At 71.6% G+C, this 56,862-nt stretch carries 53 protein-coding genes (2 of these 53 cut by a window edge); 23 read left to right on the forward strand and 30 right to left on the reverse strand.

The features are described 5' to 3' along the window. A protein-coding gene (locus tag ACFHW1_RS10155) for an LLM class flavin-dependent oxidoreductase (protein WP_416551481.1) crosses the window boundary here: on the forward strand, positions 1-413 show its end. Its footprint begins 610 nt before the window's first position; 413 of the gene's 1,023 nt are visible here — the last part of the coding sequence; its start codon lies beyond the left edge, outside the window; it ends in the stop codon at positions 411-413. A 44-nt stretch (positions 414-457) separates the two neighbouring features. Here the strand turns inward: ACFHW1_RS10155 and ACFHW1_RS10160 are convergent, their stop codons facing one another. The 3 genes from ACFHW1_RS10160 to lpdA all read right to left on the reverse strand — a co-directional run bounded on the left by ACFHW1_RS10160 (position 458) and on the right by lpdA (position 4,730). Continuing rightward, positions 458-1,360, reverse strand: a complete 903-nt coding sequence (locus ACFHW1_RS10160) for a TIGR01777 family oxidoreductase (RefSeq protein WP_416567545.1) — start codon at positions 1,358-1,360, stop codon at positions 458-460. A gap of 135 nt (positions 1,361-1,495) precedes the next feature. Beyond that, the gene (gene sucB / locus ACFHW1_RS10165) at positions 1,496-3,322 is read right to left on the reverse strand and encodes a 2-oxoglutarate dehydrogenase, E2 component, dihydrolipoamide succinyltransferase (RefSeq protein WP_416567546.1); all 1,827 of its coding nucleotides are present in this window, start codon (positions 3,320-3,322) and stop codon (positions 1,496-1,498) included. 19 nt (positions 3,323-3,341) lie between these two features. Continuing rightward, complete coding sequence (gene lpdA, locus ACFHW1_RS10170) at positions 3,342-4,730, reverse strand: dihydrolipoyl dehydrogenase (RefSeq protein WP_416567547.1); 1,389 nt, start codon at positions 4,728-4,730, stop codon at positions 3,342-3,344. Between the two features lie 257 nt (positions 4,731-4,987). On the opposite strand from lpdA, the gene ACFHW1_RS10175 reads away from it, so the two are divergent. Then, positions 4,988-5,323: a hypothetical protein gene (locus tag ACFHW1_RS10175; RefSeq protein WP_278170383.1), complete on the forward strand. Its 336-nt coding sequence runs from the start codon at positions 4,988-4,990 to the stop codon at positions 5,321-5,323. 57 nt (positions 5,324-5,380) lie between these two features. On the opposite strand, the gene ACFHW1_RS10180 is transcribed toward ACFHW1_RS10175, so the two are convergent. Then, the gene (locus tag ACFHW1_RS10180) at positions 5,381-6,970 is read right to left on the reverse strand and encodes a leucyl aminopeptidase (RefSeq protein WP_416551490.1); all 1,590 of its coding nucleotides are present in this window, start codon (positions 6,968-6,970) and stop codon (positions 5,381-5,383) included. 136 nt (positions 6,971-7,106) lie between these two features. On the opposite strand from ACFHW1_RS10180, the gene gcvT reads away from it, so the two are divergent. Continuing rightward, positions 7,107-8,234: a glycine cleavage system aminomethyltransferase GcvT gene (gene gcvT / locus ACFHW1_RS10185; protein WP_416551492.1), complete on the forward strand. Its 1,128-nt coding sequence runs from the start codon at positions 7,107-7,109 to the stop codon at positions 8,232-8,234. 48 nt (positions 8,235-8,282) lie between these two features. On the opposite strand, the gene ACFHW1_RS10190 is transcribed toward gcvT, so the two are convergent. From ACFHW1_RS10190 to ACFHW1_RS10200, 3 genes are all read right to left on the reverse strand, one after another. Continuing rightward, positions 8,283-9,587 (reverse strand): DUF2314 domain-containing protein, encoded by a 1,305-nt coding sequence (locus ACFHW1_RS10190; RefSeq protein WP_416551494.1) that lies wholly within the window; start codon positions 9,585-9,587, stop codon positions 8,283-8,285. 135 nt (positions 9,588-9,722) lie between these two features. Further along, the gene (locus ACFHW1_RS10195; RefSeq protein WP_416551496.1) at positions 9,723-10,520 is read right to left on the reverse strand and encodes an adenosylcobinamide-GDP ribazoletransferase; all 798 of its coding nucleotides are present in this window, start codon (positions 10,518-10,520) and stop codon (positions 9,723-9,725) included. Next, positions 10,517-12,220: a bifunctional adenosylcobinamide kinase/adenosylcobinamide-phosphate guanylyltransferase gene (locus tag ACFHW1_RS10200; RefSeq protein WP_416551498.1), complete on the reverse strand. Its 1,704-nt coding sequence runs from the start codon at positions 12,218-12,220 to the stop codon at positions 10,517-10,519. The genes ACFHW1_RS10195 and ACFHW1_RS10200 overlap by 4 nt, the downstream gene beginning before the upstream one ends. 167 nt (positions 12,221-12,387) lie before the next feature. Between ACFHW1_RS10200 and ACFHW1_RS10205 the strand changes: the two genes are divergently transcribed. Together ACFHW1_RS10205 and ACFHW1_RS10210 are read left to right on the forward strand one after the other, a co-directional pair. Continuing rightward, positions 12,388-12,588, forward strand: a complete 201-nt coding sequence (locus tag ACFHW1_RS10205; RefSeq protein WP_416551500.1) for a hypothetical protein — start codon at positions 12,388-12,390, stop codon at positions 12,586-12,588. A gap of 10 nt (positions 12,589-12,598) precedes the next feature. After that, entirely contained in the window at positions 12,599-13,390 is a 792-nt protein-coding gene (locus tag ACFHW1_RS10210; RefSeq protein WP_416551502.1) for a site-2 protease family protein, read from the forward strand. 106 nt (positions 13,391-13,496) lie between these two features. Here the strand turns inward: ACFHW1_RS10210 and ACFHW1_RS10215 are convergent, their stop codons facing one another. The 5 genes from ACFHW1_RS10215 to nadA all read right to left on the reverse strand — a co-directional run bounded on the left by ACFHW1_RS10215 (position 13,497) and on the right by nadA (position 21,702). Beyond that, positions 13,497-14,495, reverse strand: coding sequence for an aldo/keto reductase family protein (locus tag ACFHW1_RS10215; RefSeq protein ID WP_416551504.1), 999 nt, complete (start codon positions 14,493-14,495; stop codon positions 13,497-13,499). Positions 14,496-14,620: 125 nt separating this feature from the next. After that, positions 14,621-17,743: a WG repeat-containing protein gene (locus tag ACFHW1_RS10220; protein ID WP_416615304.1), complete on the reverse strand. Its 3,123-nt coding sequence runs from the start codon at positions 17,741-17,743 to the stop codon at positions 14,621-14,623. A 298-nt stretch (positions 17,744-18,041) separates the two neighbouring features. Further along, positions 18,042-18,659 carry a DUF3043 domain-containing protein gene (locus ACFHW1_RS10225; RefSeq protein WP_416551508.1) on the reverse strand — a complete coding sequence of 206 codons (618 nt, stop codon included), beginning with the start codon at positions 18,657-18,659 and terminating at the stop codon, positions 18,042-18,044. Positions 18,660-18,843: 184 nt separating this feature from the next. Further along, entirely contained in the window at positions 18,844-20,268 is a 1,425-nt protein-coding gene (gene murA, locus ACFHW1_RS10230; RefSeq protein WP_416551803.1) for a UDP-N-acetylglucosamine 1-carboxyvinyltransferase, read from the reverse strand. A gap of 264 nt (positions 20,269-20,532) precedes the next feature. Then, positions 20,533-21,702 (reverse strand): quinolinate synthase NadA, encoded by a 1,170-nt coding sequence (nadA, locus tag ACFHW1_RS10235; protein ID WP_416551510.1) that lies wholly within the window; start codon positions 21,700-21,702, stop codon positions 20,533-20,535. 69 nt (positions 21,703-21,771) lie between these two features. Here nadA and ACFHW1_RS10240 point away from each other — a divergent pair, with 69 nt between their 5' ends. The 3 genes from ACFHW1_RS10240 (at position 21,772) to ACFHW1_RS10250 (ending at position 24,639) form a co-directional block, all read left to right on the forward strand. After that, positions 21,772-22,938, forward strand: a complete 1,167-nt coding sequence (locus ACFHW1_RS10240; RefSeq protein ID WP_416615306.1) for a glycerate kinase — start codon at positions 21,772-21,774, stop codon at positions 22,936-22,938. Between the two features lie 181 nt (positions 22,939-23,119). Then, entirely contained in the window at positions 23,120-23,488 is a 369-nt protein-coding gene (gene erpA, locus ACFHW1_RS10245; protein ID WP_278170370.1) for an iron-sulfur cluster insertion protein ErpA, read from the forward strand. A 173-nt stretch (positions 23,489-23,661) separates the two neighbouring features. Further along, positions 23,662-24,639, forward strand: coding sequence for a carbohydrate kinase family protein (locus ACFHW1_RS10250; RefSeq protein WP_416551514.1), 978 nt, complete (start codon positions 23,662-23,664; stop codon positions 24,637-24,639). A 53-nt stretch (positions 24,640-24,692) separates the two neighbouring features. Here ACFHW1_RS10250 and ACFHW1_RS10255 read toward each other — a convergent pair whose 3' ends face one another. Next, a complete protein-coding gene (locus ACFHW1_RS10255; protein ID WP_416551516.1) occupies positions 24,693-25,544 on the reverse strand; it encodes a helix-turn-helix domain-containing protein in 852 nt (283 codons plus the stop codon). A gap of 127 nt (positions 25,545-25,671) precedes the next feature. On the opposite strand from ACFHW1_RS10255, the gene ACFHW1_RS10260 reads away from it, so the two are divergent. Then, positions 25,672-25,941, forward strand: coding sequence for a hypothetical protein (locus ACFHW1_RS10260; protein WP_416551517.1), 270 nt, complete (start codon positions 25,672-25,674; stop codon positions 25,939-25,941). 10 nt (positions 25,942-25,951) lie between these two features. Here the strand turns inward: ACFHW1_RS10260 and ACFHW1_RS10265 are convergent, their stop codons facing one another. The 3 genes from ACFHW1_RS10265 to ACFHW1_RS10275 all read right to left on the reverse strand — a co-directional run bounded on the left by ACFHW1_RS10265 (position 25,952) and on the right by ACFHW1_RS10275 (position 28,178). After that, entirely contained in the window at positions 25,952-26,566 is a 615-nt protein-coding gene (locus ACFHW1_RS10265) for a class I SAM-dependent methyltransferase (RefSeq protein ID WP_416551519.1), read from the reverse strand. Between the two features lie 173 nt (positions 26,567-26,739). Next, complete coding sequence (locus ACFHW1_RS10270) at positions 26,740-26,964, reverse strand: sulfurtransferase TusA family protein (protein ID WP_416551804.1); 225 nt, start codon at positions 26,962-26,964, stop codon at positions 26,740-26,742. Between the two features lie 38 nt (positions 26,965-27,002). After that, complete coding sequence (locus ACFHW1_RS10275; RefSeq protein ID WP_416567569.1) at positions 27,003-28,178, reverse strand: cysteine desulfurase family protein; 1,176 nt, start codon at positions 28,176-28,178, stop codon at positions 27,003-27,005. A 293-nt stretch (positions 28,179-28,471) separates the two neighbouring features. On the opposite strand from ACFHW1_RS10275, the gene coxB reads away from it, so the two are divergent. Together coxB and ACFHW1_RS10285 are read left to right on the forward strand one after the other, a co-directional pair. Further along, positions 28,472-29,311 carry a cytochrome c oxidase subunit II gene (gene coxB / locus ACFHW1_RS10280; RefSeq protein WP_416551806.1) on the forward strand — a complete coding sequence of 280 codons (840 nt, stop codon included), beginning with the start codon at positions 28,472-28,474 and terminating at the stop codon, positions 29,309-29,311. A gap of 9 nt (positions 29,312-29,320) precedes the next feature. Further along, a complete protein-coding gene (locus tag ACFHW1_RS10285) occupies positions 29,321-29,746 on the forward strand; it encodes a cytochrome c oxidase subunit 4 (protein ID WP_416551521.1) in 426 nt (141 codons plus the stop codon). A 25-nt stretch (positions 29,747-29,771) separates the two neighbouring features. Here ACFHW1_RS10285 and ACFHW1_RS10290 read toward each other — a convergent pair whose 3' ends face one another. From ACFHW1_RS10290 to ACFHW1_RS10305, 4 genes are all read right to left on the reverse strand, one after another. After that, positions 29,772-29,936, reverse strand: coding sequence for a hypothetical protein (locus ACFHW1_RS10290; RefSeq protein ID WP_416567551.1), 165 nt, complete (start codon positions 29,934-29,936; stop codon positions 29,772-29,774). 229 nt (positions 29,937-30,165) lie between these two features. Beyond that, positions 30,166-31,260 carry an anthranilate phosphoribosyltransferase gene (trpD, locus tag ACFHW1_RS10295; protein ID WP_416551523.1) on the reverse strand — a complete coding sequence of 365 codons (1,095 nt, stop codon included), beginning with the start codon at positions 31,258-31,260 and terminating at the stop codon, positions 30,166-30,168. Between the two features lie 86 nt (positions 31,261-31,346). Continuing rightward, positions 31,347-31,754 (reverse strand): hypothetical protein, encoded by a 408-nt coding sequence (locus ACFHW1_RS10300; protein WP_416551525.1) that lies wholly within the window; start codon positions 31,752-31,754, stop codon positions 31,347-31,349. 73 nt (positions 31,755-31,827) lie between these two features. Continuing rightward, on the reverse strand, positions 31,828-32,733 hold the full coding sequence (locus ACFHW1_RS10305; RefSeq protein ID WP_416551527.1) for a cytochrome c oxidase assembly protein: 906 nt from the start codon (positions 32,731-32,733) through the stop codon (positions 31,828-31,830). Positions 32,734-32,840: 107 nt separating this feature from the next. Here ACFHW1_RS10305 and ACFHW1_RS10310 point away from each other — a divergent pair, with 107 nt between their 5' ends. From ACFHW1_RS10310 to ACFHW1_RS10330, 5 genes are all read left to right on the forward strand, one after another. After that, positions 32,841-33,440, forward strand: a complete 600-nt coding sequence (locus ACFHW1_RS10310; protein WP_282231574.1) for a cytochrome c oxidase subunit 3 — start codon at positions 32,841-32,843, stop codon at positions 33,438-33,440. 79 nt (positions 33,441-33,519) lie between these two features. Further along, the gene (locus ACFHW1_RS10315; protein ID WP_416551529.1) at positions 33,520-34,380 is read left to right on the forward strand and encodes a cytochrome c; all 861 of its coding nucleotides are present in this window, start codon (positions 33,520-33,522) and stop codon (positions 34,378-34,380) included. Beyond that, entirely contained in the window at positions 34,377-35,495 is a 1,119-nt protein-coding gene (locus ACFHW1_RS10320) for a ubiquinol-cytochrome c reductase iron-sulfur subunit (protein WP_416551531.1), read from the forward strand. The genes ACFHW1_RS10315 and ACFHW1_RS10320 overlap by 4 nt, the downstream gene beginning before the upstream one ends. Next, positions 35,492-37,156 carry a cytochrome b gene (locus tag ACFHW1_RS10325; protein WP_416551533.1) on the forward strand — a complete coding sequence of 555 codons (1,665 nt, stop codon included), beginning with the start codon at positions 35,492-35,494 and terminating at the stop codon, positions 37,154-37,156. Before ACFHW1_RS10320 ends, ACFHW1_RS10325 begins: the two co-directional genes overlap by 4 nt. Positions 37,157-37,379: 223 nt before the next feature. After that, complete coding sequence (locus ACFHW1_RS10330) at positions 37,380-37,772, forward strand: peptidase inhibitor family I36 protein (RefSeq protein ID WP_416551535.1); 393 nt, start codon at positions 37,380-37,382, stop codon at positions 37,770-37,772. A 147-nt stretch (positions 37,773-37,919) separates the two neighbouring features. Here ACFHW1_RS10330 and ACFHW1_RS10335 read toward each other — a convergent pair whose 3' ends face one another. The 5 genes from ACFHW1_RS10335 to ACFHW1_RS10355 all read right to left on the reverse strand — a co-directional run bounded on the left by ACFHW1_RS10335 (position 37,920) and on the right by ACFHW1_RS10355 (position 43,409). Beyond that, a complete protein-coding gene (locus ACFHW1_RS10335) occupies positions 37,920-38,207 on the reverse strand; it encodes an Lrp/AsnC family transcriptional regulator (protein WP_416551537.1) in 288 nt (95 codons plus the stop codon). Between the two features lie 56 nt (positions 38,208-38,263). Then, on the reverse strand, positions 38,264-39,124 hold the full coding sequence (locus ACFHW1_RS10340; protein ID WP_416551539.1) for a nucleotidyltransferase family protein: 861 nt from the start codon (positions 39,122-39,124) through the stop codon (positions 38,264-38,266). Then, a complete protein-coding gene (locus ACFHW1_RS10345; RefSeq protein WP_416551541.1) occupies positions 39,121-39,690 on the reverse strand; it encodes an NUDIX hydrolase in 570 nt (189 codons plus the stop codon). Before ACFHW1_RS10345 ends, ACFHW1_RS10340 begins: the two co-directional genes overlap by 4 nt. Before the next feature lie 43 nt (positions 39,691-39,733). Then, positions 39,734-41,515: a RelA/SpoT family protein gene (locus ACFHW1_RS10350; protein WP_416551543.1), complete on the reverse strand. Its 1,782-nt coding sequence runs from the start codon at positions 41,513-41,515 to the stop codon at positions 39,734-39,736. A gap of 124 nt (positions 41,516-41,639) precedes the next feature. Beyond that, positions 41,640-43,409, reverse strand: coding sequence for a DEDD exonuclease domain-containing protein (locus tag ACFHW1_RS10355; RefSeq protein ID WP_416551807.1), 1,770 nt, complete (start codon positions 43,407-43,409; stop codon positions 41,640-41,642). Positions 43,410-43,586: 177 nt separating this feature from the next. On the opposite strand from ACFHW1_RS10355, the gene ACFHW1_RS10360 reads away from it, so the two are divergent. The 4 genes from ACFHW1_RS10360 to ACFHW1_RS10375 all read left to right on the forward strand — a co-directional run bounded on the left by ACFHW1_RS10360 (position 43,587) and on the right by ACFHW1_RS10375 (position 47,847). After that, the gene (locus ACFHW1_RS10360; protein ID WP_416551545.1) at positions 43,587-44,981 is read left to right on the forward strand and encodes an NYN domain-containing protein; all 1,395 of its coding nucleotides are present in this window, start codon (positions 43,587-43,589) and stop codon (positions 44,979-44,981) included. Between the two features lie 143 nt (positions 44,982-45,124). Beyond that, entirely contained in the window at positions 45,125-45,358 is a 234-nt protein-coding gene (locus ACFHW1_RS10365) for a hypothetical protein (RefSeq protein WP_416551547.1), read from the forward strand. 108 nt (positions 45,359-45,466) lie between these two features. Next, positions 45,467-46,726, forward strand: coding sequence for a M48 family metallopeptidase (locus tag ACFHW1_RS10370; protein WP_416551549.1), 1,260 nt, complete (start codon positions 45,467-45,469; stop codon positions 46,724-46,726). Next, entirely contained in the window at positions 46,723-47,847 is a 1,125-nt protein-coding gene (locus ACFHW1_RS10375) for a glycosyltransferase family 4 protein (protein WP_416551551.1), read from the forward strand. The genes ACFHW1_RS10370 and ACFHW1_RS10375 overlap by 4 nt, the downstream gene beginning before the upstream one ends. A 99-nt stretch (positions 47,848-47,946) precedes the next feature. On the opposite strand, the gene ACFHW1_RS10380 is transcribed toward ACFHW1_RS10375, so the two are convergent. From ACFHW1_RS10380 to ACFHW1_RS10400, 5 genes are all read right to left on the reverse strand, one after another. After that, entirely contained in the window at positions 47,947-49,728 is a 1,782-nt protein-coding gene (locus tag ACFHW1_RS10380) for a putative bifunctional diguanylate cyclase/phosphodiesterase (protein WP_416551553.1), read from the reverse strand. Next, the gene (locus ACFHW1_RS10385; protein WP_416551555.1) at positions 49,721-50,530 is read right to left on the reverse strand and encodes an SAM-dependent methyltransferase; all 810 of its coding nucleotides are present in this window, start codon (positions 50,528-50,530) and stop codon (positions 49,721-49,723) included. Before ACFHW1_RS10385 ends, ACFHW1_RS10380 begins: the two co-directional genes overlap by 8 nt. Before the next feature lie 178 nt (positions 50,531-50,708). Further along, positions 50,709-51,377, reverse strand: a complete 669-nt coding sequence (locus tag ACFHW1_RS10390; protein ID WP_123602728.1) for a response regulator transcription factor — start codon at positions 51,375-51,377, stop codon at positions 50,709-50,711. A gap of 7 nt (positions 51,378-51,384) precedes the next feature. Beyond that, entirely contained in the window at positions 51,385-53,025 is a 1,641-nt protein-coding gene (locus ACFHW1_RS10395; protein ID WP_416551808.1) for a GAF domain-containing sensor histidine kinase, read from the reverse strand. Between the two features lie 71 nt (positions 53,026-53,096). Next, a complete protein-coding gene (locus ACFHW1_RS10400) occupies positions 53,097-54,893 on the reverse strand; it encodes an AMP-dependent synthetase/ligase (RefSeq protein ID WP_416551558.1) in 1,797 nt (598 codons plus the stop codon). A 172-nt stretch (positions 54,894-55,065) separates the two neighbouring features. On the opposite strand from ACFHW1_RS10400, the gene ACFHW1_RS10405 reads away from it, so the two are divergent. From ACFHW1_RS10405 to ACFHW1_RS10415, 3 genes are all read left to right on the forward strand, one after another. Next, entirely contained in the window at positions 55,066-55,527 is a 462-nt protein-coding gene (locus ACFHW1_RS10405; RefSeq protein ID WP_416615308.1) for an SRPBCC family protein, read from the forward strand. A gap of 13 nt (positions 55,528-55,540) precedes the next feature. Beyond that, complete coding sequence (locus ACFHW1_RS10410; protein ID WP_416551562.1) at positions 55,541-56,248, forward strand: hypothetical protein; 708 nt, start codon at positions 55,541-55,543, stop codon at positions 56,246-56,248. Between the two features lie 106 nt (positions 56,249-56,354). Further along, on the forward strand, positions 56,355-56,862 hold the 5' portion of the coding sequence (locus tag ACFHW1_RS10415) for an ROK family glucokinase (protein WP_416551564.1). Its footprint extends 440 nt past the window's final position; 508 of the gene's 948 nt are visible here — the first part of the coding sequence; the start codon lies at positions 56,355-56,357; its stop codon lies beyond the right edge, outside the window.

A 56,862-nucleotide genomic window follows, 5' to 3' on the forward strand; every position in this document is an offset into this window, starting at 1 on the left:
ACGACGCGGCGAAGGCCGCCACGCTGGCCCGGTACGCCGACGTCGCCGCCGCCAACGGGCACGACCCGGCCGTCGTGCCGCACGCCTCGGTGCATCTGATCGGGCTCGCCGACTCCCGGGCCGCCGCCGAGCGTCAGCTTCGCCGGACCCTGCCACCCTGGCTGGCCACCACCCGGGAGTACGTCCGGATCGACGGCTCGTCGCCGGCCCACCGGGACCTCGACGGCTACGCCGAGCGCCTGCTGCGAATCCACCCACTGGGCAGCGCGGCCGAGTGCGCCGCGCGGCTCGCCGCCAGCGCGGCGACCGTCGGCGCCCACCGGCTGGTGCTGATGGTCGAGGGCGCCGGCCCGGCCGGCACCGGCGACCTGATCACCGCCATCGGCACCGATCTGCTTCCGGCCCTGCTCTGACCGGTCCGGAGCTCTGACCGGTCCGGAAGCCACCCGGTGCGAGGTCACGCCTGCGTCAGGGCGGCGTGCAGCGCGTCCGGCAGGTCCGGGTACCGGTAGGTGAACCCGGCCTCGGTCAGCGCCCCAGGCAACACCCGGGAGGACCGCAGCGCCTCGGTGGCGAACTCGCCCAGCGCCACGTGCAACGCGAACGCCGGGATCGGCAGCACCGCCGGTCGGTGCACCGCCGCCCCGAGCGCCTTGCCGAACGCCGCGTTGGTCACCGGCGCCGGCCCGACCACGTTGACCGGGCCGGAGATGTCATCGTGATCCAGCAGGAAGGTCACCGCCCGCAGCCAGTCCTGCATGGCGATCCACGGCACCCACTGCCGCCCGCTGCCGAGCTTGCCGCCCAGGCCGAGCCGGAACGGCAGCAGCTGCGGCTTGAGCAGACCGCCGTCGCGGTGCAACGGCAGACCGGTGCGCAGCCGGACCACCCGTACGCCGGCGTTCTCGGCCGGCCCGGTGGCCGCCTCCCAGACCCGGGCCACGTCGGCCAGGAAACCCTCACCGGCCGGGGCGTTCTCCTCGACCGGCTGGTCGCCGGTGTCGCCGTACCAGCCGACCGCTGACGAGTTCAGCAGCACCGCCGGTCGGTCCGCTGCCGCAAGCCCGGCCATCGCGGTGGCCAGCGTGGTGGTGCTGTCCACCCGGCTGGACCGGATCAACGCCTTGTAACCGTCGGTCCAACGCTTGTCGCCGACCCCGGCACCGGCCAGGTTGATCACCGCGTCGATGCCGGTGAACACCGCCGGGTCGAGCTGCCCGGCCGACGGCGACCAGCTGAACTCCGCCGGCCCGCGCGCCGGCCGGCGGACCAGTTGTACGGTCTCGTGTCCGCAGCTGTGCAAGTGGTCGGTCAGTCTGGTGCCGAGGAAGCCGGACGCGCCGGCCAGCAGGATGCGCATGCGGACATCTTCGCTGATCGCGGTGGTGCCGGATGCGGACCACCGCCATCCGGTGCAAAACGGCGGTGGGTGCCGGCCGGGATCGGCCGGCACCCACCGCTACGGCAACCGGGGTCGCTCTGTCGTGGAACGCCGTCAGGACAGGCCGAGCTCGCCTTCGAACGCGCCGGCCTCCAGCCGCTCCTTGACCGCGCTGAGGAACCGGGCGGCGTCCGCGCCGTCGACCAGCCGGTGGTCGTAGGACAGCGCCAGGAAGACCATCGACCGGGGTGCGATGATCTCGCCGAGCTCCGGGTCGTCGACCACGGCGGCGCGTTTCACCACCGCTCCGGTGCCGAGGATGGCGGCCTGCGGCAACGGCACGATCGGGGTGTCGAACAGTGCCCCCCGGCTGCCGGTGTTGGTCAGCGTGAAGGTGGCACCGGACAACTCGTCGGGCCCGATCTTGTTGGTCCGGGTCCGCTCGGCCACGTCGGCGATCCGCCGCGCCAGCCCACCGAGGTTGAGGTCGCCGGCGTCACGGATCACCGGCACCAGCAGACCCCGCTCGGTGTCCACCGCCACGCCGAGGTGCTCCCCGTCGGGGTAGGTGATCGTGCCGGCCTGCATGTCGATGGAGGCGTTCACCACCGGGTAGGTGCGCAGTGCCTCCACCGCCGCCAGCGCGAAGAACGGCAGGAACGACAGCTTGACGCCGTGCTTGGCCTGGAAGTCACCCTTGACCCGGGCCCGCAACCGGGCGATCTTGGTCACGTCGACCTCGACGACCGTGGTCAGCTGCGCCGAGCTCTGCAGCGACTCGTGCATCCGCTTGGCGATGACCGTCCGGGTCCGGCTCATCTTCTCGGTCCGGCCCCGCAGCGGGCTGGGCTGTGCCTTCGCCGCCGTCGGTGCCGCGGCCGGTGCCGCCGGCTTGGCCTGTTCGGCCTTGGCCCGCTCGGCGGCGGCCCGCGCCTGTTCGGCCGCGGTCAGCACGTCCTGTTTGCGGATCCGCCCGCCGACCCCGGTGCCGCGCACCGAGGCCAGGTCGACCCCCTGCTCGGCGGCGAGCTTGCGGACCAGCGGGGTGACGTAACCGCCGTCACCGTTGGCGCTGGCCGGCGGGGCCGCCGGTGCGCTCTGCTGTGCCGGTGCTGCGGCCTGCGTGGCCTGCGCCGGAGCGGCGGACTCGGCGGCCGGGGCCGGGCTGGCGTACGACGCACCCGGCTGGGCCGGCGCGGGAGCGGCCGGCTCCGGCTGGGCCGCCGGCGTCGGTTGGGCGGGTTGGGCCTGCGGCGTGGCGGCCGGCTCCGATGCGGCGGCCGGCTCCGGCGCCGCCGGAGCCGAGGCCCCGCCCGGGCTGCCGACCAGTGCCAGTTCGGCACCGACGTCGGCGGTGTCGTCCTCCGGCACCTTGATCTCCAGCAGCGTCCCCGCGACCGGCGACGGGATCTCGGTGTCGACCTTGTCGGTGGAGACCTCCAGCAGCGGTTCGTCGACCTCCACGGAGTCACCGACCTGCTTGAGCCAGCGGGTGACGGTGCCCTCGGTGACGCTCTCGCCGAGAGCCGGCATCCGGACCGCGGTGGCGTCGCCACCGGCCGTCGGTGGGGCGCTGTCGGCCGCCGGCTGGGCCGGCTCCGGCTCGGCCGGCTGTTCCTGCGGCGCGCCAGCGGTGGGCTCGGCGGGGGCGGTCTGCCCACCGTCGTCCTGTCCACCGTCGTCCTGCTGGCCGCCGTCCTCCTGACCGCCGGAGATGACCGCGAGTTCGCTGCCCACCTCGGCGGTCTCGTCCTCGCTCACCACGATCCGGGTGAGCACCCCGGCCGCAGGCGACGGGATCTCGGTGTCGACCTTGTCGGTGGAGACCTCCAGCAGCGGTTCGTCGACCTCGACCCGGTCGCCTTCCTGCTTCAACCAGCGGGTGACGGTGCCCTCGGTGACGCTCTCGCCGAGCCGGGGCATGGTGACCGATACCGGCATATCTACAAGACTCCTCTAGTCAGGCGTGTGCGTGCAGCGGCTTGCCGGCCAGGGCCAGGTGGGCCTCGCCCAGCGCCTCGCCCTGGGTCGGGTGGGCGTGTACGAGTGGTGCGACGTCGGCCGGGTCGGCCTCCCAGTTGTAGATCAACTGCGCCTCGCCGATCAGCTCGCCGACCCGGGCACCGACCAGGTGCAGTCCCACGACCGGGCCGTCGACGACCCGGACCAGCTTGACGAAGCCGGTCGTCCTGAGGATCTGGCTCTTGCCGTTGCCGCCGAGGTTGTAGTTGTAGGTCTTGACCTTGTCGGCCCCGTACTGCTCCTTGGCCTTCGCCTCGGTCAGCCCGACCGACGCGAGCTCCGGGTCCGAGTAGGTGACCCGGGGGATGCCGCTCTCGTCGATCACCGCTGGGCTGCGGCCGGCGATCTCCTCGGCGACGAAGATGCCCTGCTGGAAGCCGCGGTGGGCCAGCTGCAGGCCGGGCACGATGTCGCCCACGGCGTAGACGTTCGGCAGGTTGGTCCGCAGCCGCTCGTCGGTCAACACGAAGCCACGGTCCATCTTCAGACCCTGCTCTTCGTACCCGAGGTCGGCGGTGACCGGCCCACGCCCGACGGCGACCAGCAGCAGCTCGGCCTCCAGGGTCTCGCCACCGGCGATCGTCATCCGGACGCCGGACTCGGTGCGCTCGACCTTCTCGAACGGCTTGCCGGTCTTGAACCCGATGCCGCGCTTGCGGAACGCCCGCTCCAGCGCCTTGGACGACTCCTCGTCCTCGGCGGCGACCAGCCGGGGCAGCGCCTCGACGATGGTCACGTCGACGCCGAAGGAGCGCCAGACGCTGGCGAACTCGACACCGATCACCCCGCCGCCGAGCACGATCGCCGACGACGGCACCCGGTCCAGCTCCAGCGCGTGCTCGCTGGTCAGGATCCGCTCGCCGTCGACCTCGATGCCGGGCAGGCTGCGCGAGTAGGACCCGGTGGCCAGGATCACGTTGCGGCCGGTGTACCGGGCCCCGTCGACCTCGACGGTGTCCGGGCCGACCAGCCGGCCGGTGCCCGCCACGTAGGTGATCTTCGAAGACTTGATCATGCCCTGCAGGCCCTTGTACAGCCGGCCGACCACGCCGTCCTTGTAACTGTTCACTCCGGCCATGTCGATGCCGACCAGGTCCGCCTTGACGCCGAACTGCTCGGACTCGCGCGCGTTGTCGGCCACTTCGGCGGCGTGCAGCAGCGCCTTGGTGGGGATGCAGCCACGGTGCAGGCAGGTGCCACCGACCTTGTCCTTCTCGATCAGGGCTACCGACAAATCGAGTTGTACGGCGCGCAGGGCAGCCGCGTAGCCTCCACTACCGCCGCCGAGGATGACCAGGTCGAAGGTCCCGCCGTTCGGCTCACTCACAGTTCACTCCCAGGTCACGTCGCTGCACAGGAGGGCCGTCCCCCGCGTCGTCCCATGGAACGGGCAGACTTTCCCCGGCCATCTTGTCACTTGTAGTGTCTGAACGCTCAACGAGGTGCCCAAGGACACGTGGTCGCAACGTAGGCTTGCCCTGTCCGTCTATGCGCGCGGGCGTGGGACAGCCGGGCCGGCCCGACCGCACCAGGCCGCCCGGCCGGCACCTGCGCGGTCTTGTCAGCTGGGGGAGGGGAACGCCGGTGGCGTGGTTTCGTCGGCGCAAGCAGTCGAGCGGGGCACCGGGAGGCCGGCCGGCGAACCGGGCCGATCTCGACCATCTCGAGGAGTTCGTCCGCAGCCGCCGCGGGGTCGAGGCGTTCATCGAGCCCCGGACCACGGTTACCGAGACGACGGTGATGCTCATCGCGTACGACGGTGAGTGGACCCGTCGTCGGGTCGACGGCCCGGACACCGCCCGTCGCTTCGCGCACAAGATGGCCATCCCGATCTACGACGTGGCGCTGGTCGGTTACCCGCAGCGGATGCGGGACTTCAACGAACGGCGCAAGCGGGCCGACCGGGCCGACCGGGGCTGACGTCCCCGCGTGGGTCGGGTGCCGGCCGGCACCCGACCCGCGTCGGGCTGTGACGGGTCAGCCGTTGGCCGCGATGTCCTGCACCAGGTGCACCAGCGTGCGCACCGGTACGCCGGTGCCGCCCTTGCTCCAGTAGCCGAACGGCTCGCCGGAGTGGTAGGCCGGGCCGGCGACGTCGAGGTGCGCCCAGGCGACCCCCTCGCTGACGAACTCGCGGAGGAACACCCCGCCCTGCAGCATGTGGCCGGCCCGGTCCATCGCCGAGTTCACCTGGCTGATGTCCGCCACCTCCGACTCCATGCCCTTGCGGACGTCGTCGGGCAGCGGCATCGGCCAGGCCGGCTCACCCACCGCGTCCCCGCCGGCCCGTACCCGGGCACACAGCTCGTCGCTGCCCATCACCCCGGCCATCCGCTTGCCCAGCGCGACCACCTGACCGCCGGTCAGCGTCGAGGTCTCGAGCAGGTAGTCGCAGCCGTCCGCGCAGGCCCGGGCCATCGCGTCGGCGAGCACCATCCGGCCCTCGGCGTCGGTGTTGAGCACCTCCACCCGCTTGCCGTCGAACATGGTCACCACATCGCCGGGCCGGTACGCCATACCCGACGGCATGTTCTCCGCCATCGGCAGGTACGCGGTGACCGGCACCGACGGCCGCAGCGCGGCGATCGCCAGCATCGCCGCCCCGACGGCGGCCGCGCCGGCCATGTCCGACTTCATCTCCCACATGCCCTGCGCCGGCTTGATCGACACTCCGCCGGTGTCGAAGGTGATGCCCTTGCCGACCAGCGCGACCCGTGGGGCGTCCGGGGCCGCCTCCGGCGGGGTATAGGAGAGGATCACCAGCCGGGGTGGTGCGGCCGAGCCGCCGCCCACGGCGAGGATCCCGCCGTAGCCCCCGTCGACCAGCGCCTGCTCGTCCAGCACCTGCACGGTCAGCCCGGCGGCGACCGCAGCGTCCCGTACCGAATCGGCGAACGCCGGTGGCCGCAGCTCGTTCGGCGGGGTGTTCACCCAGTCCCGGCAGGCGATCACCGCCGCGGCGACCGCCTCCGCCCGGGCCACCTCGGCCCGCACCGCGGGGTCGGCGGCGTCGGTGACGTGCAGGGCGATCGAGGCGACCGGTGCCCGTCGACCCGGCTGCGGCCGGGTCTTGTAGCCGGCGAACCGGTAGCTACCGAGCAGCGCGCCCTCGGCGACCGCGCGCAGTGCCGCCGGTCCGTCCGCGTCATCCGGGACCGGCAGCGCCACGGCGACCCGCGAGGTGCCGGCGAGCGCCCGTACCGCCGCGCCGGTGGCCCGGCGCAGCGTCTCCGGGGCGGGTGCCGCGCCGGTCGGCTCCGGACCCAGCCCGACTGCGACCAGCAGCGGCGGCCCGACCGTACCGAGCGTGGCCAGCTTGATCACTTCGCCGGCGGCTCCGGTGGCGCCGAGTAGACTAAGGGTCTCGGTCAGTCGACCCTCGAACGCGACCGCGATGCTCTCCGCCCCGGTCGCCAGCAGCAGGGCGGGCGTCGTGCCCGGCGCGCCGTCCGCCGCCTGGTCTGCGTCCGGCTGGTCCTGACTGTGTACGCCGATCACCAGCGCGTCCACGGCCAGCTCAGCGGGGTCGGTGTCGACCAGGTCCAGGGTTGTGGTGGTTGATGTCACTCGGCATCTCCGGGCAGCTGGGCCGGTCGCCTTGTGGGCGACCGGCGGGTTGGTCTCCGGCGCAACTTGCTCCGCCGGACGGGGTGGTGCCCCGCCGATGCTAGCCACCTGCGGGTCCGCCGGTAAGTTGCCTCCCATGACCGAGGTGACCATGACCGGGGACGGCGCGCCGCGCAAATCCCCACTGCACGACCGGCACGTCGCGCTCGGCGCGAAGTTCGCGGCCTTCGGCGGCTGGCAGATGCCGCTGGAGTACGCCGGCGGCGGCGTACTGCGTGAGCACGAGTCGGTGCGTGACACCGTCGGCGTGTTCGACGTGTCGCACCTCGGCAAGGCCCGGGTCACCGGACCCGGCGCGGCGGCGTTCGTCAACTCCTGTCTCAGCAACGACCTGGACCGCATCACCGCCGGCTCGGCCCAGTACACGCTCTGCTGCGACGACGCCACCGGCGGCGTCGTCGACGACATCATCGCCTACCGGTACGCCGACGACCACGTGTTCCTGGTGCCCAACGCGGCCAACACCGGCGAGGTGGTCGGCCGGCTGCGGGCGGCGGCGCCGGGCGGGGTCACGGTGACCGACGAGCACACCGGGCACGCCGTACTGGCGGTGCAGGGACCTGCCTCGGCCGGACTGCTCGCCGGGCTGGGGCTGCCCACCGGGCATCCGTACATGAGCTTCGCCGCCGGTCGGCTGGCCGGCACCGACCTGGTCGTCTGCCGGACCGGGTACACCGGCGAGCACGGCTACGAACTGGTGGTGCCGGCCGAGGCGGCGGGCCGGGTGTGGGACCTGCTGCTGGCCGCCGAGACACCGGTCGCCGCGCGGGCCTGCGGGCTGGGCGCGCGGGACACGCTGCGTACCGAGATGGGGTATGCGCTGCACGGTCAGGACCTTACGGTGGCGGTCACCCCGGTGCAGGCCCGGCTCGGTTGGGCGGTTGGCTGGCGCAAACCGGACTTCTGGGGTCGGACCGTACTGCTGGCGGAGAAGGCGGCCGGGCCGGCCCGGCTGCTGCGCGGTCTGCAGGCCGTACAGCGGGCCATCCCGCGACCCGGCATGGCGGTGCTGCTCGACGGAGCGCAGGTCGGTGCGGTGACCAGCGGTACGTTCTCGCCGACCCGCAAGACAGGCGTCGGCCTGGCTCTGCTGGACACCGCCGCAGTGCCGACCGAAGGTGTCGAGGTGCAGGTCGACGTGCGCGGCCGGCGCGCGCCGATGCGGGTGGTGACCCCGCCGTTCGTGCCGTCATCGGTGCGTTGACTGCCAGCTGCGCTGCCTGCGTCCCGGCTCAGCGCCCGGCCGGGCCGTTCACCGCCCGATCGGGCCCCGGTCGCCCTGATCGAGCACCGACTCGGTCCAACCACCCTCCACCATCCGGTCCCCGCTGATCAGCGCCCAGTCGACCACGTCCGCGGCGTGCACCTCGACCGGGCTGCCGACCCGTACGGTCGGGTCGCAGACCGCGTCGACCGTGCTGGCCGCGTGAATCCGGCCGGGATGCGGCCAGCCGGTGACGCTGGCCCACACGTACTCGTGGCCGTCCGGCGCGGTGAGACCGTACTTGACCAGCAGTTGACCGCCGAGCGTGCGGGCGAGGAACCGGGCCCGGACCTCGCCCAGCGACCGGCGGGCGGTGGTGATCGCCTGCGCCATCGCGTCGCTCTGTCGAGCGTAGTGGATCTCCGGCTGCCCGGCGCCGAAGAGCTCGCCGCAGACCTGGGTGAAATAGTCCCCGGCGTCGCTGTCGGCCACCTGCGGCGGCGGACGGAGGGTGAGGAAGGAGTCGGCCTCCGGATCGGTCGACGGGTCCAGCACGATCCGCAGGAGCGCAGAACCCGCCGAATCGTGCCGGTCCTGGTTGCCGTACGCGACGGCGATGTCGTGGCCGGACACCGGCAGGTTCACCGGCAGCTGGACGAAGGCCGGCGGCTCCGGTTCAGCCAACGCCTCGGTCCAGATCCGCAGCAGCCGTCGGGCGGTCCCGGTCATGATCGCCCCCCAGGCCCGGACGAATCTCGGCGGCACCTGCTGCGCCTGCAGCTCCAGCAGCCCGAACCGACGTAGCCCTTTCGTGGTGAACCAGAGCCCGTCGTCGTCGGGGGAGTAGGGCACCAGGACCCAGTCGACCAGGCGGATCCGTCCGTCGGCGTCGGGCAGCGACCGCAACGCGCCGGCCGGGTCGAGGAACTGCAGCCCGAACAGGTCGATCAGGTCGACGCCGAGCGCGTCGGCCAGCGCCGCGCCGACCGCCCGCGCGGCCCACTCGTGCGCCGGCGGCCAACCCGGCCGGTAGCTGGCCTGCACCACCACGCAACGCTGCGCGGTGCGCAGCCGGGCCAGCTGGCCGCCGGTGGCCCCGAACGCGGCCAACAGGTCCGGCGGCAGCTCCGGCAGCCGGTCGACCGGGCGGGTCTGCACGGTCATCAGCGGGCTGCCGAGCACCTGCCGGGTCAGGTCACGTACCGGCCGGGACAGCCGGTCACCGAGCCGGTCCACCGCGTCCAGCGCATCCGGTACGGCCACGTCCGGCGGTACCACCGGGACCAGGTAGGTGGCGACCAGCGACTCCGGCACCGGAACCGGCAGCAGCAGGTCGTCCGAACTCGCGGCCATCAGGTTGTCCCCCCGGGTCGTACGTGGCTGGCGAGGTGAACGCTACCGCGCACCGGACCCGTGGCGGCCGAGGTTGCCGATCGCCATGGCCCGCGGCCGGCGCACGGTCGGCGCCGCCGCTCACCGGCCACCGGGTTACCGCACGGTCACCAGGCCGAGGTAGACGGCGGTGCTGGTGAACTCGACGCCGGCACCCAGCACGTCGCCGGTGATCCCGCCGAACCGGCGTACCAGATGGCGCAGCCAGATCAGCCACAGCAGCACCGCGCCCAGCACGACCAGCGGCCCCTGCCAGGGGCGGTCGGGTACGGCGGCGACCGCCACGGCGGCGACCAGGACCGTGCCGGCCGCCACCGCCGGCCACCGCTGGGTGCCGGCCACCAGCGCGCCGAGCCCGTCCGGTCGGGCGGCCGGCACGGCCTGGCGGCAGGCCCAGGTGACCGCGAGCCGGCCTGCCGCGACTGCGGCGGCGACCGTCGCCAGGACCGCCGGCCACGACCGGCCGGCCGGTAGCGACCCGAGCGACGCCGTCTGCGCCAGCAGTACGACGACCAGGGCAACCACGCCGAACGGACCGACGTCCGGCCGGCGCATCACCGCCAGTGCGCCGTCAGCGGGCCGGTGTGAGCCGAGCGCGTCGACGGTGTCGGCCAGCCCATCCAGGTGCAGTCCCCGGGTCGACGCTGCGGCCAGGCCCGTCACGAGCGCTGCGGCGACCAGCGCGGGGGTGCCGGCGGCCGAGAGCGCGAGCAGGGCCATTGCGAGGAGCACGCCCAGCCCGAGGCCGACCACCGGGGCGACCGACATCGCCACGGCCGCCGCCGCCCGGTGCACCGCGCCGGGCCGCAGCGGAAACACGGTGAAGGTGGTGACGGCGAGCCGGACGCCGGCGGAGACGGTGTGCACCGCACCGGTGGGCCGCGCGCCGGTCACCGCACCGGGTCGGCAGCGGCCGGACCGGGGCCGGCCGGCCCCGGTCCGGCGAACGTCGGGTGCTCGTCGAGCGTGTCGGCCAGGGCGAGCGCCGAACGCAGCAGCGGCAACGCGGCCAGCGCGGTGGCGCCCTCACCCAGGTCGAGCCGCAGGTCCAGCAGCGGGGTCAGGCCGAGTACGTCCGCCGCGTGCCGCACAGTCGGCTGCCGACCATGGTCGGGCAGCAGGCACCAGTGCCGGGCCTGGCCGGCGAGATCCCGGCTGACCAGCGCGGCGGCCACCCCGACCGGACCGTCCAACAGCACCGGGATCCGGTTGGTGGTCGCACCGAGCAGCACCCCGGTGGCCACCGCGATCTCCCCGCCGGCGTACTCGGCCAGTACCTCCCGGGCACCACGGGTGCCGCGCCGAGTGCGTTGCAGCGCGTCACGTACCGCAGCGCACCGTGACATCCACGCGCCGTCGTCGACCTTTCCGCCCGCCGCCGGCACCCGGCCGAGCAGCGCCGCCGGCTCCGCGCCGGTGGTCGCCGCGACGACCGCGGCCGCTGCGGCGGCACCGCCCGCGCCGCAGGCGGCGATGACGATCGCCGCCACGCCGGCCCGGCCGGCCCGCTGCGCCATCTCCCACCCGGTCGCCAACGCGCTGTCCACCTCGTCGGGGGTCAGCGCCGATCGGTGTTCGATCGGGGCGGCGACGGGAGCGGCGACGACGTCGACGACCGCACCGGCGGTGGCGGCCAGCCGCGCCAGGGCCCCGTGGCCGGCGCGGGCCTGGTCGGCCCGGCGCGCCGAGTCCTGCGGGCTGTCGCCGGCGGCGACTCCACCTTCGTGGTCGCCGTGGATCAGCACCACCTGGACCGGGTCCCACGGTCGCGGGCTGGCCGCGTCCTGCGTACCGGCGGCGAACCCGATGACATTCTCGAGCGCACCGAACCCGGCGCCGGGCAGGTCCAGCCGGCCCAGCCGGGCGACGCCGGCGGCCCGGGTCCTCTCTGCCGGCATCGGCAGGGTCATCCCGGGGGTGATCTGCGCCGCCGTGCCGGAACCATCGGCCGCCGCCAGCTCCGGGCCGGCCTGCTCAGGCTGCTCCGGGCCGCTCGCCAGCCTGGCCTGCTCGGTCGGCTCCGGCCTGGCCTGCTCGGTTGCGGCCAGCCCGGTCGACTTCAGCTGCACCGGCTGTCCGGCCACGACCAGCACCACCGCGTCGGCCACCTCGGCCAACAGTTGGTTGGTCAGGCCGAGCGCATCCGCGAACGCCCGGCCGACCGGTGTGGACGGCACCAGCGCCAGCCCCACCTCCGGGCTGACCAGCACCAACCGGGCCGGACAGGACCGCACCGCGGCGGCGAGCTCAGCGATGGCGCCCCGGTCATCGGCCGGTTGCCGAGCCGGATCGAGCAGCGCGGCGACCCAGCCGCCCACGTCGTCGACGAGCAGCGTCTCCTCCGCACGGGCCGATGAGATCGCTTCGATCAGCCGGCCCGGATCCCCGGTGGCCTCGTCGGTGTGCCAGTCGGTCGGCCGGCGTGCCCGGTGCTCCTCGATCCGGGCGAGCCACTCGGCGTCGGACGGATCCGCCGCTCCCGTCGCCACGTAACGCACCACCGGATTCCCGGTGACCAGGGACTCGGCGTAGTCGGACTTGCCGGACCGGATCCCACCGAGCACGAGAATGGACTGCCACCCGCCAACGGACATGCCCGTACCTTACGGCGGGCGCGGCCGGCCGTGACCTGCCGGGGCGGTGCCGGCGGTGCTCCGGTGCGGTGGGATGTCACCGGTCGCGGCTAGGCTTGGGGGCATCCATCGCCGAGGGTTGAAGCGCACTGGGTTGAAGCGCACTGGAAGCTAACGGGAGCAGCGATATGCCATGGAGTTGGCGGTACGTGGACGCGGAAGGTCAGCCCGCGCAGGGGCCGACCGAGACGTTCGGCACCCAGGCCGACGCCGAGTCCTGGATCGGCCAGACCTGGCGGGAGTTGGCCGCAGCGGGCGTCGCCTCGGTCGAGCTGCTGGAAGACGGCCGCACCGAGTACCAGATGAGTCTGCTGCCGGCAGGCAAGTGAGATGCGGCCGGTGCCGTCCGACGGGCCGTCGGGTGGCCCGCTGGCCGGTCGGCCGGCGACGAGCTGGCGGCCCAGCCCGGTCTTCCTCGTCCTGGTCGCCCTGGTGGCCGGCAGCGGCGCACTCGCCTGGTCAAGTGAGCGGTACGCCCGGTTGGCCGTCTTCGTGCTGGTGGTCAGCGGCTGGCTGGTCTCGCTCTGCCTGCACGAGTACGCGCACGCGCTGGTCGCCTACCGGTTCGGTGACCGCAGCGTGGCGCACCGGGGCTACCTGACCCTGAACCCGTTCAGGTACACCCATCCGCTGCTGTCCGTCGCGCTGCCGGTGCTGGTGGTCCTGCTCGGCGGGATCGGCCTGCCCGGCGGCGCGGTCTGGGTGGACCGGCACCGCATTCCGGGCCGGGTCCGGCACACCCTGGTCAGCCTCGCCGGCCCGGCGGTCAACGTGTCCCTCGCGGTGGTGCTCGCGGTGCCGTTCCTCGTCGGCGTGGATCCGGGTGCCCGACAGGAGTTCTGGGCAGGGATCGCCCTGCTGGGCTTTCTGCAGTTGACCGCCAGTGTGCTCAACCTGCTGCCGGTCCCCGGACTGGACGGCGGCAACATGATCCAACCGTGGCTGCCGCCGGCCTGGCAGCGCGGTTACCAGGTGCTCGCGCCGTTCGGCTTCATCGGCCTGTTCGCGTTGCTGTGGGACGACCAGATCGGTGGCGCGTTCTTCCAGGCCGTGTTCCGGCTCGGCGACCTGCTCGGGCTGCCCGCCCCGCTCTACAGCTACGGTCTGGCGCTGATCCGGTTCTGGTCTTGAGGGCTGCCTGGTCCGGCGGCGGGGTACCCGTGCCGGGCCGAACGCGTCGGCCAGTGTGTCATGCCGCTGCGGTGTGCCGCAGCGGCATGACCTGGCACGGTGCCGGCTACGGCCGACTGGCCGGGCTGACGGTCCGACCCGGGTCCCGCTCGACGATCGGCTCCAGGATCTCGTCGATGGCCTTCATCACACCGCCGTCCAGCTGGACCCCGCTGGCCTTGACGTTGTCGCGCACCTGCTCGGGCCGGGTGGCACCGATGATGGCCGACGACACGTTGGGGTTCTGCAGCACCCAGGCGAGGGCCAGCTGGGCCATCGACAGGCCGGCCTGCTCGGCCAGCGGCTTGAGCTGCGCCACGGTGCTCAGCGTCTGGTCGGTCATGAACCGTGCGATGAACGTCGCACCCCCGGACTGGTCGGTGGCCCGCGAGCCGGCCGGCGGTGGCTGACCAGGCTGGTACTTGCCGGTGAGCACACCCTGACCCAGCGGCGAGAAGACGATCTGCCCGACGCCGAGTTCCTCGCTGGCCGGGATCACCTCGGCCTCGATGACCCGCCACAGCATCGAGTACTGCGGCTGGTTGGACACCAGCGGGATCTTCAGCTCACGGGCCAGAGCGTGGCCCTGACGGATCTGTGCGGCGTTCCACTCGGAGACCCCGATGTAGTGGGCCTTGCCGGAATGCACGATGTCGGCGAAAGCCTCCATCGTCTCCTCCAGCGGAGTGGCGTAGTCGAACCGGTGTGCCTGGTAGAGGTCGACGTAGTCGGTCTGCAGCCGGCGCAGCGAGCCGTTGATCGACTCCATAATGTGCTTGCGGGACAATCCCCGGTCGTTGCGTCCCTCGCCGGTCGGCCAGAAGACCTTGGTCAGGATCTCCAGCCCTTCCCGGCGTTCGCCACGCAGCGCTCGGCCGAGCACCTCCTCGGCTCGAGTGCCGGCGTACGTGTCGGCGGTGTCGAAGGTGGTGATGCCGACGTCCAGCGCGGCGCGTACGCAGGCGTTGGCTGCTTCTTCCTCCACCTGCGATCCGTGGGTGATCCAGTTTCCGTAGGAGATCTCGCTGACGAGCATGCCGGAGCGGCCTAGGTGTCGGAATTCCATGCCTCAACCCTAGTCGGCCGTCGGCCCGCCGGGGCGTTCGGCATAAGCTTGCGTACAGCGGTAAATCGATCTCGCGACGGTGCCAACGGACCGGTTGTCCGGTACGGGCACCGAGTACCGCGGCGTCACAGCAGCGGTTTGGTGTCGGCCAGCAGCCGGTCGATTTCGTCCATCACGTCCGCGCGACTGGGCAGCACCGGGTCGATCAGCGGTTCCCCGCGCCGGTCCAACGCCCCCCAGTGTCCGTCGGGGGCCGCGACCAGGAACGCCACCGGATGGATCGCCATCGCCGGATGCACCGGTGGTACGACCATCCGTCCGGACCGGTCGACCACGCCCTTGCGCCCACCCGAGTCGATGATCGCCAGACCCTCGTCGGTGAAGCCGTCGATGTAGCGGCCGTCGGTGAGCGCGGTCGGGAAGCCGCCGAACCGGGGCGGGAGCAGCATCCGGCCGGTCTTGTCGACCGCGCCCCAGCCGCCGCGCCGGACCACCGCGACGCCGCGCCGGAACGGGCGTACGTCCTCGAAGCCGGTCCCGATCACCACGGTGTTGTTCCGGTCGATGGCGATCCAGCTGCCGGTGCCGTCGGCGGTGACCCAGGCGAGGCCGTCGGAGAACGAGCCGACCCCGATGTAGCCGGCGGTTGGTGCGATCACCGTCGTCCCCGACTCGTCGATCAGCTCCCACCATTTGGCCTCCGGCCGGCGGACCCAGGCCACCCCCTCGTGGAACGGCTGGACGTCGGCGTAGCCGGGAGCGATCACCAGTTCACCGTCGACCCCCGCGTACCCCCATTGCTGGGCCTGGTCGCTGAAGGTCGGTCGCGGCGGACGGTGCAGCCGCAGAATCTCCTCCCGGTCCCGGGGGTACGGCCCCCAACCGTTCTCGGCGACCTTGGCGAACACCGCGTCCAGCGCCAGCTCGGTACGCGCGATCAGGTCCGGATCCTCGACCTTACGCAGCTCCAGCGCACGTTCGAAGTGGTTGCACGCCTCCATGTAGCGGCCCTGGTCGTAGCAGGACCGACCGGCGTGTTCATGCATCGTCGCCCGCAGCCGGTCCGGTAGTTCGGCCGAGTTGGCCTCCTCGAACAACCGGTCCGCCTCGGAGAAGTCACCCCGCCACTGCAGCACGTGCGCCAGCCGCGCCTGGGCGATCGCGACCCGGCGTAGTTCCCCGGTCGCCTCGGCGTGCGCTAGCGCCAGTTTGGCGTCGGCAAGTGCCTTGCCGAGGTCGCCGAGGATGCGGGAGACGACCGCCCGCAGGCTCAACAGCCGGGCCCGGGTGGCGTTGTCAGTCGCCGGCTCGATCTTCTCGGTGAGCCGGTCCCGGATGGCCCGGAACTCGTCGGGATTGTCCACCAGCTCACGTAGCGTCTCGTGGTGGAAACGCCAGTGGTACGCCGACAGCATCTGTTCGGGATCGCTGAGCTGAGGCTCGGTGTCGTCCGGTGCGGTCTCGGGATCCTGCGCCGGGTCGGGTTCGTCGGTTGGCAGGTCCGGCTGCACGAGCGGGGCCAGCATGGTGGGTGCGCCGAGCGCCGTGGCCGAGCCGGCGGCGGTCCCGGTGACCGGTAGGACAGTGTCCGGACTGGCCGGCGGCCCGGCTGGGCCGGAGTCGGACCCGCCATCGTTGTCGTCCGGGGCGGTACCGATCGGATCGTCGGTGAGTCCGGCAGCCGGGTCAATATTGAGTTGGTCGGGCAGCGGGGACGGTTCGCCGACGCCGACGCCGACGCCGACGCTGTCTGCGGCAGCGGCGGCAGCGGAGGTCTCCGCAGCGGGCGCTGGATCCGGCCGGACCGACGCGGCGGCTGGTGGCGCCGGGACGTCCGACTGGACCGGGGCCTCGGCCGGAACTGGGGCCTCGGCCGGAACTGGGGCCTCGGCCGGAACTGGGGCCTCGGCCGGGACCGGCGCCTCCGACGGGACCGGACCGGACGGTGCGGCGGTGGGGGAGACCGGCCTCGGCGGCTCAGCCACGGGTACCGCCGGGGAGACCTGCACTGGTCGCGGCGGTGCTGGCTGGTCCGGCTGCGGCCGCACGATGTACGGCGGCGGGGCGTGCCGCGGCTCGGCCTTGGCCCGCACCACGTACTCCGGTTCGGCGGCATCCCCCCCTCGGGGGACCCGCCGGATCTGCGGGTGCTCGCCGGTCGGCGTCTGTACCCGGAACTCCGGGGGCGGCCCGGCCGGGGCGGAGACCGGAATCGGCAGTTGCTCGCCGGTCTGACCCGGAACCGGTCGGTGGATCCGGCCGCCGGGGCCGGCCCCTGCCGTGGGTATCCGACCCGGCGGTGGCGGGACCGCGCCGGAGATCGGACGACCCCGGGGCGCTGTCGGACGGGACGGGGCTACCGGATCGGCTGGTCGGGGCGGTGCCGTCTGTGCCGTCGGTGGTGGCGGTGCGGGTGCCGTCGGTGGTGGCGCATGCCAGCGCTGCGGTGCGCGACGCGGGTCGGTGCCCGGGGGCTGCTGTCCGTCCCGGCGAGGGCCGTCCGGTGGGCCTGCCAGGTGGTGCGGATCCCGCCGGGACGTCGGACCGTCCGGCCGCGCCGGCGGCCGTTGATCCCGAGGCTGCGGCCGGTCCCGGTCGAACGGCTCAGCCGGCTGCCATTGCGGCCGGTCCCGATCGGCGGGCGGACCACCACGGCGCCGCTCCGGTGGGTAGGGGCGTTCGTGGCCGACATCGTCCGGATGCCGGCGGCGTTGGTGGAACACGTCGTCGGGATGCTGCCGACGGCCGGTCCCGTCGGTGTGGGACGGCTGTTGCTGGTCGCCCTCGGCGAACCAGCCGGCGGCCCCGGCGGCTTCCGGCGTAGGTTCGTTCGGGCGTGGTGTCTCGCGGCGACCGTCCCGCCGGGCCCGGTCGGCGTCAATCTGCGGCCTGCGGGCCGGGGGCTGGTTTGTCCGGTCGCCGACAGGTGCCCGCCCGGATCCGGAACCGGCCTGGTATACGTTGGCTCGCCCACGGCTGACACCGCGGCTGGTCGGCTCCCGTCGGGCCGACCGACCCGCACCGTTGTCGCCGGGGTAGCGCTGACCCGGCAGTGGCACCCATTCGTTGGTCGGATCGGTGGCCCAGGCCGGTTCCTGCGGCCGGTGGTCCCGCGCCCGGCGCATCGCTTCCCACCGGTCGTCGTCGTCCCAGCCGACGTCGCGATGTCCGTCGGCCGAACGGTCCGGTGCGCCGTCGTCCTCCCACTGCCAGGATTGCCAACGGCGGTCGAAGTACCCCTCAGTCACGCCGGCACCTCGCCGGGGGTGTCGTTACGGGCGGCCCGCCGGGCAGGCGAGAACCGTGTCAGCGGTCCGTGTGGCTCGCTCACGGCGTGTCACCTCGTCGAATACTCGCTGAGCGACCGTGGCAACCCGATCGGGTCCCCCCGGCCCAGTGGCGGCGTGGTTGCGGATGGAGGGTAGCCGCGCGGGCTCGGTCGACGCCACCGAACCGCCCGTACTGAATCGAAACAGTGTCTTTTCCGCCCCGCCGAGGTGCTCCGGCTCTCGGGTGCCGTAGCCCGCCAAGCCCCTGCCGGGCAGGTCAGATTTTGTCGCCGAGCTCCACCCGGGGGATCGGGGTGCGCATCCGGCGGAACGTCATCGCGCGCATGATGGCGTAGAAGTACAGGCCGCCCATCCGCTGGTCCGACTTGGGGAACCGCTCCCGCACCAGTTTGCGGATCCGGCGGGAGATCAACAAAGAGTCGACGACCACCAGCACCGCCAAGGTCACCCAGAGCAGGTTCGACGCCAACTGCACCGCTGGTGGCATCGTCGGGCCGGACCCGATCAGCACGAGCAGCGCGCCACCGAAGAACCAGGTGCCGACCGTACGCCGGGAATCCACCACGTCGCGGGCGAGCCCGCGCTCCGGGGCACGGTCGCGTGGCCCGCCCTCGCGGCGAAACTCCTCCGAAATCGCCGCCCGGCGGGCCCGCCGCTGCTCGCGGGCCTCCTGCTTGGTCAGCGGCTTGGCGTTCGCCGCCGGTCGGCGGCCGGCGGCCGGCCGCTTCGGGGTGACCACACCGAGTTCCTTCTTGCTCGGCGTGTACCGGCGGGCACGGACGGACCCGGCCTCGTCCTGCGACGGGGGAACATCGTCCTCCGGCAGGTCGGCTTCCACGACATCGGCGGACTTGCGGCGAAACAGCGACGGCACGCGTGAAGGGTAGCCAACCAGGTGCGTCACCCGCACCTCGCACCCGGTCGTCGTTCGCCGGACGGCGAACGAGGGCACCGGACGCCCCGGCCCGGCCCGGCCCGGCCCGCGAGAGCACGAACCGGGCACGGGTACGTCAAATCCGGGCGCGGACGCGTCGGGTCAGCGACTGGACGCGTCCGGATCAGGGGCGTTCCACGTGGGCGCCGAGGTCGGCCAGCTTGGCCTCGAAGTCCTCGTACCCGCGGTTGATCAGATCGACGCCGTACACCCGGGAAGTGCCCTCGGCGGCGAGCGCCGCGATCAGGTGGCTGAACCCGGCCCGCAGGTCCGGGATGACCAGGTCGGCGGCGTGCAGCTTGCTGGGCCCGGCGATCACCGCCGAGTGCTTGAAGTTGCGCCGGCCGAACCGGCACGGCGTACCGCCCAGGCACTCCCGGTAGACCTGAATCGTCGCGCCCATCGTGTTGAGCGCCTCGGTGTAGCCCAGCCGCTGCTCGTACACCGTCTCGTGGACGATCGACAGCCCACGGGCCTGGGTCAATGCGACGACCAGCGGCTGCTGCCAGTCGGTCATGAAGCCCGGGTGCACGTCGGTCTCCAGGGCCACCGCGCGCAGTTCGTTGCCCGGGTGCCAGAAGCGGATGCCGCCCTCCTGGCCGGCGCTGCCGACACGCGGTGGGCGGGCGTCGGTGACCTGGTACGCGCCGCCGACCGACCGGAACACGTTCAGGAAGGTCATCATGTCGGCCTGCTGCGCGCCGAGCACGTTGACGTCGCCGCCGGTGGCGAGCGCCGCCGCCGCCCAGCTGGCCGCCTCGATCCGGTCCGGGATCGGCCGGTGCGAGTAGCCGCCGAGCTGGGGAACGCCGTGGATCTCGATCACCCGGTCGGTGTGCACCTTGATGATCGCGCCCATCTTCTGCATGACGCAGATCAGGTCGACGATCTCCGGCTCGACCGCGGCGTTGCGCAGCTCGGTCACCCCGTCGGCGAGTACGGCGGTCAGCAGCACCTGCTCGGTGGCGCCTACGCTCGGGTACGGCAGCTCGAACTTGGTGCCGTGCAGACCGTTGGGCGCGGTCAGGTGCAGCCCTTGCGGGGTCTTCTCGACGACCGCGCCGAACTCGCGCAGCGCCTGCATGTGGAAGTCGATCGGCCGGGGACCGATGTGGCAACCGCCGAGGTCCGGGATGAACGCGTGGCCGAGCCGGTGCAGCAGCGGGCCGCAGAACAGGATCGGGATCCGGCTGGACCCCGCGTGCACGTTGATCTGGTCGAACGAGGCGCTTTCCACATTGGACGGATCGAGTACCAGTTCGCCGTCCTCGACGCCGTCGCTGACCTTGACCCCGTGCAGTTCGAGCAGGCCTCGGACGATCTCGACGTCGCGGATCCGCGGTACGTCGTACAACCTGCTCGGCTCGTCACCGAGCAGGGCGGCCACCATCGCCTTGGAGACGAGATTTTTGGCACCTCGGACCCGGATCTGCCCGTGCAGGGGAGTGCCGCCGTGCACGATCAGGACGTCGTCGGTCAAGGAAACCTCCAGCGCGTCGATGCTGCCGTCTTGTGGGGTGGAGCTGGCCCGGCGAGATGGGATGAACATGTCCCGGCCGGCGGTGGGTGAAACCGGACGACCCACGTACGGAGCCGGCGGTCGGTGGACCTCGGGTGACATCCGGTTACCGGCTGTCACCGGGGAGCATCGAAGATCCGCGCTGCCCGTTCGTCGCCTGAGGCAGCATAGCGCTCCGTGATGAAAGTGGGATCCCGCAGCGGCTGCGATTGGCACGAATTCGGGAACGACGGCACGTATACGTAGGACTTAGACTACGTTGAGTGATCTGGCGGTGTGGCGTCAGCTATCCGATCAGGGCAGTGCCAGCATCTGGTCCAACGCGACCCGGGCGAAATGCGCCGTACGCGCCTCGACCGTGATCTGGTTCGGAACCCGGCCGGCGGTCAGTTCCTCCAACGCCCACACCAGGTGCGGCAGGTCGATCCGGTTCATCGTCGAGCAGTAGCAGACCGTCCGGTCCAGGAACATGACCTGCTTGTCCGGGTGGGCCAGCGCCAACCGGCGGACCAGGTTCAGCTCCGTGCCGACCGCCCACGCCGATCCGGCCGGGGCGGCCTCGATGGTCCGGATGATGTACTCCGTCGAGCCGATCTGGTCGGCGGCGGTGACCACCTCGTAGCGGCACTCCGGGTGGACCAGCACGTTGACCCCGGGCACCCGCATCCGTACCTCGTCGACGCTGCTGCGGGTGAACCGACCGTGCACTGAACAGTGTCCCCGCCAGAGCACCATCTTCGCCTCGCGCAGCTGCTGCGCGGTCAGCCCACCACCGGATTTGTGCGGGTCGTAGAGCACACAGTCGTCGGCGTCCAGCCCCATCTCCAGCACCGCCGTGTTGCGACCCAGATGCTGGTCCGGCAGGAACAGCACCCGCTGGCCGCGCTCGAACGCCCAGGTCAACGCCCGCTTGGCGTTCGACGACGTGCAGACCACCCCGCCGTTACGGCCGACGAAGCCCTTGATGTCCGCCGACGAGTTCATGTACGTCACCGGCACCGTCGAGTCGGCCGCGCCCGCGTCGGCCAGCGCCTCCCAGGCGGTCTCCACCTGGCCGAGGGCCGCCATGTCCGCCATCGAACAGCCGGCGGCCAGATCCGGCAGCACCACCCGCTGCGCGTCGCCGGTCAGGATGTCGGCGCTCTCCGCCATGAAGTGCACACCGCAGAAGACGATGAACTCGGCCGACGGCCGTGCGGCGGCCTCCCGGGCCAGCTTGAACGAGTCGCCGGTGACGTCGGCGAACTGGATGACCTCGTCGCGCTGGTAGTGGTGACCGAGCACGAAGACCCGGTCGCCGAGCGCCGCCTTGGCGGCGGTGGCCCGGGCGACCAGGTCCGGATCGCTGGGTGCCGGGAGCTCACCCGGGCAGTCGACGCCGCGCTCGCTGGCCGGGTCGCTGCCCCGGCCGAGCAGCAACAGAGCGGTCGCGGTGCTGGAAGGCTCAACCCACGTCGAAGTCACGAGATCCATGCTCGCACAGGTCCGCCCGCCTGCGACCAGCCCAAGTGTGGCCTGCCACACTGCCAGATCATGCGGGTCCTGATCTGTCCGGACAAGTTCGCCGGCACCCTGACCGCCGCCGAGGTGGCCGCCGCCGTCGCCACCGGGTGGCGGGACCGGGCACCCACCGACGAGCTGGTGCTGCGCCCGTTGTCCGACGGCGGTCCGGGGTTCGTCGAGGTGCTGGCCGAGTCGACCGCCGGCCGGCGGGTCCCGGTACCGACGGTCGACCCACTCGGCCGACCGGTACCGGGGGAGATCCTGCTGGTCGACGGTTCGGGGGCCGGGGGGACCGCGACCGCCGGACCGACCGCGTACGTGGAGAGCGCCCGGGCGTGCGGCCTGCACCTGCTCACCGAGGCCGAACGTGACCCGAAACACACCACCTCGTACGGCCTGGGACTGCTGCTGGTCGCGGCGGTCGAACACGGTGCCCGCCGGGTGGTCGTCGGGCTCGGCGGGTCGGCCACCAACGACGCCGGAGCCGGCATGCTCACCGCGCTGGGGGTCACCCCGCTCGACGCCGCCGGCTACGCCCTGCCGTACGGCGGCGCGGCCCTCGCCGGGGTCGACCGCCTCGACGGCGCACCCCGGCTGCGCGGGGTCGAGCTGGTCGCCGCGACCGACGTCGACAACCCGCTGACCGGGCTGCACGGGGCCAGCAACGTGTACGGGCCGCAGAAGGGCGCCGACCGGGCCGACGTACTGCTGCTCGACGCCGCGCTGCAGCGGTTCGCCGGCGTCCTGGTCGCGGACCTGCCCGGCTGCCCGCCGGAGCTGGCCGCGCTGCCCGGGGCCGGCGCCGCCGGTGGCATCGGCGCCGCGCTGCTCGCCCTCGGCGGGCGGTGCGAGTCGGGCATCGACCTGGTCACCGCGCTGATCGGGCTGCCCGCCGCGCTGGACGCCGCCGACCTGGTGATCACCGGCGAAGGGTCGTTCGACCACCAGTCGCTGCGCGGCAAGGTGGTCGCCGGGGTGGCCGGCGCGGCCCGGGACCGGGGACTGCCCTGCGTGGTGGTCGCCGGCCAGGTGTCCACCGGCCGGCGGGAGTCGGCTGCGGCCGGCGTCACCGAGGCGTACGCCCTGGTCGACCACTTCGGCGGCGAGACCGGCGGTGGGCTGGCGCAGGCGCTGGCCCGGCCGGCGGACGGGCTGCGTGGGATCGCCGCCCGGCTGGCCGGCCAATGGAGCCGCTGACGGCGTGCCGGTGGCCGGGGGACGGCGAGTTTCCGGTGATCTTCCGCTGATGATCTTCCGGATGCTGGGATGCGCGGCGGATCACGTACGGATTGTGGCCACCCGGATTGGGAATCGTCGCCCGGCCGGTTAGCGTTACCTGATACGGACGAATTCGCACCGTCGCAGGGGAGACCTTCACGTGAGCACATCAGCGCAGTCCGAAACGGCCGAGACCGCCGCCTCGACCACCGTCGTCCTCACCGACGTGGCGGCCGAAAAGGTCAAGGCACTGCTCGACCAGGAAGGCCGCGACGACCTGCGGCTGCGGGTCGCCGTCCAGCCCGGCGGCTGCTCCGGCCTGCGGTACCAGCTGTTCTTCGACGAGCGGTCGCTCGACGGGGACATCGTCGACGACTTCGGCGGCGTCGAGGTCGTGGTGGACCGGATGAGCGCCCCGTACCTGACCGGCGCGAAGATCGACTTTGCGGACCGGATCGACGCTCAGGGTTTCACCATCGACAACCCGAACGCGCAGAACTCCTGCGCCTGCGGCGACTCCTTCCACTGATCCGACCGGTCCGTTTCGGTGCCGTCCGGGGCAGACGTCAGTCCGGCCCTGGGCGGCAGTCGGTCAGTTGTGCGCTGAACGTGCATAGCTGAGACAGGTGCGGGGTACGGTGGCCCCCGTCCCGGTAAGCTGGCCCGCGCACGATTTCCGTACCCCGACACCCGAGGGCCGACATGAAGATCGCCGTCACCGGCTCGATCGCCACCGACCATCTGATGCACTTTCCCGGCCGGTTCGCGGGTCAGCTCATCGCGGACCAGCTGGACAAGGTGTCCCTGTCGTTCCTCGTCGACGACCTGGTCGTCCGCCGGGGCGGGGTGGCGGCGAACATCGCCTTCGGGATGGCCCAGCTCGGTCTGCGTCCGGTGCTGCTCGGCGCGGTCGGCGCCGACTTCGCCGACTACCGTTCCTGGCTGGAACGCCACGGCGTCGACTGCGACTCGGTGCATGTCAGCGAGTTGGCGCACACGGCTCGCTTCGTCTGCACCACCGACGACGACCTGTGCCAGATCGCGTCGTTCTACGCCGGTGCGATGAGCGAGGCCCGCAACATCGAGTTGGCGCCGGTCGCCGCCCGGGTGGGTGGCCTCGAACTGGTGCTGGTCAGCGCCAACGACCCCGAGGCGATGCTGCGTCACTCGGCCGAGTGCCGCGACCGGGGCTACCGGTTCGCCGCCGACCCGTCCCAGCAGCTGGCCCGGATGAGCGGCGAGGACGTCCGCCAGCTCATCGACGGTGCGGAGTACCTGCTGACCAACGAGTACGAGCGGTCGCTGCTGGAGAGCAAGGTCGGCCTCACCGGCGACCAGGTGCTCAACCTGGTGACGGTACGGGTCACCACGCTCGGTGCCGACGGGGTGGAGATCACCGGCCGGGGCATCGAGCGGATCCACGTACCGGTGGCCCGTGACGTGGTCGCGGACGACCCGACCGGTGTCGGCGACGGCTTCCGTGCCGGCTTCTTCGCCGCCCTCGGCTGGGGCCTCGGCCTGGAACGCGCCGCGCAGGTCGGCTGCCTGCTCGCCGCGCTGGTGCTGGAGACCACCGGGCCGCAGGAGTACGCCGTCAAGCCGGACATCTTCCTCAAGCGGCTCGCCGACTCGTACGGCGACGCCGCCGCCGACGACGTCCGCGCCCACCTGCCGGCCTGACTCGGCCGGCCCGCTGATCTTCGGTCCTGGGCAAGCTCACGTTGATCGGGGGCCTACCGGGTCAGCTCCGCTTGTAGGTGGTTGAGGGTCTCAGCCGGCGGGAGCGCGAGCTCGCGAAGGTTGTCGGCGACCCACTGGTACGTGCGGACCCGATCGAGGTCATGTACGAATATGGCGTCGTCGAGAAGCTCCGTGTATGCCACCGGCCGGATGCCGTGACCGAACTCGAGTAGTGCGAACTGCCCAATGGCGCTGGCCTGATGCGGGCCGTCCTCGGGCCGCAGCAACTGCACGGTGACTTGTCCGCCGCGAGCCACGTTTATCAGATGCTCCAGCTGCGCCTGGCGGATCGACGGTTCGCCCACGGGTGTGCGGATGGCAGCTTCGCCGATCACGGTCTGGAAGGTCAGATCATGCCGGGCAGCCAGCCTGCTTGCCCGCACTTGCCGGAACTCGGCGAACGACTGTGCCTGATCGGGCCGGTAGAAGCGGTTTGCCGAGGTCAGTGCTTGAGCGTAGTCGCGGGACTGGAGCAGCCCGGGCACCACCATCGGCTCGAACGTGAAGAGCCGCTCGGCCATGTCGAGCAACCCTACGTACGTCCGGAGGAAGCCCGGAATCAGGTCCGCCCAGCGACTCAGCCAGGACTTGGCGTCCGCGCGTGCAGCGGCCAGTGTCACCAGTTGCTGGACGGTCGCCGCCGGGACTCCGCAGGCCTGCAGGACAACTTGAACGTCGTCTGGCGCTTGGTGGTAGCGACCGGATTCCATGTGCCCGAGCTTCGGCTTGCCGATCCCGGTCGTCGTGGCGAGCTCGCTCAGGCTGAGCTGCGCCGCTCGCCGGTGCCGACTCAGTTCCACGCCGAGCAGCCAACGTAGCGCAAGTGGATCCACCTGAGTGCCCATCACCGTCTCCCGATTCTTGTACCCAGAGAAGTCTAGCCGAGCATATCCGTAGCCGCTAACCTATACGTATCCATAAACGTTCGAGGGGGCTGCTATGGAGCTCGACGAGGTAGGACGTCAGTCGGAGATGCCTGAGCGTGTCCGGCAGATGATGACAGAGCAGGCGTCCGAGCAGGTGCCGGCGCGCTTCGCCATCTGTGCGGAGACCGAGGCCGGCGAGGACGGTGGAGTGCTCGGCTGGGGGCTGGCGTTCGACGACGAAGCCGTGGTCGTACCGACCAACGGCGGTCTGCCCAACCCGTTCAGCGGCATCAAGGCAGCGCTGCGGATGTACGGGATGGTCCACCCCGTACAGCTGGTGTGGGTCGACCCGCCCGACGGTCGCCAGCTGACCTGAACCGCGTGAGTCAGGCCGGCCGCAGCACCGCGACCAGGAAACCGGAGTCGTCGCGGTACGGGCGCAGGTCCCAGGTCGCCAGCAGCAGATCCTCGACCAGATCGGCGGCCTGCAGGTCGGCCAGGAAGTCGGTGACCGGATAGCCCCGGTCGGTGCCGAACCCGACTACGATCCTGCCACCGTCGCGCAGGTGCAGCCGCATCCGGCGCAGCACCTCCTGACGGGTGTCCGGAGCCAGGAACGTCATGACGTTGCCGGCGCTGACGATCGCGTCGAAGCCGTCGGTGATGCCCTGCGCGGGCAGGTCCAACTCGGCCAGATCGCCGACCAGCCACCGCGGGCCCGGGTGGTCCTGCCGGGCGGCGTCGATCAGCACTGGGTCCAGGTCGACGCCGACGACGTCGTGACCGGCGGCGGCCAGCGCCGCGCCGACCCGGCCTGGACCGCAGCCGGCGTCCAGCACTCGCGCCGTACGGGGCAGCATCGCGTCGACCAGCCGGGCCTCACCGTCGAGGTCGGCCCCGTCGCGGGCCAGCGACCGGAACCGGTCGACGTACCACTGTGAGTGCCCAGGGTTGGACTCCAGTAGCTTGCTCCACCCGTTCTGCGCGCTCACACCCGCCATCCTCGCACGCACCTCTTCGACCCGAGCATGACGTCCGTTACCTGTAGCGTGCGCGGGCGGCCGACCCTCTGGACACGCCGATGTGAGGCTGAGATACCTAACCTGCGCGTCGTAAGGTATCTCAGCCTCACATCGGTGGTGCTGCTGATCCACTAGCAGTTCGGCGAGAGGCTTCAGTGGGTGCGGCGGACGTCGAAGGCGGGAGAGCCGGCGACAGTCGACGCGGCGACGAACTCCTGGCCCCGGATCCGGCACCAGGCCGGGATGTCCAGGGCGGCCGCCGGATCGTCGGCCAGCACCCGGACCACCGACCCGACCGGCAGCTGTGGCAGCCGCCGGGCCAGCGCGATCACCGGCAGCGGGCAACGCCGACCGAGGCAGTCGAGAGTCTCCGCCACCTCGTCGTCAGGGGGCTGCGCCACCGCGTCGTCGTCGGTCACAGGCCGACCACTCCGGCCTCGGCCCGCAGGTCGGCCACCACCTGCGGCAGCTCGGCCAGGAACCGGTTCACCTCCGCGTCGGTGGTGTCCCGGTGCAGCGACACCCGGACGTTGCCGTGCGACAGCACCCCCATCGCCTCCAGCACGTGTGACGGGCGCAGCGTGGACGACGTACATGACGAGCCGGAGGAGACGGCGAAGCCGCGCCGGTCCAGCGCGTGCAGCAGCGCCTCGCCGTCGACGTACAGGCAGGAGAAGGTGACCAGGTGCGGCAGCCGGTCGGTCGGGTCGCCGACCACCTCCACGTCCGGCACGGTCGCCGCCACCGTCGCGCGGATCCGGTCCACCAGTGCCGACAGCCGGGCGGCCTGCGTGTCCGCCTCGGCGGCCGCCGCGCGCAGCGCCGCCGCCGACGCGACCACCGCCGGCAGGTTCACCGCTCCGGGCGTGCGGCCGAATTCCCGATCGTCGGTTGGGTAGGGCGACTCCCACCGGGTGCCCTTGCGGACCGCCAGCACCCCGACGCCCGGCAGCCCGCCCCACTTGTGGGCGCTGGCCGTCAGCACCGACCAGCCGTCCGGCACCGGCACCCGGCCGACCGACTGGGCGGCGTCGACGTACAGCGGCACCTCGTGCGCGGCGCACACCCGGGCCGCCTCGGCGACCGGTTGGACGGTACCCACCTCGTGGCTGGCACTGATCAGTGCGGCGAACGCCACACCCGGCCGGGCCACCGCCGCCGACCAGGCGGCCATATCGAGCCGGCCGAGCCGGTTCACCGGCACCGACACCGACTCGCCGCCGTCGGCGGTGTGCCGCTGCCCGGCGTGCAGCACCGCCGAATGCTCGATCGCCGAGTGCACCAGGGTGCGCCCGACCCGACGCCGCCCGGCGAGACCGCCGAGGACGGCGGCGTGCGCGGCGACCGTACCGCTGGGTGTGAAGGAGATCTCGTCGGTGCGAACCCGCAGCAGGTCGGCGGTGACCTCCCGGGCCGCGTCGAGGAGCTGACCGGCCCGGCGGGCCCGGGTGTACAGCTTGGCCGGGTCGGCCCAGCCGTCGGTCAACGCCGCCGACAGCGCCTCCCGGGCAACCGGGTGCAGCGGTGCGGCGGTCGCGGCGTCGAGATAGTCCACAGCCGTCGACGGTACCGGCCGTGGGCTGGCCCGCAGGTGGTCGTGGCGGGTGACAAACCAGACCCCACGCCGATGGTGACCCGTCGGGTCGAGTAATCTGCGACCGTCGGTGACGCCTTTGATCGCCGATGTCGTCACGCGTGGCCAGGTCGATCCGGCTGCCACAGGTGGCATCGGTGGCACCGCGAGGGAGGCAGGACCAGGTGGTCGCAAGCGATTCAGCAGGGCAGCCGTCGGCCGACGGCCGGCAGCCGACGCACGCATGGCGCGCGCCCGGCCGGCGACAGCTCCGGTTCCGGGCCGCTGGGCTCGGTCTCGGCGGCGCGGCACTGCTCACCCTGCTCACTGGCTGCGACGTCGGGGAGGCGTTCGGCGGCTTCGGCTGGCCGCAGGGCATCACCCCGCAGGCCCACCGGATGTACGACCTGTGGATCGCCTCGGTGATCGCGGCGCTCGCGGTCGGCGTCTTTGTCTGGGGCCTGATCTTCTGGTGCATCATTCGGTACCGCAAGCGCGGCGACCAGCTGCCGGTGCAGACCCGGTTCAACATGCCGATGGAGTTCCTCTACACCATCGCGCCGATTCTGGTCGTGTCGGTCCTGTTCTACTACACGGCCGTCGTGCAGACCGACGTCGACCGGCTCAGTGAGGACCCGGACGTCACCGTCGAGGTCGTCGCGTTCAAGTGGAACTGGCAGTTCAACTACCGCGACGGGGTCGGTGAAGACGCCAACACGGTGGCGTCGACGGTCGGTTCCTCCGACCTCATCCCGGTGCTGGTGGTCCCGTCGGAGCGGACCATCCGGTTCGAGGAGACCAGTACCGACGTCATCCACTCGTTCTGGGTGCCGGAGCTGCTGTTCAAGCGGGACGTCTTCCCGGGCAGCATCCGTAACCAGTTCGAGGTGACCGTCGAACAGAACGGTGCCTACGTCGGCCGGTGCGCCGAGCTGTGTGGCACGTACCACTCGATGATGAACTTCGAGATGCGGGTGGTCGACCCGGAGCAGTACGACCAGTTCATCGCGGCCAAGCAGGCCGGTAGCTCGACGCCGGACGCGTTGGCCGCGATCGGGGAGGAGCCGTACGCGGTGACCACCTTCCCGTTCGACACCAAGCGTGACGCGCAGAACTTCGGGAACGCGAGCGCCCAGGGCGCGGGAAGCTGAGGGCCGGTCATGAAGACCGAGTGGCGACTGTTCGGCATCGTCGCGGCGTTCCTGCTCGTCGTGTCCGGTGTCTACCCGGCGTGGACCTACGGGCAGCTCGGGCACGTCGAGTGGATCGGCACCACGGCGCTGATCCTGTCCTTCCTGCTCTGCGCGATGTGTGGCGGCTTCTTCTGGTTCGTGTCGCGTCGGATCGATCTGCGTCCCGAGGACCGGCCGGACGCTGAGATCTCCGACGGAGCGGGCGAGGTCGGCTTTTTCAGCCCGGGCAGCTACTGGCCGTTCGGGGTGGCGCTGGCCGCCACCATCGCCGGTCTCGGCCTGGTCTTCTGGCAGTGGTGGCTGCTGATCTTCGGCCTGCTCTCGGTGATCGCCACCGCAGCCGGCCTGCTGTTCGAGTACTACACCGGCACCCGGCGTACCGCCGAGCACTGAGCCGGGCCGAGCACTGAGTCGACTATCACCCGCTTCGGCTGAGCCGGCCGTCACCGATTGTTGCGGCGGCGCAGCTTCGCACCCAGCCGGCGACGGCTACCGAGGTGCCGATCCGCTCCGGCGAGGACCAGACGCAGCGGTCGACGGTGGGTCGGCGGATGACCTTGACCGCCGCGTGGGCGAAGATCACCGGTAGATCACCTCGGCGACCATGAGCAGCAGTTGCGGGTGCCGCAGCCGCCAGGCCGCAGTGCCACCCAGACACCCTGACCGACGGTCAATAGCAGCAGTCCGGGCAGCAACTCCTGGTCCGGCGGTAGCCAGCATCCATACGGTGAGCGAGGCGCTCGCCACGTACAGCACCCAGCGCAGGATCAGCGGCAGGTACGCGTAGCCTTGCGGTCGGCGACTACGCTACGTCATCGAATCTGCGGCCCGGTGGTGGTACCCGCAGCCGACTGGGCCACTTGCACCCACCGGTCCAGCAGTGCGGCGGCGGCGCCGCTGTCCACTGCCTCGGCGGCCCGGCCCAACTGTGCCCGCATCGTCTCCAGCGGCTCGTCAACCGGCGCGGCGCCGGTCTGTACCGCCTGAGCGGTCAGCGCCGCTGCGGCGTTGACCAGCACCGCGTCCCGGACCGGACCGGTCTGGCCGGCGAGCAGCCGGCGGGTGACGTCGGCGTTGAAGGCGGCATCTCCGCCCCGGAGATCACCGGGGGCGCTGCGGGCGACCCCCAGGTCCTCGGCGGCGTCCACGACCATCGCGCGCACCACGCCGTCGGCGGCGAACCAGACCCTGGTCGGGGCGGCGGTGCTGAGCTCATCCAGCCCGTCCTCACCCCGCATCACCAGTGCAGTGTCGCCCCGGGTGGCGAACACCTCGGCCATCACCGGCGCCATCCGGGTGTCGAAACAGCCGATCGCCCCGGCCCGGGGCCGGGCCGGGTTGGTCAGCGGGCCGAGGAAGTTGAATACGGTCGGTACGCCGATCTCCCGCCGGGTCGTCCCGGTGTGCCGCATCCCCGGGTGGTACCGGGCGGCGAAGCAGAACCCGATGCCGACCTCGGCGACGCACCGGGCCACCCCCTCGGGGCCCAGGTCGAGCGGGATGCCGAAGTGCTCCAGCAGGTCGGCGGCCCCGCACGACGACGAGGCAGCCCGGTTGCCGTGCTTGACCACCCGGGCACCGGCCGCAGCCACCACGATCGCAGCCATGGTGGAGATGTTGACCGTGTGCGCCCGGTCGCCGCCGGTGCCGACGACGTCCACCGCGTCGGCGCGCAGCGCGTCCGGCAGACCGACCGGCACCGCGTTGGCGATCATCGCCTCCACCAGCCCGACCAGTTCGGCCGACGTCTCGCCCTTGGCTCGCAGCGCGACGGCGAAGCCGGCGATCTGCGCGGGTGTGGCGGAGCCTGTCATGATCTCGTCCATCGCCCAGGTGGTGTCGGCGGTGGAGAGCTGTTCGCCAGCGAGCAGCGCGTTGAGCAGATTCGGCCAGGACCGTTCACCCATGGGGCCTCTCCCAGGTGCGATGGGGGCGTGCGCGGTGCGGGGCGGTGCGGCGGAGCGTGGACGGTGCGGCTCGGTGCAGGGGTGGGTCAGGCGGCGGGCAGCTTGCCGGACCGGCCGCGCAGCATGCCGGCGATGGTCTGGCCGGTGGTCACCGGGTCGAGCGGGTGCATCAGGGTGGCGTCGACCTCGGCGAACGAGGCCAGCCAGCGGTCGGCGGCGCGGGCGATCACCACGCAGGTCGGCGGCGCGTCGGCGCGGTCGTCCTTGATCTGCCGGGCGATACCAAGCCCGCCGCCGGGGGTGGCCTCACCGTCGAGCAGCATCAGGTCGATCTCGTACTCGTCGACCAGCCGGACGCAGCCGGCGTAGTCGGACGCCTCGACGAACTCGACGGTCAGGTCGGTGGCGGGGCGGGTGCCGACGGCCAGCCGCATCCGGTCCCGTACCTGCGGGTCATCGCTGTAGAGCAGGACGGTGTGCACGCGCTCGGTCATCTTCTCGCTCGACTCCCACCTCGTAGCTGCGCGCTGATCGTACCGTCCGTCCGGGTCGCGTCCGGCGAGCGGGTCAGTCGGCGGCGGCCGCCACGCGGGCCTGTCGCGCCTCCTGGCGGTCGAGTTCCCGGTCGATGCGTCGGGCTTCCCGCTCGGACTGGCGCATCCACTGCACCACCAGCACGGCGAGCATGGTGACGCTGACGAACTCCCCGCCGGCCCACAGGACGCCGCCGGCCACCTCCTGGTCGGCCCACGGGTCGGCCCAGGTCAGTCCGAGCGACGGATACCAGTCGCCGCCGAACAGGGTGCTGCTCTGCATGACGGTGAGCCCGAGCACGGTGTGGAACGGCACGGAGAGCACCATCAGCAGCGCCCGGGCCGGGTACGGCCAGCGGCCGGGCAGCGGGTCGAGCCCGACCAGCGGCCAGAAGAACAGGCAGCCGGTCATGATGAAGTGGGCGTGGACGAACTCGTGGGCGAGGCTGCTCTCCAGGGTCAACCGGTAAAGATCAGTGAAATACAGCACAAATGGGTTGATCACGAACAGGCCGAAGGCGACCAGCGGGAAGGCGACCACCCGGGCGTACCTGCTGTGCAGGACGGCGAGCAGGCGGCGCCGCGGGTTGCCGGGCAGGGTGCGCAGCGCCAGGGTGATCGGTGCGCCCAGGGCGAGAAAGATCGGCGCGATCATCGACAGCACCATGTGCTGGACCATGTGCACTGACAGCAGAGTGGTGTCGTAGGCGCCCAGTCCGCTCACCGTGACGGCGGCGATGCCACCCAGTCCGGGGCCGAGGAACAGTACGGTGCGTGACACCGGCCACCGGTCGCCGCGCAGTCGTAGCCGGTGCACCCCGTACAGGTAGAGGCCGGCGGCCACGACGAGTGTCAGCGCCAGCCAGTTGGTCAGCTGGATCTCGGTGAACAGGGCCGAGACCGTGAACGGCGGGACGGCCATCGCAGCGACATCTGCCACATGACGAGGCTAGGCCAGCGGCCTCGGTCGACGTTATCCGGCCCACCGACGGGTCGGGTTTGCCACCCCGCCGTCCGTGGGCACTGACCGGCAGCAATAATGACCGCGTGACTGCGGCCCCAGCGATTGACAAGAGCCGGATCCACTCGCTGACCCGACCGAACATGGTCAGCGTCGGGACGATCGTGTGGCTCTCCAGCGAACTGATGTTCTTCGCGGCGCTGTTCGCGATGTACTTCTCCATCCGTGCGGCGGACTACAGCATGTGGGAGGAGCACACCCCACAGCTGAACATCCCGTACGCGACGGTCTTCACCGCGATCCTGGTGGCCTCCTCGGTCACCTGCCAGATCGGGGTGTTCGCCGCGGAGCGGGGGGACGTGCACGCGCTGCGGCGGTGGTTCACGATCACCTTCGTGATGGGCCTGATCTTCCTGCTCGGCCAGGTCAACGAGTACCGGGAGCTGGTCCACCACGGCATCAAGATCAACGGTGACGGCTACGGCTCGGTGTTCTACCTCACCACCGGCTTCCACGGGCTGCACGTGGCGGGTGGCCTGGTCGCCTTCCTGATCTACATGGTCCGGACCACGATGGGGCGGTTCACTCCAGCCCAGGCCACCTCGGCCATCGTCGTGTCGTACTACTGGCACTTCGTTGACGTGGTCTGGATCGGCCTCTACTTCATGATCTACTGGCTGCAATGATCATCAAGCGGTCACTCACCGTGATGGTGCGGCGTCGTGCCGACCAGGCAGGTCGCAAAACCGACAAGGATTCAGGTCAATGACATCTGACACCCCCGCCGACCGGCGAGCCGACCGCGGACGTGGTCTCCTCGCCCGGCTGCGCAGCGGGCGGGCCACGCCGCGAGGCCGGGGCCGCCGTCGGCTGGGCACCGCGGTCCGGTTGCTCGCCGCGCTGTTCCTGGCCGGCGGTGCGTACACCGTCTTCGCCCCTGGCCTGCAGGCGCAGGACACCCCGCAGCTGTCCCAGGCGGCCGAGGACGGCAAGGCGCTGTTCGACCAGAGCTGCATCTCCTGCCACGGGCGTAACGCCCAGGGCGTCGAGGGACGCGGCCCCAGTCTGATCGGTGTCGGATCGGCGTCGGTGGAGTTCCAGGTCGGCTCGGGCCGGATGCCGATGGCCCGACAGGAGGCCCAGGCCGAGCGCAAGCCGGTGGTCTTCACCGAGGAGGAGATCCGCCAGCTCGGCCAGTACATCCAGGAGCTGGGCGGCGGCCCGCAGCTGCCGGCCGGCGACATGCTGCGTACCGGCGGTGACATCGCCGTCGGCGGCCATCTCTACCGGATCAACTGTTCGTCCTGCCACGCCTTCAGCGGCGGCGGCGGCGCGCTGTCCTCCGGCAAGTACGCACCGAGCCTGGACCCGGCCACCGACCGGCAGCTGTACGCCGCCATGCTGACCGGTCCGCAGAACATGCCGGTCTTCGGGGACAACCAGCTCACCCCCGAGCAGAAGCGCGACATCATCGCCTTCGTGCAGGAAGGGCTGAAGACCGACGGTGACCCCGGCGGGCTGGCCAACCTCGGCCGGTACGGTCCGGTGACCGAGGGCATCGCCATCTTCCTGGTCGGCATCACCGCGCTGGTCTTCGCCAGCCTGTGGATTGCGGGGAAGTCATGAGCACCGACATCGACACCACCACCACCACCACTCAGCAGCACCGCCAGCCGGCGCAGGTGAGCCTGGACGACCCTCGGCTGACGTCGTTCGACGTGCTGCGCGAGGGCGCCCGGCGCGACGACATCGAGATCGTCCACTACGAGCCGCCATTTCCGGTACCCGGCACCAGGACGGAACGGCGGATCAGCCGGTTCGTCGCCGGGCTGTTCCTGCTCGCCGGGCTCACCGCGACCGCGTTCCTGGTGGTGTACATCTGGTGGCCCTGGGAGTACGAGCTCGGCACCGGGATCAGCAAGTTCTACACTCCGCTGCTGGGCGTCAGCCTCGGGCTGACCTTGCTGGCCATCGGCGTCGGCATCCTTACCTGGGGCAAGAAGCTGCTGCCCCACGAGGTGGCAATCCAGGACCGGCACGACGGCCCGTCCAGCCCGGACGACCGCAAGATCACCGGCGGCACGCTCACCTACATGGTGGACGAGCTCGGGGTGAAGCGCCGTCCGCTGCTCGGGGTGTCGCTGCTGGCCGGGTTGGCTCCGGTCGCCGCGGTCGCGGCCGCACCGCTGGTCGGCGGCCTGATCCGGGATCCGCACACCGACAACCAGATGGCCACCACCGGCTGGGAGCCGGTCGAGACGGTCGGTGGCGGCACCGAGCTGGTCCGGCTGACCAGGGAGGACGGCTCGCCGATCCGGCCCGCGGACGTCAGCGTCGGTGGTCAGATGACGGTCTTCCCCGGAATTCCCGGCGGGCACACCAACCGGTACGCCGACTCGCCGACCCTGCTGATCCATCTGCGGCTGGACGACGCCCGGACCGCCCGGGAGAACAACGAGGCGGTGGGCAAGCCCGACTACATGTGGGGCAACTACATCGCGTACTCGAAGATCTGCACCCACGCGGGCTGCCCGGCGAGCCTGTACGAGCAGCAGACCAACCGGCTGCTCTGCCCCTGCCACCAGTCGCAGTTCCTGATCACCGACAACGCCAAGCCGGTCTTCGGCCCGGCCAGCCGTCGGCTGCCGCAGCTGCCCATCTCCGTCGACGACGAGGGCTTCTTCGTCGCCACCTCCGACTACACCGAGATCGTCGGACCCGACTTCTGGGAGCGGCCATGAAACGCCGTAAGTTCGACGCCCGTGCGCTGCCCGGCCAGGCCGCCGGGCAGCTCGACGACCGGTTCCAGGCAGCTACGCCGCTGCGCAAGCTGCTGAACAAAGTCTTCCCGGACCACTGGTCGTTCCTGCTCGGTGAGATCGCGCTCTTCTCGTTCGTCGTCGTCCTGCTCACCGGCGTCTACCTGACCTTCTTCTTCGACCCGTCGATGGAGGAGGTCACCTACGACGGCAGTTACGCCCCGCTGCGCGGCATCCCCATGTCGGCGGCGTACGCGTCGACGCTGGACATCTCGTTCGACGTCCGGGGCGGCCTGATCATGCGGCAGATGCACCACTGGGGGGCGCTGCTGTTCATGGCGTCGATCGTGGTGCACATGCTGCGGGTGTTCTTCACCGGCGCGTTCCGCAAGCCGCGTGAGGCCAACTGGATCATCGGCTCGCTGCTGTTCTGGGTCGGCTTCCTCGCCGGCTTCACCGGCTACTCGCTGCCCGACGACGGCCTGTCCGGCACCGGGCTGCGGATCGCGTCGGCGATCATGCTGTCCATCCCGGTGATCGGGTCCTGGGTCACCTCGTCGATCTTCGGCGGCGAGTTCCCGGGCACGATCATCATCAGCCGGTTCTACATCGCCCATGTGCTGCTGATCCCCGGGCTGCTGGTGGCGCTGATCAGCGCCCACCTCGGCCTGGTCTTCAAGCAGAAGCACACCCAGTGGCCTGGCCCGGGACGGACCAACGACAACGTGGTCGGCGAGCGGATGTTCCCCCGCTACGCAATCAAGCAAGGCGGCTTCTTCATGATCGTCTTCGGGGTGGTCGCCCTGATGGCGGGAGTCTTCCAGATCAACCCGGTGTGGCTGTTCGGCCCGTACGAGGCCGCCGTGGTCTCGGCGGCGAGCCAACCCGACTGGTACGTCATGTTCCTGGACGGCTCCACCCGGTTGATGCCAGCGTGGGAGCTGACCATCCCGATCGGTGACGGGTACGTGATCCCGCCGCTGTTCTGGCCGACCGTGGTACTGCCCGGCATCCTGGTCATGCTCTCCCTGGTGTACCCGTTCCTCGAAGCGCGGTACACGAAGGACAAAGCCAGCCACAACCTGCTGCAGCGGCCCCGGGACGTGCCGGCCCGGACCGCCGTCGGCGCGATGGCGGTCACCTTCTTCATCGTGCTGACCATCTCCGGCGGCAACGACGTGTTCGCCGACAAGTTCTTCATCAGCCTGAACGCGATGACCTGGGCCGGCCGGATCGGATTGATCCTGCTCCCGCCGTTGGCCTACTACGTCACCTACCGGATCTGTCTCGGTCTGCAGCAGCACGACCGGGAAGTGCTGGCGCACGGTGTCGAGACCGGCATCATCCGACGGCTGCCTGACGGCCGCTTCGTCGAAGTGCACCAGCCGCTGGGACCGACCGACGAGCACGGCCACGGCAAGCTGGAGTACGTCGGCTGGGTGGTGCCGAAAAAGATGAACCGGCTAGGCGCGCTCGGCCCGGCGGTCAAGGGCTTCTTCTTCCCGATCGAGAAGCCGGCACAGGTTCCGCCGCCAGCGCATGTGGCGATCGACCCGGCCGAGGAACAGCCGGCCGAACTGCGGTCGGCTGGCAAGGAGAAGCAGCCGGCCGACCGCGAGGAGATCAGCAGCGGCAGCCGCTGACCACCGCGCACCCGGAGTCGACAGAGGCGTCCGCCGAGCAGATCGGCGGGCGCCTCTGTGATCTCATACCTGCACCGGCCGCCCCCACAAGCCCTGTCGCCATGGTAGTAGCGGTATCCCTAAGAGACTGCGGTGATCCATTGGTGACGGTTTCCTCTCGACGTAGCGTCATAGTCGACAGCGATCGATCAACCGCAAGGTAGTCGCTCGGAGGAGGAGCTACGTGAAGCTGGCAAGGAAGTTGCTGACGTGGGCCATTGGCGCCACCATGGCCCTGGTAGTCGTGACGCCGTCGCCTGCGCAAGCCGCCTACTGGGACTGTCCGGCCAACGCCATGTGCATGTGGGAGCACAGCGGAGGTAACGGCCTGATGGTCTGGGCGTCGGTCAACACCGGCAACCAGCCGGACCTACGGGCATGGAGCTTCGACGACAAGATCAGCTCGGTCCGGAACACTTCCGCCCGGGGCGTCTGCCTGTATCCCGACCTCAACTACGATGGCAACTGGCACATCTTCGTCCCGCCCTACAGCGGCGGTGGCAACGTTGATCCGCTTGCGAACGATCAGATCACCTCGTTCCGCTGGGCACCGTCGACCTCACCGCCCGTCTGCTGACGGGCAGCCGACGTCAGACACCGTACGGTGACGCGGCTGGTCGCCAGGGGTCTGGGGCCCCGCCGACCAGCCGCGTCGTCATGTTTGCTGGGCGGCTCTGCCTGCGGCAGCTGTCAGTTCCCGCGGTTGGCTCAGCGCTGTCGTCGGTCAGTCCGTGTCGGCCAGCCCGATGGCGAAGGCCGCTTCCAGATCGTGCTGCGAGTAGGCGCGAAAGGCGATGTGCGACTCGGTGCTGAGTACGCCCGGAACCTTCGAGATCCGTCCGGCGATCACATCGGCGATCTGGTCGAACTCCCGCACCCGGACGATCGCGATCAGGTCCACGTGCCCGGCCACCGAGTAGACCTCGCTCACCCCGTCGAGACCGGCGAGCGCCTCGGCCACCTCCGGGATCGAGTCCGTGGCGCAGTCGATCAACACGATGGCAGTGATCACGCAGGCCCTCCGTCTCTCACCGGCGTCCGCCGCCGATGTTACTCAATAGTGAACGGTCAACCGGCGGACACTGTCAGATCGCTGCCCACCCGGATCGCGTCGGTCAGCCGTTCCCCCGCATGCACCTGCGCGCCGGGCCACACCACTGAGCGGACCAGCGTCCCCCGTACCACCGCGCCGGCACCGACGACGGAGCGGTCGACCGGGCCGGTCACCGTGGCCGACGGGTCGAGGAGGCTCCGGCCACCTGCCGCATGCAGATTGGCCGCGAGGTAGTCCGGTGGTGTCCCGGTGTCCAGGTAGGTACCCGGATAGTTGATCACCTGCAGCGCGCCGGCCGCCTCCGCGGGCCGCCAGACGGTACGGACCAGCTCGCCGGGGGCGGCCGGTAGTCCGCTGACGTAGCGCCACGGCAGCAGCGAGAAGCCGGCGAACCGGTGCCCGTCGAAGCCGCCCCGGGCGGCCGGGTCGGTGAACCGCTTGCCCAGCAGCCGGACGGTTTCGCCGTCCCAGCCGTCGAGCAGTGTCGCGATGTCCGGCCCAGGATCGAGATCTGGATGGGCTAGATAGCCGTCGACGTTGCCGACCAGCACGCCGCGACCGCCGATCCAGTCGCGTAGCCGGCCGACGCCGCCGGCGGTGCCCAACGGGTCTCCTGGCTCCACGGACAGCTGTGCCCGGTCTCCGACATGGGTCACCACCTGCCGGCCGAGGTAGCAGGCGTTGACCGCGACCGCCGCCGGCCCGGTGAAGCCGAGGGCTCCGACCCGGTCGAGTGCCCGGTCCAGCAGCGGTACGTTCCCGACCGGGCAGAGCGCCTTCGGGACGAGACCGGTCAACGGCCGCAGCCGGCGGCCTTCACCGGCGGCGAGGACCACTGCGCAGATCCGGTCCGGTCCGACCGCCGGTGCGCTCACCCCGGCTCCTGGCCCGCTGGCGGGCCGGTCTTCGCTGGTACGTCGGTCTCCGCTGGCACGACGAGCGGTCCGATGCCGTAGTGCGCCAGCAGCCGGGCGGTCGCCGGGGTCAGCCGGGGCAGGTCGTCGAGCCGGTGCCAGGCGGCTTCGTACACCTCGGCCCCGTCCACCACCAGTTGGGTTCGCGACGCTGCCACGGCGGCTTCGAAGACGACGTCCACCCAGCCCTTGGCGTGCACCACGGCGTTCGGCACCGCCGGGCGTAGCTGGTCCGGGGCCAGCCGGATGCCGGTCTCCTCGGCGAGCTCCCGGGCCGCGCCGACCACCGGCGCTTCGCGGTGTCGCAGCAGACCGGCGGGCAGCGTCCAGCCCCGGCCGGGTGGCTGGCGCAGCAGCAGCAGTCGGGCGGGTGCCGACGGATCGACTTCGGCATCGGTCACCAGCGTCACGGCGCCGACGATGTACTTCTGCACAGCGAGCCGGACCAACCGCCGACGGACCGGGTGCGGCAACCGGTAGAACACGCCGTACAACAGGGCGCGTGCGGGGGATCGGCGGATGATCATACTGTTCAGGCTAGAGGTAGCCGGTCACCGGCGCCGGGCCAGGTCAGCCCGGCTGGTCGACCAGGGCGATGAGCTGGTCGACGACGGCCTCGGGCTCGATGGTCCGGTCCACCACCGCGACCAGCAGGGTCTCCATGTCCGGGTACTTGAGGCTCTCCGCGAGCTGGCGCAGTGGTTTGTCGTTGGACAACGCCCGGTCGTGTTTGCGCAGGATCAGGCTGACGGTGGCGCGGCCGAGGCGTACCTTGTCGCTGATGCTGATGCCCGGTTCGGAGTGTTCGGCGAACCAGCGGTTGATCTGCATCTGGGCCTGCGGCGACTTGACGAAACCCAGCCACTCCTTCCGCGGCCCGGCTGACGCCGGTGCCGTCCCGGTCGGCTGGTCGTCGCTCTCGGTGAAGATCTCGACCACGTCGCCGTCGGTCAACTCGGAGGCCAGCGGTGCCAGTCGGCCGTTGATCCGTACGGCGAGACAGTGCGCGCCTTTCCGTGAATCCAGCTCGTATGCGAGGTCGACCGGCGTCGACCCGGCCGGCAGCACGATCGGCCGGCCGTCGGTGAAGACCTGGATCTGCGCGTCCACCAGGTCGCAGCGCAGCGAGTGAACGAACTGGTCGGCGTCGATGTTCTCCTGTGACCAGTCGATCGCCCTGCGTAGCCAGGCCAGCTCGTCGGCGCGGGCGGCGGCACGACTGCGGCCGGGCTTGGGGAAGTGGTACGGCGCGGCGATGCCGAACTCGGCAGAGCGGTGCATCGCGTCGGTCCGGATCAGCACCTCGAGTGGACGTTCGTCCGGGCCGATGACCGTGGTGTGCAGCGAGCGGTAGAGGTTGTTCTTCGGCGCCGCGATGAAGTCCTTGAACCTGCCCGGTACCGGTCGCCAGCGGCAGTGGATCGCGCCGAGCGCCGCGTAGCAGTCGGTGTCCGGCCCGGTGACCACGACCTCGATGCGGGGCAGGTCGAACGGTGCCGGGTGGCCACCGGCGACGGTGTCCTTCCAGATCGAGTAGCGGTGCCGGGGCCGGGCCGCGACCCGGGCAGTGACCTTCTCCCGGCGTAGCGTCACCCGCGCCTGTCCGCAGACGGTGTCCAGGTACGTCGCCCAGCCCGGTCGGTTGGCCAGGTGTTCCTCGATCTGCTGGTAGGCCTCCGGCTCCAAATGGAACAGGACGATGTCGTCGAGCTCCCGTTTGAGCTTCTGGATGCCGAGCCGATCGCAGAGCGGGACCAGCACGTCCAGGGTCGCCTTGGCGATCCGGGCCCGGGAGGCAGGGGAGCGCACACCGAGGGTCCGCATGTTGTGTAGCCGGTCGGCGAGCTTGATGACCAGCACCCGGACGTCCTTCGCCGCAGCGATGATCATCTTTCGGATGGTCTCGGCCTCGGCGGCCTTGCCGTAGAACGCCTTGTCGAACTTGGTCACCCCGTCAACCAGGTGGGCGACCTCGTCGCCGAAGTCTGCGGCCAGTGTCGGCAGGTCGTACGTGGTGTCCTCGACGGTGTCGTGCAGCAGCGCGGCCACCAGGGTGGTGGTGTCCATGCCGAGCCCGGCGCAGATCTCCGCGACGGCCAACGGGTGGGTGATGTACGGCTCGCCGCTCTTGCGGTACTGGCCGGCGTGCATGCTGTCGGCGATCTGGTAGCCGCGGCGCAGCACCGCCGGGTCCGCCGACGGGTGGATCGACCGGTGGACCCGGATCAGCTCGGCGACCGGTTCCGGCGAGCCGGGTGACCAGGACAGCCAGGCCCGCAGGCGGGCGGACAGGGGTGTCGCGGTGGGCAGGAAACGTCCGATGGCGGCGCCGGGACCGGCGTCGACGTCCACGCGGAGACACCTCCTCACCCATCGCCCGGCCGGTAGACCGCCCGGACGCACGCCACGAATCGGGCGTTGGCTGACAGGACTGCACTTGTCTAACAGACTAAGCGAGCGAGCGTAGTACGATCGGCTACTTGCGGGTGATCGATCGGTCGAGTCTTTGGTCCGCTTCGTTGACGCCGGCCGTCGTCCGGGCGGCTTCCTCGGCCTTGACCAGCAAATGGTGGAATCGGCCGGCGCCGCGCAGCGGCGAGGACCAGTCCCCGCTCACCCTGACCAGTCGGGTCTGGTCCGGCTCCAACCAGGACAAAATCCGCTCGCTCTCGGCCGCGCTCGCCCGGGGCACCGGACCGTGCCCGGCCGGCACCGTCTCGGCGGTGGCGCACAGTAGCTCGATGGCGGCCCGAGGGTGCTGCCGTGGGGGCGACACGCCAGCGGCGGCGAGCCGACCGTGCCGGACGATCGCCAGCTCCCAGCCACCGTGCCCGGCCCGTCGTGCCGCGACCAGCTCGGTGATGCGGGTCAGCGCGGTCAACCGCTGCATCCGGACGGTCGCCCGCAGGAATGCGGCCAACCGGCCCCGGACCACCGCCGCCTCCTCGAACCGCTGCCCGGCGGCGAGCCGGTCGATCCGGGCGAGCAACGTGTCGACCAGTGGCTGCGGGTCGGTTTCGAGGGCCGTACGCAGCGGGGTGACGGCCAGTTCGGCGTACTGCAGCGGGTCGATCCGGTGCTCGCACGGTGCCGGACAACGACCCAGCTCGGCCAGCGCGCAGGCCGGGGTCCGGGTCCGGGTGGACAACCGGTGGGTGCACTGACGCAGCGGCAGCGCGTCGTGGATGCCGGCGGCGGCCAGCTCGGCCGCCCGGCGGGAGGCGAACGGCCCGAGCACGGTGGTGTCGGCCGGTGAGATCGCCCGGACGGTGGACAGCCGTGGATAGACCTCGTCGGTGACCTTCAACCAGACCACCCGCTCCGGGAACTTCGACCTGCGGTTGTACGGCGGCGCGTGGGCGGCGATCAGCCGCAGCTCACGTACCTCGGCCTCCAGCCGGTGGGCGCATTCGACCGCGTCGACCCGCACGGCTGCGGCCAGCATCTCGGACATCCGCGCCCGCCGCTCGGCGGCGGTGAAGTAGCTGCGTACCCGGGTCGCGACGTCGCCCGAGGTGCCGACGTACAGTGGCCGGTCGTCGGCCGCCCGGAAGATGTACACCCCGGGGGAGCGGGGCAACCCATCGGCGAGGTGCCGCTTGCGTCGCTGGACGTCGCTGACCGCCCGGCTGAATTCGACCGCGTCGCCGATGCTCGTCACCTGGTGCCCGCCGAGCCGGGCGATCAGCCCGTGCAGCACGTCCACGGTCGCCTGGGCGTCGGCCAGGGCCCGGTGGGTGGGACGCCGAGGGGTGCGGAAGTAGCCGGCGAGAGTGCCGAGCTTGCGGTTGGGCACCTCGTCGCGGGTCAGCACCCGGCGGGCGAGGGCTGCGGTGTCCAGCACCGTCGGCGCCGGCCAGGAATAGCCGTGCCGGGCGCACGCTGCCTTGAGAAAACCCACGTCGTACGGCGCGTTGTGCGCCACCAGCACCGCGCCGCCGAGAAACTCCAGCAGGCTGGGCAGCACCTGCTCGATCGGCGGCGCGGGAACGAGCATCGCCTCGGTGATGCCGGTGAGCACGGTGATGAACGGCGGCACCGGCCGGCCCGGGTTGACCAGCGTGGCGAAGACGCCGAGCTCCTCGCCGCCGCGCACCTTGACCGCGCCGATCTCGGTGATGCCGCCGCCGTCCGGCGCGCCGCCGGTGGTCTCCAGATCCAGCACGACGAAGGTGGTCTCCCGCAGCGACCGGTCCGTGCCGGTCGACAGCGACTGGTCCGGCCCGGCTGACAGCAGCGAGTCGATCGAGCCCTGGGTGTAGGCCGGTCGAGGTGCGGGGTCAGGCGGTGCCACGGCGCAGACGATAGGACGTGGGTACGACACAGCCGTCTCATGGGTGCCATCGGTAACGATCCGATCGACTCTACGAGATCATTCTTCCTGTCGGGCACGCGGCGGCCACCCGGTGGGAGACTGGGGTGCATGGCCGCACCGGATCCGACCGACGCTCGTCCCGAGGGGGCGGCGCCGACGACCGGCGCCCTGCCCCTGTCCGCCGACCAGCCGGCCGGTGGTCCACCCGCCGAGCCGGTGCTGCCGGAGCCGGTGCGGTCGCGCATCGTCGTGCTCGCCGCCGCCGCGCTGCCCGAGATCCCGACCGACGAGATGCCACCCCAGCTGCGCAAGGTCGCCAAGTTCGCGCCGAACCGGCGGGCCCGCTACGGCGGTGCGGCCATCGCGGCAGCGCTCACCAACGATCCGTCGTTGCGGCAGCGGGTGGCTGCCCGCGCGCTGACCGAGGCCGGTGAGCTGGGCACGGCGGTCAGCGAAGGGGTCTCGCCCGCGGCGGCGGACCCGGTCGAGGTCGCCGCCCTGGCGTACCTGATGCGGCCGGCGGGCTGGCGTGAGCTGGTCGACGCCGCCGGTGCGGCGGTCCGGGCCGAGGCCGACCGCGCCGCCGTCGCCGAGCTGATCCGTGATGCCGAGGCCCGCGCCAATCGGGCCGAACATGACCGCACCGTCGCCCGGGTCGAGGTGGAGAAGCTCCGCGACGAGCTGGCCCGGGTACGCGAGGAGCTGGGCCAGCTCCGCGAGGAGTCCCGGCAGCTGTCCCGCACGCTGCGTGAGGCGCAGGCGCAGCAACGGCGGGCCAACGAACTGCTCGCCACCGAACGCGGCCGCGCCGCGCGGGCCGCCGCCGACCACGACGCGGAGCTGCGGCGGCTGCGCGCCAGGCTCGCCGACGCGGAGCTGACCGCCGGCGCCGCCCGGCAGTCGGCGAAGGAGGCCCGGGCGGTCGACGACGCCCGGCTGTGGCTGCTGCTGGAGACGATCGGGCAGGCAGCCCAGGGGCTGCGGCGGGAGCTTGCCCTGGACCCGGCCGACCGGTTGCCGGCCGACTACGTCGCCGACGCGTTCACCGACCGGCCGGCGGCGGCGACGTCAACCCGGGCCCGCGACACCGACGACCCGGTCCGGCTGGACGACCTGCTCGCCCTGCCCCGGGCCCACCTCGTCGTCGACGGCTACAACGTGACCAAGCGGGGCTTCGGTGAGATGCCGCTGGAGCAGCAACGTAAGCGGTTGATCACCGGGCTCGGTGGGATCGCCGCGCAGACCGGGGACGAGGTGACCGTGGTCTTCGACGGCGCCGAGCGGATGCACGGGTTGCCGCCGGCCCCACGCGGCGTACGGGTGCTGTTCTCCCGCAAAGGGGAAACGGCCGATGAACTCATCCGTCGGCTGGTCCGGGCCGAGCCGTCCGGCCGGGTGATCGTGGTGGTCTCCTCCGACCGGGAGGTGGCCGACGGGGTCCGGCGGCACGGCGCGTACCCGATGGGCGCTGATTCGCTGCTGCGTCGACTGGCCCGGTCCTGAGCTGACACCCGGTCGCGCGGAACTGTCGTACCTGATGCCTATCGTCGATGTCACTGGCGGTGGTCGGTCGGCGATGCTGCGTCGTACGGGGGCCGGTCACCGCCGGCCACTGTCCGATCGCACCGTCACGTGAGGAGACGACCATGCTGATCGACTGTGACACCTGCGCCGTCGAGCGCGGCCCGAGTTGCCGGGGTTGCCTGGTCAGTGCCCTGATCGACAGCCCGGACGCGGTGACCAACCTGGACGCCGGCGAGCGGTACGCGATCGAGGTCTTCGCGCGCGCCGGGTTCGACGTCGAGGTGCTCGGCGGGTCGACGGCCGCGCCGCGTGGCCGCCGGCAGCGCCGGCCCCGGTCCCGAAGACAGGTCGCCTGAGCGATCGACCGGTCCACCTGACAGGATCCGGTCTGTCGCCCGAGCGCGGACCGGGACCGCGCCGGCACACCTAGGATGGTCGGGCGACCGGCCGGCGGAAGGAGCCCGATGACGCCTCGCGCATGGGCGTTGGTCACCTTCGTCGTCCTGGTGGTGGCGGTCGTCGTCGCGGCGGCAGTGCTGGTGCCGTGGCAGCGGCCGCCGGTGCCCCGCGCCGACCAGCTCGCCGCCCTGCGTGAGCTGCCCGTCGACCAGGTCGAACGGGGGCGGGCCCTGCGGGCGGCGTTGCGCCCGGGTCGCTACGGCGCGATGCTGGCCGGCCTGCTCGTGGCGCTGCTGCTCGGGTTCACCCCGGTCGGTGCCCGGCTGGTGGAGGTCGCCGGCCGGCCGTTCGGCGGTCACTGGGCCGCCCAGGCGTTGCTCGGCGGGCTGCTCGTGGTGTTCCTGGCCGACCTGCTGACCCTGCCGTTCGCCGCCTGGCGGCACCGGATCCTGACCGAGCACGGGCTGGCCACGCAGGGCTGGGCCGGCTGGGGGCTGGACCTGGTCCGGTCGTACGCGGTCGGCGCGGTCATCGCGACGGTGGCCCTGCTCGGCTTCTACACCGTCGTTCGGCTTGCCCCCCGCTGGTGGTGGGCGCTGGCCGCGGCCGGTGCGGCCGCCCTGGTGGTGCTGCTGTCGTTCGTTCTGCCGGTACTGGTCGAGCCGGTGTTCAACAAGTTCACCCCGATGCCGGACGGTCCGGTGCGCACGCAGCTGCTGGAGCTGGCCGAGCGCGACGGCGTCCCGGTGCGGGACGTGCTGGTCGCCGACGCGTCCCGGCGTACCCGCGCGGTCAACGCCTACGTGTCCGGGTTCGGCCCCACCCGGCGGATCGTCGTCTACGACAACCTGCTGCTCGAGGCGCCTCCGGCGGAGCTGGCCGCCGTGGTCGCCCACGAGCTGGGCCACGCCCGCGCGCGGGACGTGCTGACCGGTACCGGGTTGGGCGCACTCGGTGCGGCCGCGGCCGTCATCGGGCTGTACCTGCTCGGCAGCTGGCGGCCGGTGCTGCGGGCGGCCGGCGTCGCCGACATCGCTGAGCCGCGGTCGATCGCCCTGCTGCTGGCCGTGGTCACGCTGGTCGGCCTGGTGGCGACACCGGCGCAGGCGCTGGTGTCGCGCCGGATCGAGGCCCGCGCCGACGAGCACGCGCTGGCGCTGCACGGTGACCCGGCGGCGTACGCGGCGGTGCACCGCCGGCTGTCCGCGATCAATCTCGCCGATCCGGACCCGCCCCGCTGGGAGTACCTCTACTCCGCCACGCACCCGTCGACCGTGGAACGGATCGCGGCGGCCCGAAGGTACGCCGACCAGGCGGGCCGATGATCCGCACCCTGCTGGTCACCAACGACTTCCCGCCGCGGCCCGGCGGCATCCAGTCGTTCGTGCACAATCTGGCGTTGCGGCAGCCCGCACAGACCATCGTGGTCTACGCGTCGAGCTACGACGGTGCCGAGCGGTTCGACGCCGAACAGCCGTTCGAGGTGATCCGTAACCCGACCGGCATGCTGCTGCCCACGCCGGCGGTGGCCCGGCAGACCGCCGCCCTGGCGCGGGCCCGGGGCTGCGACACCGTCTGGTTCGGGGCGGCCGCGCCGCTCGGCCTGCTCGCCGACGGTCTGCGCCGGCGGGTCGAGATCAGCCGGACGGTGGCCCTGACTCATGGGCACGAGGTGGGGTGGGCCGCGCTGCCCGGCGCGAGGTCGATGCTGCGTCGGATCGCCAGCGCCGCCGACGTGGTGACCTACCTGGGGGAGTACACCCGGGTCCGGCTGGACCGCGCGATCGGCGGGCTGACCGAGCTGCGTCGGCTCGCCCCGGGGGTGGACACCGATGCCTACCATCCGGGCGTCGACGGCGGCGAGGTGCGCCGCCGGCACCGGTTGTCGGACCGGCCAGTGGTGGTCTGTGTGTCCCGGCTGGTGCCGCGCAAGGGTCAGGACACGCTGATCCGGGCCTGGCCGCTGGTTCGGCGTCGGGTGCCGGGCGCCGCGTTGCTGATCGTCGGCGGCGGCCCGGACCGCCGCCGGTTGCAACGACTCGCCCGGCGCGCCGGGGTGGCCGACGACGTCACCTTCACCGGGGCAGTGCCCTGGGCGGAACTGCCGGCGCACTACGCCGCCGGGGACGTGTACGCGATGCCCTGCCGCACCCGTCGCGGCGGGCTCGACGTGGAAGGCCTGGGCATCGTTTACCTGGAAGGATCGGCGACCGGGCTGCCGGTGGTGGCCGGGGATTCCGGCGGCGCGCCGGATGCGGTCCGCGACGGCGAGACCGGGTACGTCGTGAACGGTCGAGACCCGAGCCAGCTGGCTGACCGGCTGGCGGGCCTGCTGGCCGACCGGGAGCTGGCTCGGCGGATGGGGGCCGCCGGTCGGACCTGGGTGGAGCGTGAGTGGCGGTGGGACACCCAGGCGCAGCGGCTGGCGTCGCTGCTGGCCGGCTGAGCGGCCTGGCCCCGGTGGCCTGAATCCGGCGCTGACCTCGGGGCGGCCTGACCCCTCAGCGGCGTCGCCTGGCCCTGCGGTGGGCGGCTGCTTGCGGCGTCAGCCGAGTCGTTCGGTGATCCCGTCGGCTGGTCCGGGCCGGCCGAAATGCCAGCCCTGGGCGGCGTCGCAGCCGATTGCCCGGAGCCGCTCGGCCTGCCCGGCGGTCTCCACTCCTTCGGCGGTGACCGTCAGCCGCAGCGTGTGGGCCAGCGTCACCAGGGTGAGCAGGATGCTCTCGTCGGTCCGGTCGGTGCCAGCCGGGGCACGGAGCCCTTCGACGAACTTCCCGGCCAGCTTCAGCTCCTGCACCGGCAGCGAGCGAAGGTAGGACAGGTTGGAGTAGCCCGTCCCGAAGTCGTCGATGGCGATCCGTACGCCCAGGTCGGCCAGCTCTCGCAGGGTGCGGACCGGTCCGTCAGCGGTGCTCATCAGGGCGCTCTCGGTGATCTCCAGCTGCAGCCGGTCGGCTGGTAGCCGGGTGTCGGCGAGCACCTCGGTCACGTACCGCACCAAACCGGGGTCGTTGACCTGCCGGACAGCCAGGTTGACACTGACGAACGGGGCGTTCGCGCTGCGGTCCAGCCAGCGCCGGGCCTCCCGGCAGGCTTCCGCCAGCACCCACGATCCGAGCCGGACGATCAGCCCGGAGTCCTCGGCGAGGGAGATGAACCGGTCCGGCCCGAGTACCCCCATCGTCGGGTGCCGCCAGCGGACCAGCGCCTCGACGCCGAGCAGCGCGCCGCCGGCGAGCGCGACCAGCGGCTGGTAGTCCAGGTAGAACTCGCCCCGGTCGAGAGCGGCGGGCATCGCCGCCGACAGCGCGTACCGGGCCAACTGGTGGTCGTTGCGCACCGGATCGAACAGTGCCCACCGGCCCTTTCCCGCCGATTTCGCCCAGTGCAGGGTGACGTCGGCGGCCCGCATCACCTCGCTCGGAGTGGTGCCTGCGACCAGGCGTTCCACGATGCCGATGCTGGCGGTCACGGTCAGTTCGTGGCCGTCGACGACGACCGGTTCGCCGATCGCGGCGAGCGCGGCTTCGGCGACCTTGAGCACGTCGTCGGTGCAGGTGGTGTCGGCGACCAGGATGACGAACTCGTCGCCACCGATGCGGGCCACCAGGTGTTCGCCGACGCCCCGGCGCAGCCGCTCGGCGACGGAGACCAGCAGCAGGTCCCCGATGTGGTGACCGAGGGTGTCGTTGACGATCTTGAAACCGTCGAGGTCGACGAAGCAGACGCCGAGTCGGCGTCCGTCCCTGCCGGTACGCCCGGTCCTGCTGAACACGTCGTCCAGCCGCTGGGTGAACAAGCTCCGGTTGGGCAGGTCGGTGAGCGGGTCGTGGGTGGCCCGGTGCCGGTACCGGGCCTCGCTCTCGCGCAGCGCGATCTCGGCCTGCTCCCGGGCGACCAACGCCGCGCGGCGGATGGTTTCCTGCTCGTCCAGGGTGCGGTCGCGCAGCGCCCGGGTGTAGCCGGTGGCGATACCGCCGAGCAGCCGTGCCATCCGGTCCGGCAGGTCCGGGTCGTCGATGTCCAGGTCCCGCAGTAGTCGCAGGTCGAGTACCTCTATGGTGCGGCCGAGCCCTTCCGCCGAGGCGATGTGCGCGGCGACCAGGTCCGACCCGATCTGGTAGCCGACCCGAATGGTGAACGGCTCGGCGCGCAGCGCTGTGACGAGCCGTACGGTCAGGTCGCCGAGAAACGCCTCCAACTGCTCCTGGGTCAGCGGCAGGTAGCTGGTCCCGGTTACCGCCTTGGCCCAGGCCCGGGCGACGGCGGCGACGCCCGGTGGCCGGCCACCGGGCGGATCGGCGTCCGGCTCGGACTGCTCAGCCACCGAGTCGGCCTACCCCGCCCATGAAGACGGCACGCTCGGCGTCCTCGGCCGCCTCGGGCGACTCTGGGCGCCACTGCGGCACCCAGACCACGCCCGGCGGTAGCAGGTCGAACCCGTCGAAGAACCTGGTCAGCGCGGCCCGGGACCGGACGTTGAGCGGGTTGTCGGTGCGCCGGTAGATCTGGTCCGCCTCGCGGCGTTCCTCGTCGCTGCGACCGTCGTCGCTGGCCTGGGACAGGACCAGATGGCTGCCGGGCGTGAGGGCGGCGCGCAGTTCGGCCAGGATCCCGGTGGGGTCGTCGGAGTCCGGCACGAAATGCAGGACCGCGACGATCAGCACCGCGACCGGCTGGTCGAAGTCGAGTAGCTTGCGCACCTGAGGATCGTGCAGGATCCGTTCCGGGTTGCGCAGGTCCTCCTGCAGGATCGTAGTCCGGTCGTTGCCGGCGAGGATCTCCCGGCTGTGTGCGACGGCGATCGGATCGACGTCCACGTAGGCGACCTTCGATTCCGGTGCCAGCCGTTGAGCGATCTCGTGCACGTTGCCTACAGTGGGGATCCCGGAGCCGATGTCAAGGAACTGCCGGATTCCCGACTCGACGAGGAATTGCACAACGCGGCGCATGAAGGCCCGGTTCGCCTGGGCCATCAACGGGGCGTCGGGAACGGCCGTGATCATCGCCTGGGCGGCGGCCCGATCGACGGCGAAGTTGTGTGAGCCGCCGAGGTAGTAGTCGTACATCCGGGCGACGCTCGGCCGCTCGACGTCGATGCTCTCCGGTGCCCAGTGCGGCCGATCCATTTTCGCCCCTTTTGTCCCTGTCTGGCCGTTTGCTGGCTTGGCTGGTGGCGCTAGCCATTGTGCCCGCTGCGTGCCCGGGCATCCAGAGCGTCCGAACCGGGAGGTCCCGCCGCACCGAGCACAGTCGCCACGGGTCGACGTGGGCCGGCCCGCCCGCCGCCGGCACCACGCGACCAGGTCAGAACTTCGGAGCGTCCGGCGCCTCCAACAGACCGAGCCGCAGCGCCGTCATCAGCGCCTGGGCCCGGTTCGCCGCGCCGAGCTTCTCGTACAACTTGGAGATGTGCGTCTTCGCCGTCGACTCGCTGACGAACAACTGCTTGGCGATCCCGGCCACGCTCATCCCGTCGGCGAGCAGGCGCAGCACCTGGCCCTCCCGGGGGGAAAGTTGCGGTCCGGACGGCGCGAGCCGGCGTTTCATCGCCTCGGCCAGGTCAGCCGCGGTGAACGCGCTCGGCGAGGAGGCCGCGTGCCGGGCCGCCGCGACCACCTCGTCCGCCGGTGCGGTCTTCGGCACGAACGCGCTGGCCCCGGCCTCGAGCGCGCCGAACAGTTGGTCGTCGCCGGCGTACATGGTCAACACCACGATGCCCATCGTGGAGCTGGACTTGCGCAGCGCCCGGGTCGCTTCGAGGCCGCTGCCGTCCGGCAGCCGCAGGTCCATGATCACAACATCTGGTTGCAGGGCGCCCGCCTGGCGTACACCCTCGGCCGCCGTTGCGGCCTCACCGACGACCTCGAACTGGCGGTCGCGCTCGAAAGCGTGCCGCAGGCCCTTCCGGATGAGGTCGTGATCATCGACAAGTAGGACCTTGGTCCGGGTGGTCGGTGTGGGGCTGGTGGTCATGCTGTGGCTACTCCCCTTCTGGTGCTGTCACGCTATCGCGCACGCTATCGCGCCGGGGCGAGGTTCCGAGCACCACTGCCACGGTCGTTCCGCTCGGGTGCCGTGGCCTGATCTCCAACCGGCCCCGGATACGTTCCGCTCTCTCTGCCATGATTGCAAGACCGTACCGCCCGTCCGGCCGTTGGTCGGCGATCCCCTGACCGTCATCCGACACTTCTATTTGCGCGTACGGCGGGTCGATGTCGCACGTGACCCACAGATTCGCGGCACCGGCATGCTTGCGCGCATTGGTAATCGCCTCCTGTGCGATGCGCAGCAGTTCCGCCTCGGTGGCCGCCGGCAGCCGGGCCCCGGACTCGTCCAGCGACAGGTGCACCCGCAACCGGCCGGACGATCCGACGGTACGGGCGTACTCGGCAATCGCGGCTGCCAGCCCGCCGTGCCGGTCAACCTCACTGCGCAGCTCGAACAGGCTCAGCCGCAGCTCGGTGATCACCCGGGTGACCTCGCCGCGCAGCGTCCGCAGGTCCTCGGCGGTTTCGTCACTGCCCTCCGGCAGGGTGGCCAGGGCGTTGTCGATGCCGTAGCCGACCATCACCAACTCCTGGGCCACCCCGTCGTGAATCTCCCGGGCCAGCCGTTGCCGTTCCTCGTTGGTGGCCAGCGACCGGACCTCGTCGAACAGCAGCGCGGCCTCCAGCCGAAGCGCCGCCGGGCGGGTCAACGCGGTGATCCGGCCGACCACCGGCGGCGGGTAGGCGTTGGCGCTGTCCGTCTCCAAAATCACCAGACCGACCGTGCGCACCCCGGCGACCAGCGGTACCACCAGCGCCGACACGTCACCACCGGGATGCGACCGGGCCTGCGAGCGGGCCGCGGTCTGCGGCAGTTGGCTGGCCCAGGCGTCGGCGATGGCCGAATCGGCGTCCAGGGTCGTCTCCCAGTCGACCCGATCCAGACCGGCCTGGGCGAGCACCACCAGCCGCCCCCCACCGCTGCCGGAGAGCACCGCGGTGCGACCGGTCGGCGCCACCGCCCGCAGCTCCTCGATTAGGTGCTCGGAGATGCTGCCGGGGTCGAGCGTGGCACCGGGCAGCTGCCGTGCGACGCTGCGCAGCTGGGTGAGCAGCCGGGTGGCCTCCGCGTACGGGGCCGGCTTGCTCTCCCCACGGGCCTGCATCACCTGCTGCAGCGTGCCGGCGGCCAGGATGCCGAGGCTGGCCAGGATCAGCCACTGCGTGCAGACCGCGACGTAGCCGAGCTGGGCCAGCTGCGGTCGGCCGTCGATCGTGGTGAACAACCCGCTGAGGGCCAGGGTGAGCGCGGTGACGCCGAGCAGCGCGGTCGCCTCACGGGTCCGCCGTTGCAGCACCGCCACCGTCAACGGCACTGACAGGTACGGCAGCATCGCCGACGCGCCCAGCCCGGCGCCGATGGAGCCGCGCAGGTTGGCGGCGGCGGCAACCTCGCTCGTGGCCAGGCCGACGATGACGACCTCGGCGAGGCGGCCGAGCATGGCGATGACCGGTTGACGGGGGACGAGCACCGCTGGGGCGCCGGCGACCGCCAGCAGCGCCACCCAGCGCAGTTCGCCGAGGTCCCGGGTGGTGATCAGGGTCAGCACCGCGACGAGCGCGAGCATGACCAGGCGCGCCACCGCGGCGAGTGGATGCGGACGGGGCGCGTCGGATGTCGGTGCGGACACGTGACGGATGGTAGTCAGCCCCCGTAGATTTCGGCGATCTCGGCTTCGTAGTTGGCGTGCACCACCGCCCGTTTCACCTTCAGCGACGGGGTCAACTCGCCGCTCGCCTCGGTGAAGTCGCGGGCCAGCACCCGGAACCGCCGGATTGATTCAGCGGCCGAGACGGCGCGGTTCGCCTCGTCCACGGCCTGCTGAAGTTCGGCCAGCAGCGTCGGATCGTCGCGCAGATCGGCGACTGTGCGACCGGCCGGGTGACCGTTGCGTTCCAGCCAGCCCGGCCAGGCGTCCTCGTCAACGGTGAGCAGCGCGGCGATGAACGGCCGTCGGTCGCCGACCACCACGCACTGGCTGACCAGCGGGTGGGCGCGCAACTGGTCCTCCAGCACGGTGGGTGCGACGTTCTTGCCGCCGGCGGTGACGATCAGCTCCTTCTTCCGACCGGTGATGGTCAGGAATCCGTCGTCGTCGAGCTGGCCGAGGTCGCCACTGCGGAACCAGCCGTCGTCGGTGAGCACCTCATCGGTCTGCTGCCGGTTGTTCCAGTACCCCCGGAACACCAGGTCGCCGCTGATCAGCACCTCGCCGTCGTCGGCGATCCGGACGCTGACGCCGGGCAACGGCCGGCCGACGGTGCCGATCCGGATCGCGTGCTGCAGGTTGACCGACACCGCCGGGGAGGTCTCGGTCAGCCCGTACCCCTCGTAGACGGTCACCCCGACGCCGCGGAAGAAGTGCGCCAACCGGGCGCCCAGCGGGGCGCCGCCGGAGATCGCGGTGCGGCACCGGCCGCCGAGCGCGGCCCGCAGCTTCCGGTAGACCAGCCGGTCGAACACCGCGTGCCGGACGCGTAGCCCGAGCCCTGGCCCGCCGGGGGTGTCCAGAGCCTCGCTGTAGGCGACGGCCACATGGTCGGCCCGGTCGAAGATGGCACCCTTGCCGCCGTCGTAGGCGCGCTGCCGGGCCGCGTTGTAGACCTTCTCGAAGACCCGGGGTACGGACAACACGAAGGACGGGCGGACGCTGGCCAGGTCGTCGACCAGGTTCTTCGGGTCGGCCGCGTGGGTCATCGTGGCCCGGGCGTGCACCGCGCCGATCTGGATCAGCCGGGCGAAGGAGTGGGCCAGGGGCAGGAACAACAGGGTCGCCGCGCCCTCGTGGAACAGGTTCGGCAGACCGGGGATCGCGTTGGCGATGTCGGCGTACATGTTCCGGTGGCTGAGCACACAGCCCTTCGGCCGTCCGGTGGTTCCACTGGTGTAGATGATCGTGGCGATGTCGTTCGAGGTCAGCTGCTGGCGGCGGTGTTGCACCTGGGCGGCGTCGACGGTCCCGCCCCGGGCCAGGATCTCGTCGAGACCGCCGGTTTCCAGCTGCCACACCTCGCGTAGCGCGGGCAACCGGTCGCGGACCGAGGCCAGGGTGATCGCGTGCCCGTTGGTCTCCAGCACGCAGGCGACCGCCCCGGAGTCGGCCAGGATCCAGCTGACCTGCTCGGCGCTGGACGTCTCGTACACCGGCACGGTCACCGCGCCGATTGACCAGATCGCGTAGTCGAGCAGCGTCCACTCGTACCGAGTCCGGCTCATCAGACCGACCCGGTCTCCGGCGTTGATTCCCGCGCCGATCAGGCCGCAGGCGACCGCCACCACCTCGTCGCGGAACTCCCGGCAGGTCACCTCCTGCAGCCCGTCCGGTCCGGGCCGGGTGAACTGGACCGCGTCCGGTGCGGTCTCGGCGTTGTCCCAGACCGGATCGGTCAGGTTGGCGGCATCACCGACCGTGACGACCGGTGGTACGGAGAACTCGCGCACCTGCACTCCTTGTGCTCGTGGGCTGAGGCGGACCGGACCGGCGGTGCACGTCCGGCTACCCGCAACCTACCGGGCGACCGATGACCTGCGCGGTCAGCCCGCTGCCGGCGGCGGCCGGACGGTTGTCGGCCACTGGCTTGATCTTGGCCCGGCACCGGGTAGCCTGCCCCACATGGCGGAGTCCTCCACCAAGTCGATTGTCGTCGCCGCGCCCGCGTTCCGGGTGACAGCGGTGATCTGCGACTTCGTGCGCTACCCCGAGTGGACCGAGGCGCTGGACCGAGTCGAGGTGCGCCAGGAGTACGAGGATGGACACGCCCGTAAGGTCCGCTTCGTGCTTGACGCCGGAGTGCTCGCAGACGACTACACGTTGATTTACGAGTACTCCGAGGACCTGTCCCGGATCGAGTGGCGGCTGGCTGAGCCGTCCCGGATGCAGCGCCGGCAGGACGGTGCGTACGACATCGAGGACAACGGGGATGGAACCACCACGGTGACCTACACGCTGGAGGTGGAGCTCTCTGTCGGGATGCTCGGGATGTTCCGCCGCAAGGCCGAAAAAATGATCATGGATGCTGCCCTGACACAGCTCAAGCACCGAGTGGAACAGTTCGGTGCGACGGAGACAGGCTAGGGGCGGGCCGACGGTGGAAACAGATCCTCGCTCCGCGCGGGCGGAAGCGGAACGGTTGGTGGCGACCGCGTTGGCGATGGCGCAGCTGGCGGCGCGCGGCCAGCGGCTCGGTGCCGGCGCCGCGGGCGGCCTCGGCCTGCTGCGTGACCTGCTGGGCGGCACCGGGCCAGTCGCCACCGGCGACCCGGCCTGCTGCGTCTGCCCGGTCTGCCGGGCCATCACGGCGCTGCGTGACCCCAGCCCGGAGCTGGCCGACCGGCTGGCCGCCGGTGCCGGGGACTTCGCCGCCGGAGTCGCCAGCCTGCTGCGTGCCCTGGCCCCCGACCGTCCGGCCGACCCCGCCGGGCAATCGGAGCGTCCGGCTGACCCCACCGCGTCCCCAGAGCCGGCGGCCGGTTCGCCGGCTGCGGATCCCGCCGGCCCGCCGCCGGACCGGCACGGTCCGCCGACCGGCCGGACGACCTCGGACGACGAGGTCTGGCGCCAGACCACCTGGACCATGGATGATTCGGACTACGCGGGTGATCGGGACGTCTGGTCGGCCGCGACGAACGCCCCCGTCGACGTCGCCGGGACAGGCGCACCACCAGCCCAGGGCCGCACCGGCGGTCCGGCGGTGACCGCTCCGGCGACACCCGGCGCGGATACCGCCGGGGCGGAGCCGGACCGGTCGGGTGCCACCTCGCCGGACCATGGCCGGCCGGGACCTGATCCGGCCTGATCCGGCACCGTCCGGCCGGACGACTGCCCCGGCGGTGGACAGCCGCCGGACCGGACCCGGTGCGGACACCGGCGCGCGAAGAGCACAGCAGAGGGGAGCGGCAGCGGTGACGCTGACCATCGGAGTCGACATCGGTGGCACCAAGGTCGCCGGCGGGGTCGTCGATCCGGACGGAAAGGTCCTGGCCCGGACTCGGCACGAAACGCCAGCCGACGACGTGGCCATGACCCGGGACGTGATCATCGAGGTGGTGCTCGAGCTGGCGGCGAACCACCCGGTCGGCGCGGTCGGTATCGGGGCTGCCGGATGGATCGACGCACGTCGTTCAACTGTGCTGTTCGCCCCGAACCTCGCCTGGCGGGACGAACCGCTGCGGGAGTACGTGAGCGCGGCGGTCGACCTGCCGGTGATCGTCGAGAACGATGCAAACGTCGCGGCCTGGGCAGAGTTTCGGCACGGCGCCGGCCGGGACGCCGCCGACTCGATGGTCATGTTCACCGTGGGCACCGGCATCGGCGGCGGCATCGTGTACGGCGGCGAACTCGTCCGCGGTGCGCACGGCATCGCCGCGGAACTCGGCCACATGCTGGCGGTCCCGGACGGACATCAGTGCG

This window comes from Micromonospora sp. LOL_014 (assembly GCF_048060245.1).
In the GTDB taxonomy this organism is placed as follows: Bacteria; Actinomycetota; Actinomycetes; order Mycobacteriales; family Micromonosporaceae; genus Micromonospora_E.

Bases quoted from the DNA above. Each gene is read 5' to 3' on its own strand.
- ACFHW1_RS10160 (WP_416567545.1), bottom strand. From the start codon at position 1,360: ATGCGCATCCTGCTGGCCGGCGCGTCCGGCTTCCTCGGCACCAGACTG.
- sucB (WP_416567546.1), bottom strand. From the start codon at position 3,322: ATGCCGGTATCGGTCACCATGCCCCGGCTCGGCGAGAGCGTCACCGAG.
- gcvT (WP_416551492.1), top strand. From the start codon at position 7,107: ATGACCGAGGTGACCATGACCGGGGACGGCGCGCCGCGCAAATCCCCA.
- ACFHW1_RS10190 (WP_416551494.1), bottom strand. From the start codon at position 9,587: ATGGCCGCGAGTTCGGACGACCTGCTGCTGCCGGTTCCGGTGCCGGAG.
- ACFHW1_RS10200 (WP_416551498.1), bottom strand. From the start codon at position 12,220: ATGTCCGTTGGCGGGTGGCAGTCCATTCTCGTGCTCGGTGGGATCCGG.
- ACFHW1_RS10205 (WP_416551500.1), top strand. From the start codon at position 12,388: ATGCCATGGAGTTGGCGGTACGTGGACGCGGAAGGTCAGCCCGCGCAG.
- ACFHW1_RS10215 (WP_416551504.1), bottom strand. From the start codon at position 14,495: ATGGAATTCCGACACCTAGGCCGCTCCGGCATGCTCGTCAGCGAGATC.
- murA (WP_416551803.1), bottom strand. From the start codon at position 20,268: ATGTTCATCCCATCTCGCCGGGCCAGCTCCACCCCACAAGACGGCAGC.
- ACFHW1_RS10240 (WP_416615306.1), top strand. From the start codon at position 21,772: ATGCGGGTCCTGATCTGTCCGGACAAGTTCGCCGGCACCCTGACCGCC.
- ACFHW1_RS10250 (WP_416551514.1), top strand. From the start codon at position 23,662: ATGAAGATCGCCGTCACCGGCTCGATCGCCACCGACCATCTGATGCAC.
- ACFHW1_RS10255 (WP_416551516.1), bottom strand. From the start codon at position 25,544: ATGGGCACTCAGGTGGATCCACTTGCGCTACGTTGGCTGCTCGGCGTG.
- ACFHW1_RS10260 (WP_416551517.1), top strand. From the start codon at position 25,672: ATGCCTGAGCGTGTCCGGCAGATGATGACAGAGCAGGCGTCCGAGCAG.
- ACFHW1_RS10265 (WP_416551519.1), bottom strand. From the start codon at position 26,566: ATGGCGGGTGTGAGCGCGCAGAACGGGTGGAGCAAGCTACTGGAGTCC.
- ACFHW1_RS10285 (WP_416551521.1), top strand. From the start codon at position 29,321: ATGAAGACCGAGTGGCGACTGTTCGGCATCGTCGCGGCGTTCCTGCTC.
- trpD (WP_416551523.1), bottom strand. From the start codon at position 31,260: ATGGGTGAACGGTCCTGGCCGAATCTGCTCAACGCGCTGCTCGCTGGC.
- ACFHW1_RS10300 (WP_416551525.1), bottom strand. From the start codon at position 31,754: ATGACCGAGCGCGTGCACACCGTCCTGCTCTACAGCGATGACCCGCAG.
- ACFHW1_RS10315 (WP_416551529.1), top strand. From the start codon at position 33,520: ATGACATCTGACACCCCCGCCGACCGGCGAGCCGACCGCGGACGTGGT.
- ACFHW1_RS10320 (WP_416551531.1), top strand. From the start codon at position 34,377: ATGAGCACCGACATCGACACCACCACCACCACCACTCAGCAGCACCGC.
- ACFHW1_RS10325 (WP_416551533.1), top strand. From the start codon at position 35,492: ATGAAACGCCGTAAGTTCGACGCCCGTGCGCTGCCCGGCCAGGCCGCC.
- ACFHW1_RS10345 (WP_416551541.1), bottom strand. From the start codon at position 39,690: ATGATCATCCGCCGATCCCCCGCACGCGCCCTGTTGTACGGCGTGTTC.
- ACFHW1_RS10360 (WP_416551545.1), top strand. From the start codon at position 43,587: ATGGCCGCACCGGATCCGACCGACGCTCGTCCCGAGGGGGCGGCGCCG.
- ACFHW1_RS10365 (WP_416551547.1), top strand. From the start codon at position 45,125: ATGCTGATCGACTGTGACACCTGCGCCGTCGAGCGCGGCCCGAGTTGC.
- ACFHW1_RS10370 (WP_416551549.1), top strand. From the start codon at position 45,467: ATGACGCCTCGCGCATGGGCGTTGGTCACCTTCGTCGTCCTGGTGGTG.
- ACFHW1_RS10375 (WP_416551551.1), top strand. From the start codon at position 46,723: ATGATCCGCACCCTGCTGGTCACCAACGACTTCCCGCCGCGGCCCGGC.
- ACFHW1_RS10385 (WP_416551555.1), bottom strand. From the start codon at position 50,530: ATGGATCGGCCGCACTGGGCACCGGAGAGCATCGACGTCGAGCGGCCG.
- ACFHW1_RS10390 (WP_123602728.1), bottom strand. From the start codon at position 51,377: ATGACCACCAGCCCCACACCGACCACCCGGACCAAGGTCCTACTTGTC.
- ACFHW1_RS10405 (WP_416615308.1), top strand. From the start codon at position 55,066: ATGGCGGAGTCCTCCACCAAGTCGATTGTCGTCGCCGCGCCCGCGTTC.